This window comes from Chitinophaga sp. 22308 (genome assembly GCF_052045305.1).
Classification (GTDB): domain Bacteria; phylum Bacteroidota; class Bacteroidia; order Chitinophagales; family Chitinophagaceae; genus Chitinophaga; species Chitinophaga varians_A.
This window is the reverse complement of record NZ_JBQEOP010000005.1, coordinates 501,945-558,155: the sequence shown is the minus strand read 5'-3', so window position 1 is coordinate 558,155 and position 56,211 is coordinate 501,945. Positions and strand designations below refer to the sequence as shown.

At 47.2% G+C, this 56,211-nt stretch carries 61 protein-coding genes (2 of these 61 running past the window's edge); 46 read left to right on the top strand and 15 right to left on the bottom strand.

Features of this window, described 5'->3' with window-relative positions; genetic code table 11:
- The 29 genes from rplW to carA form a co-directional block, all read left to right on the top strand.
- On the top strand, positions 1–262 hold the 3' portion of the coding sequence (rplW, locus tag ACTJJS_RS22590) for a 50S ribosomal protein L23 (protein WP_168871749.1). It extends 38 nt beyond the left edge of the window; 262 of the gene's 300 nt are visible here — the last part of the coding sequence; its start codon lies off the left edge, out of view; it ends in the stop codon at positions 260–262.
- 88 nt (positions 263–350) lie between these two features.
- Entirely contained in the window at positions 351–1,184 is an 834-nt protein-coding gene (gene rplB / locus ACTJJS_RS22585; protein ID WP_168871750.1) for a 50S ribosomal protein L2, read from the top strand.
- A 63-nt stretch (positions 1,185–1,247) separates the two neighbouring features.
- Entirely contained in the window at positions 1,248–1,514 is a 267-nt protein-coding gene (rpsS, locus tag ACTJJS_RS22580; protein WP_078666978.1) for a 30S ribosomal protein S19, read from the top strand.
- 91 nt (positions 1,515–1,605) lie between these two features.
- A complete protein-coding gene (gene rplV / locus ACTJJS_RS22575) occupies positions 1,606–1,956 on the top strand; it encodes a 50S ribosomal protein L22 (RefSeq protein ID WP_078666979.1) in 351 nt (116 codons plus the stop codon).
- A 61-nt stretch (positions 1,957–2,017) separates the two neighbouring features.
- Positions 2,018–2,806: a 30S ribosomal protein S3 gene (gene rpsC, locus ACTJJS_RS22570; RefSeq protein WP_168871751.1), complete on the top strand. Its 789-nt coding sequence runs from the start codon at positions 2,018–2,020 to the stop codon at positions 2,804–2,806.
- Positions 2,807–2,861: 55 nt separating this feature from the next.
- On the top strand, positions 2,862–3,281 hold the full coding sequence (rplP, locus tag ACTJJS_RS22565) for a 50S ribosomal protein L16 (protein ID WP_078666981.1): 420 nt from the start codon (positions 2,862–2,864) through the stop codon (positions 3,279–3,281).
- Positions 3,282–3,347: 66 nt separating this feature from the next.
- The gene (gene rpmC, locus ACTJJS_RS22560) at positions 3,348–3,548 is read left to right on the top strand and encodes a 50S ribosomal protein L29 (protein ID WP_078666982.1); all 201 of its coding nucleotides are present in this window, start codon (positions 3,348–3,350) and stop codon (positions 3,546–3,548) included.
- 50 nt (positions 3,549–3,598) lie between these two features.
- The gene (gene rpsQ / locus ACTJJS_RS22555; protein ID WP_078666983.1) at positions 3,599–3,859 is read left to right on the top strand and encodes a 30S ribosomal protein S17; all 261 of its coding nucleotides are present in this window, start codon (positions 3,599–3,601) and stop codon (positions 3,857–3,859) included.
- Positions 3,860–3,925: 66 nt separating this feature from the next.
- Positions 3,926–4,294, top strand: coding sequence for a 50S ribosomal protein L14 (gene rplN, locus ACTJJS_RS22550; protein ID WP_078666984.1), 369 nt, complete (start codon positions 3,926–3,928; stop codon positions 4,292–4,294).
- A gap of 167 nt (positions 4,295–4,461) precedes the next feature.
- Complete coding sequence (gene rplX / locus ACTJJS_RS22545) at positions 4,462–4,800, top strand: 50S ribosomal protein L24 (RefSeq protein WP_078666985.1); 339 nt, start codon at positions 4,462–4,464, stop codon at positions 4,798–4,800.
- A complete protein-coding gene (gene rplE, locus ACTJJS_RS22540) occupies positions 4,800–5,375 on the top strand; it encodes a 50S ribosomal protein L5 (protein ID WP_168871752.1) in 576 nt (191 codons plus the stop codon). The genes rplX and rplE overlap by 1 nt, the downstream gene beginning before the upstream one ends.
- Positions 5,376–5,395: 20 nt before the next feature.
- Positions 5,396–5,665, top strand: a complete 270-nt coding sequence (gene rpsN, locus ACTJJS_RS22535; RefSeq protein WP_168806964.1) for a 30S ribosomal protein S14 — start codon at positions 5,396–5,398, stop codon at positions 5,663–5,665.
- A gap of 106 nt (positions 5,666–5,771) precedes the next feature.
- The gene (gene rpsH / locus ACTJJS_RS22530; protein WP_168871753.1) at positions 5,772–6,170 is read left to right on the top strand and encodes a 30S ribosomal protein S8; all 399 of its coding nucleotides are present in this window, start codon (positions 5,772–5,774) and stop codon (positions 6,168–6,170) included.
- 128 nt (positions 6,171–6,298) lie between these two features.
- A complete protein-coding gene (rplF, locus tag ACTJJS_RS22525; RefSeq protein WP_168871754.1) occupies positions 6,299–6,853 on the top strand; it encodes a 50S ribosomal protein L6 in 555 nt (184 codons plus the stop codon).
- Between the two features lie 84 nt (positions 6,854–6,937).
- Entirely contained in the window at positions 6,938–7,291 is a 354-nt protein-coding gene (gene rplR / locus ACTJJS_RS22520; RefSeq protein ID WP_168871755.1) for a 50S ribosomal protein L18, read from the top strand.
- 50 nt (positions 7,292–7,341) lie between these two features.
- Positions 7,342–7,860, top strand: a complete 519-nt coding sequence (gene rpsE / locus ACTJJS_RS22515) for a 30S ribosomal protein S5 (protein ID WP_168871756.1) — start codon at positions 7,342–7,344, stop codon at positions 7,858–7,860.
- A 102-nt stretch (positions 7,861–7,962) separates the two neighbouring features.
- Positions 7,963–8,148: a 50S ribosomal protein L30 gene (gene rpmD, locus ACTJJS_RS22510; RefSeq protein WP_078666992.1), complete on the top strand. Its 186-nt coding sequence runs from the start codon at positions 7,963–7,965 to the stop codon at positions 8,146–8,148.
- Positions 8,149–8,278: 130 nt separating this feature from the next.
- Complete coding sequence (rplO, locus tag ACTJJS_RS22505) at positions 8,279–8,725, top strand: 50S ribosomal protein L15 (protein WP_078666993.1); 447 nt, start codon at positions 8,279–8,281, stop codon at positions 8,723–8,725.
- Between the two features lie 78 nt (positions 8,726–8,803).
- A complete protein-coding gene (gene secY / locus ACTJJS_RS22500; protein WP_168871757.1) occupies positions 8,804–10,144 on the top strand; it encodes a preprotein translocase subunit SecY in 1,341 nt (446 codons plus the stop codon).
- 147 nt (positions 10,145–10,291) lie between these two features.
- Entirely contained in the window at positions 10,292–11,092 is an 801-nt protein-coding gene (gene map / locus ACTJJS_RS22495) for a type I methionyl aminopeptidase (protein ID WP_440665319.1), read from the top strand.
- A 148-nt stretch (positions 11,093–11,240) separates the two neighbouring features.
- On the top strand, positions 11,241–11,459 hold the full coding sequence (gene infA, locus ACTJJS_RS22490) for a translation initiation factor IF-1 (protein ID WP_012789309.1): 219 nt from the start codon (positions 11,241–11,243) through the stop codon (positions 11,457–11,459).
- Positions 11,460–11,529: 70 nt separating this feature from the next.
- Entirely contained in the window at positions 11,530–11,646 is a 117-nt protein-coding gene (gene rpmJ, locus ACTJJS_RS22485; protein WP_073083232.1) for a 50S ribosomal protein L36, read from the top strand.
- A gap of 57 nt (positions 11,647–11,703) precedes the next feature.
- Complete coding sequence (gene rpsM / locus ACTJJS_RS22480; RefSeq protein WP_073083235.1) at positions 11,704–12,084, top strand: 30S ribosomal protein S13; 381 nt, start codon at positions 11,704–11,706, stop codon at positions 12,082–12,084.
- A 111-nt stretch (positions 12,085–12,195) separates the two neighbouring features.
- A complete protein-coding gene (gene rpsK, locus ACTJJS_RS22475) occupies positions 12,196–12,597 on the top strand; it encodes a 30S ribosomal protein S11 (protein WP_078666997.1) in 402 nt (133 codons plus the stop codon).
- 154 nt (positions 12,598–12,751) lie between these two features.
- Positions 12,752–13,357: a 30S ribosomal protein S4 gene (gene rpsD, locus ACTJJS_RS22470; protein WP_078666998.1), complete on the top strand. Its 606-nt coding sequence runs from the start codon at positions 12,752–12,754 to the stop codon at positions 13,355–13,357.
- Positions 13,358–13,424: 67 nt separating this feature from the next.
- The gene (locus ACTJJS_RS22465; RefSeq protein WP_168871759.1) at positions 13,425–14,420 is read left to right on the top strand and encodes a DNA-directed RNA polymerase subunit alpha; all 996 of its coding nucleotides are present in this window, start codon (positions 13,425–13,427) and stop codon (positions 14,418–14,420) included.
- A gap of 111 nt (positions 14,421–14,531) precedes the next feature.
- The gene (gene rplQ, locus ACTJJS_RS22460) at positions 14,532–15,026 is read left to right on the top strand and encodes a 50S ribosomal protein L17 (RefSeq protein ID WP_168871760.1); all 495 of its coding nucleotides are present in this window, start codon (positions 14,532–14,534) and stop codon (positions 15,024–15,026) included.
- Positions 15,027–15,154: 128 nt separating this feature from the next.
- The gene (locus tag ACTJJS_RS22455) at positions 15,155–15,979 is read left to right on the top strand and encodes a hypothetical protein (RefSeq protein ID WP_440665318.1); all 825 of its coding nucleotides are present in this window, start codon (positions 15,155–15,157) and stop codon (positions 15,977–15,979) included.
- Positions 15,980–16,114: 135 nt separating this feature from the next.
- On the top strand, positions 16,115–17,227 hold the full coding sequence (gene carA, locus ACTJJS_RS22450; protein ID WP_440665317.1) for a glutamine-hydrolyzing carbamoyl-phosphate synthase small subunit: 1,113 nt from the start codon (positions 16,115–16,117) through the stop codon (positions 17,225–17,227).
- 687 nt (positions 17,228–17,914) lie between these two features.
- On the opposite strand, the gene ACTJJS_RS22445 is transcribed toward carA, so the two are convergent.
- Both ACTJJS_RS22445 and ACTJJS_RS22440 read right to left on the bottom strand, forming a co-directional pair.
- On the bottom strand, positions 17,915–19,114 hold the full coding sequence (locus ACTJJS_RS22445) for a pyridoxal phosphate-dependent aminotransferase (RefSeq protein WP_440665316.1): 1,200 nt from the start codon (positions 19,112–19,114) through the stop codon (positions 17,915–17,917).
- 109 nt (positions 19,115–19,223) lie between these two features.
- A complete protein-coding gene (locus tag ACTJJS_RS22440) occupies positions 19,224–19,616 on the bottom strand; it encodes a DUF1573 domain-containing protein (protein WP_168871764.1) in 393 nt (130 codons plus the stop codon).
- Positions 19,617–19,841: 225 nt separating this feature from the next.
- Between ACTJJS_RS22440 and ACTJJS_RS22435 the strand changes: the two genes are divergently transcribed.
- From ACTJJS_RS22435 to ACTJJS_RS22425, 3 genes are all read left to right on the top strand, one after another.
- Complete coding sequence (locus ACTJJS_RS22435) at positions 19,842–22,220, top strand: alpha-ketoacid dehydrogenase subunit alpha/beta (RefSeq protein WP_247654957.1); 2,379 nt, start codon at positions 19,842–19,844, stop codon at positions 22,218–22,220.
- A 222-nt stretch (positions 22,221–22,442) separates the two neighbouring features.
- Positions 22,443–23,408 (top strand): D-2-hydroxyacid dehydrogenase, encoded by a 966-nt coding sequence (locus ACTJJS_RS22430; RefSeq protein WP_440665315.1) that lies wholly within the window; start codon positions 22,443–22,445, stop codon positions 23,406–23,408.
- A gap of 274 nt (positions 23,409–23,682) precedes the next feature.
- Complete coding sequence (locus tag ACTJJS_RS22425) at positions 23,683–24,411, top strand: response regulator transcription factor (protein WP_168871767.1); 729 nt, start codon at positions 23,683–23,685, stop codon at positions 24,409–24,411.
- Positions 24,412–24,489: 78 nt separating this feature from the next.
- Here ACTJJS_RS22425 and ACTJJS_RS22420 read toward each other — a convergent pair whose 3' ends face one another.
- Entirely contained in the window at positions 24,490–25,200 is a 711-nt protein-coding gene (locus ACTJJS_RS22420) for a YebC/PmpR family DNA-binding transcriptional regulator (protein ID WP_168871768.1), read from the bottom strand.
- A 179-nt stretch (positions 25,201–25,379) separates the two neighbouring features.
- Entirely contained in the window at positions 25,380–26,813 is a 1,434-nt protein-coding gene (locus ACTJJS_RS22415) for an amino acid permease (RefSeq protein WP_440665314.1), read from the bottom strand.
- A gap of 250 nt (positions 26,814–27,063) precedes the next feature.
- Between ACTJJS_RS22415 and ACTJJS_RS22410 the strand changes: the two genes are divergently transcribed.
- The 3 genes from ACTJJS_RS22410 (at position 27,064) to ACTJJS_RS22400 (ending at position 30,428) form a co-directional block, all read left to right on the top strand.
- Positions 27,064–28,380, top strand: coding sequence for a dicarboxylate/amino acid:cation symporter (locus ACTJJS_RS22410; protein ID WP_440665313.1), 1,317 nt, complete (start codon positions 27,064–27,066; stop codon positions 28,378–28,380).
- A gap of 48 nt (positions 28,381–28,428) precedes the next feature.
- Positions 28,429–29,115 (top strand): DedA family protein, encoded by a 687-nt coding sequence (locus tag ACTJJS_RS22405; protein ID WP_168871771.1) that lies wholly within the window; start codon positions 28,429–28,431, stop codon positions 29,113–29,115.
- A gap of 77 nt (positions 29,116–29,192) precedes the next feature.
- Positions 29,193–30,428 (top strand): MFS transporter, encoded by a 1,236-nt coding sequence (locus tag ACTJJS_RS22400; protein ID WP_168871772.1) that lies wholly within the window; start codon positions 29,193–29,195, stop codon positions 30,426–30,428.
- On the opposite strand, the gene ACTJJS_RS22395 is transcribed toward ACTJJS_RS22400, so the two are convergent.
- The 3 genes from ACTJJS_RS22395 to ACTJJS_RS22385 form a co-directional block, all read right to left on the bottom strand.
- The gene (locus ACTJJS_RS22395) at positions 30,425–30,886 is read right to left on the bottom strand and encodes a MarR family winged helix-turn-helix transcriptional regulator (protein ID WP_168871773.1); all 462 of its coding nucleotides are present in this window, start codon (positions 30,884–30,886) and stop codon (positions 30,425–30,427) included. The genes ACTJJS_RS22400 and ACTJJS_RS22395 overlap by 4 nt on opposite strands.
- 241 nt (positions 30,887–31,127) lie before the next feature.
- Complete coding sequence (mdh, locus tag ACTJJS_RS22390; protein ID WP_343743575.1) at positions 31,128–32,069, bottom strand: malate dehydrogenase; 942 nt, start codon at positions 32,067–32,069, stop codon at positions 31,128–31,130.
- Positions 32,070–32,147: 78 nt separating this feature from the next.
- Positions 32,148–32,579: a peroxiredoxin family protein gene (locus ACTJJS_RS22385; protein WP_440665312.1), complete on the bottom strand. Its 432-nt coding sequence runs from the start codon at positions 32,577–32,579 to the stop codon at positions 32,148–32,150.
- Positions 32,580–32,853: 274 nt separating this feature from the next.
- On the opposite strand from ACTJJS_RS22385, the gene efp reads away from it, so the two are divergent.
- From efp to accC, 3 genes are all read left to right on the top strand, one after another.
- Entirely contained in the window at positions 32,854–33,420 is a 567-nt protein-coding gene (efp, locus tag ACTJJS_RS22380; RefSeq protein WP_440665311.1) for an elongation factor P, read from the top strand.
- 108 nt (positions 33,421–33,528) lie between these two features.
- Positions 33,529–34,017, top strand: a complete 489-nt coding sequence (gene accB, locus ACTJJS_RS22375) for an acetyl-CoA carboxylase biotin carboxyl carrier protein (RefSeq protein ID WP_168871777.1) — start codon at positions 33,529–33,531, stop codon at positions 34,015–34,017.
- Positions 34,018–34,144: 127 nt separating this feature from the next.
- Complete coding sequence (gene accC / locus ACTJJS_RS22370) at positions 34,145–35,482, top strand: acetyl-CoA carboxylase biotin carboxylase subunit (RefSeq protein WP_440665310.1); 1,338 nt, start codon at positions 34,145–34,147, stop codon at positions 35,480–35,482.
- A gap of 62 nt (positions 35,483–35,544) precedes the next feature.
- Here the strand turns inward: accC and ACTJJS_RS22365 are convergent, their stop codons facing one another.
- Together ACTJJS_RS22365 and ACTJJS_RS22360 are read right to left on the bottom strand one after the other, a co-directional pair.
- A complete protein-coding gene (locus ACTJJS_RS22365; protein WP_440665309.1) occupies positions 35,545–36,351 on the bottom strand; it encodes a hypothetical protein in 807 nt (268 codons plus the stop codon).
- Between the two features lie 170 nt (positions 36,352–36,521).
- Entirely contained in the window at positions 36,522–38,711 is a 2,190-nt protein-coding gene (locus ACTJJS_RS22360) for a glutamine synthetase III family protein (protein WP_440665308.1), read from the bottom strand.
- Between the two features lie 500 nt (positions 38,712–39,211).
- Here ACTJJS_RS22360 and purL point away from each other — a divergent pair, with 500 nt between their 5' ends.
- The gene (purL, locus tag ACTJJS_RS22355) at positions 39,212–41,434 is read left to right on the top strand and encodes a phosphoribosylformylglycinamidine synthase subunit PurL (protein WP_168871781.1); all 2,223 of its coding nucleotides are present in this window, start codon (positions 39,212–39,214) and stop codon (positions 41,432–41,434) included.
- A gap of 80 nt (positions 41,435–41,514) precedes the next feature.
- On the opposite strand, the gene ACTJJS_RS22350 is transcribed toward purL, so the two are convergent.
- The 3 genes from ACTJJS_RS22350 to ACTJJS_RS22340 form a co-directional block, all read right to left on the bottom strand.
- Positions 41,515–43,839 (bottom strand): TonB-dependent receptor, encoded by a 2,325-nt coding sequence (locus ACTJJS_RS22350; RefSeq protein WP_440665527.1) that lies wholly within the window; start codon positions 43,837–43,839, stop codon positions 41,515–41,517.
- Between the two features lie 2 nt (positions 43,840–43,841).
- Positions 43,842–44,918 (bottom strand): PepSY-associated TM helix domain-containing protein, encoded by a 1,077-nt coding sequence (locus ACTJJS_RS22345; RefSeq protein ID WP_440665307.1) that lies wholly within the window; start codon positions 44,916–44,918, stop codon positions 43,842–43,844.
- A 654-nt stretch (positions 44,919–45,572) separates the two neighbouring features.
- Positions 45,573–46,814: an aminotransferase class I/II-fold pyridoxal phosphate-dependent enzyme gene (locus tag ACTJJS_RS22340; protein ID WP_168871784.1), complete on the bottom strand. Its 1,242-nt coding sequence runs from the start codon at positions 46,812–46,814 to the stop codon at positions 45,573–45,575.
- Positions 46,815–46,984: 170 nt separating this feature from the next.
- Here ACTJJS_RS22340 and pafA point away from each other — a divergent pair, with 170 nt between their 5' ends.
- From pafA to ACTJJS_RS22325, 3 genes are all read left to right on the top strand, one after another.
- Positions 46,985–48,655: an alkaline phosphatase PafA gene (pafA, locus tag ACTJJS_RS22335; RefSeq protein ID WP_440665306.1), complete on the top strand. Its 1,671-nt coding sequence runs from the start codon at positions 46,985–46,987 to the stop codon at positions 48,653–48,655.
- Positions 48,656–48,739: 84 nt separating this feature from the next.
- Entirely contained in the window at positions 48,740–49,519 is a 780-nt protein-coding gene (locus tag ACTJJS_RS22330; protein WP_440665305.1) for an enoyl-CoA hydratase/isomerase family protein, read from the top strand.
- Between the two features lie 70 nt (positions 49,520–49,589).
- Positions 49,590–50,210, top strand: a complete 621-nt coding sequence (locus tag ACTJJS_RS22325; RefSeq protein ID WP_440665304.1) for a hypothetical protein — start codon at positions 49,590–49,592, stop codon at positions 50,208–50,210.
- Between the two features lie 170 nt (positions 50,211–50,380).
- Here ACTJJS_RS22325 and ACTJJS_RS22320 read toward each other — a convergent pair whose 3' ends face one another.
- Positions 50,381–50,716 (bottom strand): hypothetical protein, encoded by a 336-nt coding sequence (locus ACTJJS_RS22320; RefSeq protein WP_440665303.1) that lies wholly within the window; start codon positions 50,714–50,716, stop codon positions 50,381–50,383.
- 209 nt (positions 50,717–50,925) lie between these two features.
- On the opposite strand from ACTJJS_RS22320, the gene ACTJJS_RS22315 reads away from it, so the two are divergent.
- From ACTJJS_RS22315 to ACTJJS_RS22305, 3 genes are all read left to right on the top strand, one after another.
- Positions 50,926–52,347 (top strand): tetratricopeptide repeat protein, encoded by a 1,422-nt coding sequence (locus tag ACTJJS_RS22315; RefSeq protein WP_440665302.1) that lies wholly within the window; start codon positions 50,926–50,928, stop codon positions 52,345–52,347.
- A gap of 182 nt (positions 52,348–52,529) precedes the next feature.
- Positions 52,530–53,294 (top strand): phosphosulfolactate synthase, encoded by a 765-nt coding sequence (locus ACTJJS_RS22310; RefSeq protein ID WP_168871790.1) that lies wholly within the window; start codon positions 52,530–52,532, stop codon positions 53,292–53,294.
- Positions 53,295–53,388: 94 nt separating this feature from the next.
- A complete protein-coding gene (locus ACTJJS_RS22305; protein ID WP_440665301.1) occupies positions 53,389–54,120 on the top strand; it encodes a shikimate dehydrogenase family protein in 732 nt (243 codons plus the stop codon).
- Between the two features lie 88 nt (positions 54,121–54,208).
- Here ACTJJS_RS22305 and ACTJJS_RS22300 read toward each other — a convergent pair whose 3' ends face one another.
- On the bottom strand, positions 54,209–55,006 hold the full coding sequence (locus ACTJJS_RS22300; RefSeq protein ID WP_440665300.1) for a class I SAM-dependent methyltransferase: 798 nt from the start codon (positions 55,004–55,006) through the stop codon (positions 54,209–54,211).
- A 130-nt stretch (positions 55,007–55,136) separates the two neighbouring features.
- Here ACTJJS_RS22300 and truB point away from each other — a divergent pair, with 130 nt between their 5' ends.
- On the top strand, positions 55,137–55,832 hold the full coding sequence (gene truB / locus ACTJJS_RS22295) for a tRNA pseudouridine(55) synthase TruB (protein ID WP_440665299.1): 696 nt from the start codon (positions 55,137–55,139) through the stop codon (positions 55,830–55,832).
- Here truB and tamL read toward each other — a convergent pair.
- Positions 55,813–56,211, bottom strand: partial view of a translocation and assembly module lipoprotein TamL gene (gene tamL / locus ACTJJS_RS22290; protein WP_440665298.1) — the end only. The gene runs 2,004 nt beyond the window's last position; the window shows 399 of its 2,403 coding nt (coding positions 2,005–2,403); the start codon falls outside the window, past its right edge; its stop codon occupies positions 55,813–55,815. The genes truB and tamL overlap by 20 nt on opposite strands.

Here is a 56,211-nt window from a genome sequence, read left to right as displayed (position 1 = left end):
CGAAAAGGTGAACAAAGCCACCGAAAAATTCAACCGCTACTACTTCATTGTTGACAAAAAAGCCAACAAACTGGAGATCAAAAAAGCAGTGGAAGAATTCTACGGTGTAACCGTACAGGATGTGAATACTGCCGTAATGCCGGGTAAAGCTAAATTCCGCTTTACTAAAGCCGGTTTCATTGCAGGTAAAAAACCGTCTTACAAAAAGGCGATCATCACCCTCGCATCTGGTGAAACTATAGATCTGTATGCTAACATGTAGTGCCGTTCCGGCCTGAACAGCCGGGATGTGGATGTATATACAGATCACGATTTATATTTATCAATAACATTTAACTTTTTAGGAAGTAATGGCACTGAAGAAGTTCAAACCAATGACGGCCGGTACCCGCTGGAAAATAGGCAACGCTTACGCTGAGCTGACTACGGATACCCCCGAAAAAAGCCTGCTCGAGCCCGCTAAAAGAAGCGGCGGTAGAAACGCTCAGGGTAGGATGTCTATGCGCTACATCGGTGGCGGTCACAAAAAAGCTTACCGTGTGGTAGACTTTAAACGTGAAAAAACCGATATCCCTGCTACTGTTAAAACTATCGAATACGATCCTAACCGTAGCGCATTCATCGCTCTGATCAGCTATGCAGACGGTGAAAAACGTTATATCATCGCTCCACAAGGCCTCCAGGTTGGCAGCACCGTTATCAGCGGTGAAAATGTTGCTCCTGAAGTAGGTAACGCCCTGCCGCTGAAAAACATGCCGCTGGGTACTGTGGTACACAATATCGAACTGCAGCCTGGTAAAGGCGGTGCTATCGCAAGAAGCGCCGGCGCCTACGCTCAGCTGTCGAACAAGGAAGAAAGATACGCTGTACTGAAAATGCCTTCCGGTGAACTGCGCAAAGTGCTGAACACCTGTATGGCAACTGTAGGTACCGTTTCCAACTCCGACCACGCCCTGCAGTCTATCGGTAAAGCAGGTGCTAACCGTTGGAGAGGTATCCGTCCCCGTAACCGTGGTGTGGCCATGAACCCTGTAGATCACCCGATGGGTGGTGGTGAAGGTAAATCTTCCGGCGGCCATCCTAGATCCAGAACAGGCAAATATGCGAAAGGTCTGAAAACCAGAAAACCGCATAAGAGCTCTGATAAACTGATCATCAGCAGGAAAAACGGTAAAAAATTATAATATTTCGGAATTCGGGTCCTGCTAACCCGGGACCCAAATTTGAAAAATCATAAATAAGAAGACATGGCTCGTTCCATAAGAAAAGGTCCTTACGTAGACCAGAAATTAGAAACTAAAGTTGAAAAAATGAACGCTGGCACCAAGCGCACAGTTATCAAAACCTGGAGCCGCCGTTCTACTATTACGCCTGATTTCGTTGGTCACACTTTCGCTGTTCACAATGGCAATAAATTCATTCCGGTTTATGTAACGGAATTTATGGTAGGCCATAAACTGGGCGAATTTGCACCTACACGTAACTTCAGAGGACACGCTAACAAGAAAATGTAAATTATAGTCTGAGGTTTGAGGTTTGAGAAGGCTCAAGCCCAATCTCAAACTCCAGACGTCAGACATTAAATAATAAAAGAAATTAATAACAATGGAAGCAGTAGCTAAGCTGAATAATAATCCCACATCTACCCGCAAAATGCGTTTGCTGGCAGACTTAATCCGTGGTCTGGATGTGGAAAAGGCTTTGAATATTTTGAAGTTCCATCCAAAGCACCCCAGCGTTCCGTTGGAAAAACTGCTGGTATCCGCTATCGCAAACTGGAAAGTGAAGAATGAAGGTGCTCGGGTAGAAGATGCCAACCTGATCGTTAAAACCATCTTCGTTGACGGTGGCCGCACCCTGAAAAGGATGCGCCCTGCTCCACAAGGTAGAGGTTACCGTATCCGCAAGAGAAGTAACCACGTTACGATTGTAGTGGATGGTAAAAATGCACAGTAAGCGTTTCATACCAAAGAGATATAAATTAAAACTATTAAACTAATAGACAAATAACCGAAACATGGGTCAGAAAACAAATCCTATTGGTAACAGGTTAGGTATCATCAGAGGATGGGACTCTAATTGGTATGGCAGCAAAAAAGATTTTGCTACCAAACTGATCGAAGATAACAAGATCAGAACTTATCTGAATGCCCGTATCAATAAAGGTGGCATCTCCAGAGTTGTGATTGAAAGAACTTTAGGTAAGTTGATCGTCACTGTGCATACTTCCAAACCAGGTATCATCATAGGTAAAGGTGGTAACGAAGTTGATCGTATCAAGGAAGAACTGAAAAAACTGACTGGTAAAGAAGACGTACAGATCAATATTCTCGAAATCCGTCGTCCTGAAATGGATGCTAACATCGTTGCCGAAACCATCGCCAAACAAATTGAAAGCCGTATCAACTACAAACGTGCTATCAAAATGGCGATCGCTACTGCACTGAGAATGGGAGCAGAAGGTATCAAAATTAAAGTAAGCGGCCGTCTGGGTGGTGCTGAAATCGCCCGTGCTGAAGAAGTGAAACAAGGTCGTGTTCCCCTGCATACTTACCGCATGGACATCGACTACGCTTCCCTGTTCGCACTGACTGTATACGGTAAAATCGGTATCAAAGTATGGATCTGTAAAGGTGAAGTACTGGGTAAACGCGATCTGAACCCGAACGTGCTGACCGGCAAAGAAGGCGATAACCGCGGTGGTGGACGTGAACACGGTGGAGAAAGAAGAGAACACGGCGAAAGAAGAGAACATCGCGGTGGTGACAGAAGAGGCGGTGAAAACCGTGGCGGTGGCCGCAGATAATCCCTGCAGGCATAGCAAACATTAACAATTACTATTAACATTAACAATACAGACGATGTTACAGCCAAAAAGAGTGAAACATAGGAAGATGCACAAAGGCCGCATCAAAGGGAACGCTAAAAGAGGCGCTACCCTCTCCTTTGGTACATTCGGTCTTAAAGCATTAGAACCTAAGTGGATCACTGACAGGCAGATCGAAGCTGCCCGTGTAGCCCTCACCAGACACATGAAACGTGAAGGTAACGTATGGATCCGCATATTCCCTGACAAACCTATCACTGCCAAACCACTGGAAGTAAGGATGGGTAAAGGTAAAGGTGCTCCAGACCATTGGGCAGCTGTAGTAAAACCTGGAAGAATTTTATTTGAAGCAGACGGCGTTCCCTTACAGGTAGCGAAAGAAGCGATGGAACTCGCAGCACAGAAACTGCCCATCAAAGTAAAATTTGTAACCAGCCGCGACTACGTTGCTTAATTACTTATCAATCACTAATATATCCCGTTTGCCGCTCACGCTGTAAACGGACCAAATAAAATACAAATGGCAAAAGAAAAGCTGGATCTGAACGGCCTGAGCATTCAGGATCTCCAGGAGAAAATCTCTGCTGAAGAGCTGCGCCTGAAGAAAATGAAATTCGGTCATGCAATTACGCCCATCGAAAATCCCATGAGCATCCGCTCTGTGAGACGCGATATCGCTCGTATGCAAACCGAACTGCGCAAAAAACAACTGGGCTTCTAAGCATTCGTATAACAAAATTTACCTCCCCGGAGGATTAAATACTTTCAACAATGACGACCGAAAGACAATTAAGAAAAACCAGGATTGGTGTGGTGGCCAGCAACAAAATGGATAAAACCATTACTGTGAAGGTAGAACGTAAAGTGAAGCACCCTATCTATGGTAAATTCGTTAAAAAAACTACCAAGTTCATGGCGCACGACGATAAAAACGAGTGCAGCATCGGCGATACCGTGAAAATCGCGGAAACCCGCCCTCTGAGCAAAAACAAATGCTGGAGACTGGTAGAAATTATCGAAAAAGTAAAATAATTTATCAAGTGTTTCATGCTGCTGCCGGCTTACCCGGCTTCAGCCGCTGATTAAAAACTCATTACGATGATACAACAAGAATCAAGACTGAGTGTAGCTGACAACAGCGGTGCCAAAGAAGTACTTTGCATCCGCGTGCTGGGCAACTCCGGTCAGGACTACGCTAAAGTAGGCGATAAAATTGTGGTAACTGTAAAGGACGCGATTCCTGGCGGTGGTGCTAAAAAAGGTATGGTTACCAAAGCGGTAATCGTAAGAACCAAAAACAAATTACGCCGTAAAGACGGTTCCTATATCCGTTTCGACGACAACGCGGTTGTACTGCTGAATAACTCAGACGAACCACGCGGTACCCGTATTTTCGGTCCGGTTGCCCGTGAACTGAGAGACAAGGGATATATGAAAATTATCTCCCTCGCTCCTGAGGTATTATAAGATTTGCTAATTTATCCATTTTGATATTTTGGGTTTTATCCCCTGAAATAGCAAAATGGATAAATGTCAAAATATTTCTTATCTTTGCAGCCCGTTTGCAAAACGAGACAAAACATTAATCAAGCGAAACAATTGTTTCGCTTGGCGTTTATAAATAAATCAAAGTGATGAAAACTAGATTTAAGCCTAAATTCAACATTAAGAAGGGCGACCTGGTTGCGGTGATTGCCGGCGACGACAAGGACAGGACCAAAGCACGCAAAGTGCTGGAAGTTCACCCTGAACAAGGCCGCGTTCTTGTAGAAGGCGTTAACATTATTACCAAGCATACCAAGCCTACTGCTCAGAACACCAAAGGTGGTATCGTTAAGCAGGAAGCTCCGATTGCTATCTCCAACGTGATGCTGTGGGATGCCAAAGCAGGTAAACCTACCCGTGTGAACAGACAGCGGGAAAACGGTAAATTAATTCGTATCGCTAAAAAATCAGGGGAGGTAATTAAATAATGGCAAACTCTAAATATACTCCAAGACTGCAGAAAAAATACTTCGACGAGGTAGCTCCTGCACTGATGAAGAAATTCAACTACAAAAGTGTAATGCAGGTTCCCCGTCTGGTGAAAATTTGCCTGAACCAGGGTATCAATGGCGCCGTTGGTGATAAAAAACTGGTTGACATCGCTGTAGATGAAATGACCCGTATCTCCGGCCAGAAAGCTGTTGCCACACTGTCCAAAAAAGATATCTCAAACTTTAAACTGAGAAAAAACATGCCTATCGGCGCCCGCGTAACGCTGCGCAGCACCAACATGTTTGACTTCCTGGACCGCCTGGTTTCTGTTTCCCTGCCTCGTGTACGTGACTTCAAAGGCATCAACGAAAAAGCTTTCGACGGTCGCGGTAACTACACCATGGGTATCACCGAACAAATCATCTTCCCTGAGATCGATATCGATAAAGTAACCAAAATGTCCGGTATGGATATTACTTTCGTTACTACGGCTAAAACCAACGAAGAAGCTTATGAGCTGCTGAAAGAAATGGGTATGCCGTTCAGGAATATGAAAAAAGATAATCAGTAAATCGAAACGATAATATAATTATGGCAAAAGAATCCGTAAAAGCCAGACAAAGGAAAAGAGAAGCCATGGTAGCAAGATTCGCTGAAAAGCGCGCTGCCCTGAAAGCTGCCGGTGACTACGCTGCACTGGACCAACTTCCTAAAAACGCTTCTCCTGTTCGTCTGAAAAACAGATGCCAGCTGACCGGTCGTCCTAAAGGATACATGCGTCACTTCGGCCTCTGCAGGAACATGTTCCGCGACCTGGCTCTCGCAGGCAAAATCCCTGGCGTAACTAAAGCCAGCTGGTAAATTCAATATTTAAATAGTAAAATATTTAAATATTAACAAAGTTATTTGATTCCCATCTCTTTCGATTGGATATCGCATTGTAAACATTATTCAAACTATTTAAACAATGGTTACTGATCCAATAGCAGACTTCCTGACTAGAATCCGGAACGCGCAAATGGCCACCCACAGGATCGTGGAAATTCCGGCTTCCAAGCTGAAAAAACGCATTACAGAAATTCTGTACGATAAAGGTTATATCCTGAAGTACAAATTCGAAGAGGACAACAAACAAGGCATCATCAAAATAGCCCTGAAATACGATCCTCAAACCAAAGAACCCGCTATTAAAGAACTGCAACGCATCAGCCGTCCAGGTCTGCGTCAGTACGCTAAACCAGAAGAGTTCAAGCGTGTTAAAAACGGGCTCGGCGTGGCTATCATCTCCACTTCCAAAGGCGTAATGACCGATAAAGAAGCTAAAGCTCAGAACGTAGGCGGCGAAGTAGTTTGCTACGTTTATTAATATATTGGCTTACAGGGACTTCTGGTCCCGGTAAGCCCAAACGGTTATCTGACAATTAAGCTTTCTATACGGCGCTGAACACGGATAACTGCAGAAACAACTATCAAAAATATACTTAAACTCAAGTTATGTCACGTATAGGTAAAGCTCCTATCAAATTGGCCAGCGGTGTTACCATCACTGTTTCCCCGGCTAATGAAGTTACTGTAAAAGGTCCTAAAGGTGAACTGAAAAGATCCATCGACAGAGACCTGAAAGTAGAAGTGAAAGACGGAGTATTGACTGTAATTCGTCCTACAGATCAGATCCGCCACAAAGCACTGCACGGTCTGACCCGCGCACTCATCGCTAACATGGTGACTGGTGTTACTGAAGGATTCAAAAAACAACTCGAACTGGTTGGTGTGGGTTACAAAGCTGCTAACAACGGTCAGCTGCTGGACCTGTCTCTGGGTTACTCCCACAACATCGTGATCGAAATTCCAAAAGAATTGAAAGTGGCTACCCTGACTGAAAAAGGTCAGAACCCTAAAATTATGCTGGAAGGTTCCGATAACCAACTGCTGGGCCAGGTAGCTGCTAAAATCCGCAGCCTCCGCAAACCTGAACCATACAAAGGTAAAGGTGTTCGCTACAGCGATGAAGTGGTTCGTAAGAAAGCTGGTAAGTCAGCAGGTAAATAATTTTTAACTAGCTAATCAGCCTCCGGCTGGTTAGCTGGTTTTAACATATCCCGGCAGCATCGGGATAATAAAATAAAACTCACAATGAGCACAAAAGTTAGCAGAAGGGAAAAGATCCGCTACCGCATCCGTAAAAAGATCTCCGGTACTGCCAAAACACCAAGATTATCTGTATTTCGCAGCAACAGCGATATCTACGTACAGCTGATCGATGATACCAACGGTACTACCCTGGCATCCGCTTCTTCCCGTGATAAAGATATCAAAGCGCAATCCGGTACCAAATCCGAGAAATCCAGACTGGTAGGTATGGCCCTGGCTCAGAAAGCCACCGCTTTAGGCCTCACTACCTGCGTTTTCGACAGAAGTGGGTACTTATACCATGGCCGCATTAAAAGTGTAGCTGACGGAGCAAGAGAAGGTGGTCTCCAGTTCTAATGCTGGGTCCTAATTTTATCATTCTGAACAAGTAATTCTTATAAAATAAAATGGCAAAGAATTCATTCAATAAAGTAAAGGCCGGTGATCTGGAGCTGAAAGAAAAAGTAGTGGCGATCAACCGTGTTACCAAAACCACCAAAGGCGGTCGTACTTTCAGTTTCTCCGCACTGGTAGTAGTAGGTAATGAAAACGGCGTGGTAGGTCATGGCCTTGGTAAAGCTAAAGAAGTACAGCAGGCTATCACCAAAGGTATCGATGATGCTAAAAAGAACCTGATCAAGGTTCCGGTTATGCACGGTACTATTCCTCACGACCAGTTCGCGAAAGAAGGTGCTGCCAAAGTATTGATCAAACCGGCTGCTCACGGTACCGGTGTGATCGCGGGTGGTTCTATGCGTGCAGTACTGGAAAGCGCAGGCGTTACAGACGTACTGGCTAAATCCCTGGGTTCTGCCAACCCGCACAACGTGGTGAAAGCTACTTTCAAAGCACTGGGCCTGTTACGTGAACCAATCAGCGTAGCAAGAACCAGAACTGTTTCCCTGAAGAAGGTTTTCAACGGTTAATTCCCTTCCGGGGCGATCATCCGGTGTAAACATATATCTCCGGGATATATTGATACTCATTATTAACAATTAAATTACTCCGCCTTCAGCGGATAGGGATTTATGGCAAAGATTAAGATCACTCAAGTGAAAAGTGGTATTGACCGTCCTGAAAGGCAGAAACTGACCTTGAAGGCACTGGGCCTGACTAAAATGAACGCTACTGTTGAAGTAGAAGCTACTCCTCAGGTGCTGGGAATGGTCCGTAAAGTTGATCACCTGGTAAAAGTAGAGACAGTTAACGCTTAATTAATTAAGTAACACTGCTGTGGGATTGTCTGCTGATAATCTTACTTTTACATTTGTAACTTTACAAAGTCATACTTTTTACAATTACATGCGAGCGGTTAATTTCCGCGTAAGTAAAAACAATTAAATTATGAATCTGCATTCATTAAAGCCTGCTAAAGGCGCCGTACATAAAGAAAAACGTCTCGGACGTGGTGAGGCTTCCGGTAAAGGTGGTACTTCTACAAAAGGTAACAAAGGTATCCAGCAACGCGCCGGTTACGCCAGCAAAAGAGGCTTTGAAGGTGGCCAGATGCCAATCCAGCGCCGTATGCCTAAACGTGGTTTCAAAAACAATAACCGCGAGGAATACACCATCTTCAACCTGGGTCAGATTGACCACTTAGTTGAAAAATATGGCCTGCAGGAATTCAACCTCGAAAACCTGTATATGAACGGCCTGGTGAACCGGACAGCTAAAGTTAAAATCCTGGCTAACGGTGAACTGAAATCCAAGGTGACTGTTAAAGTAAACGCTATCAGCGAAAAAGCTAAACAGGCCATCGAATCAACAGGTGGATCAGTAGAACTGGTATAAGACTTTACGACTGAGGAGACGCCTACGGAGTAGTGCGTCTTTTCATATTTAATAGCGCTATTAAACCTTTATCTTCCTGTGAAGAAATTTATCGAAACGATTAAGAATATCTGGAGTATCGAGGACCTGCGTAATCGCATCTTAACTACCCTGCTCCTGGTCCTCATTTACCGTGTTGGATCGTATATAGCCTTGCCCGGTATTGATGCAAACGCGCTCAGCAACTTTGAAAAAAATTCTAACCAGGGCATTCTGGGACTGGTAAACATGTTTGCCGGCGGATCGTTTTCAAGGGCCTCTATTTTTGCGTTGGGTATCATGCCCTACATCTCCGCTTCCATTGCTATTCAGTTGCTGACCATAGCAGTACCTTATTTCCAGAAACTGCAGAAGGAAGGTGAAAGCGGCCGCAAGAAAATCAACCAGTATACCCGCATCCTTACTGTGGTGGTAACCGGATTCCAGGCAAGTGCTTACGTAGCTTATCTCCGTAATCAGTCAGGTGGCGCTATTATTCCAGAATACGGAACCTTCTTTTTCTGGCTCTCTACCACTATCGTCCTCACTGCAGGTACCCTGTTCGTGATGTGGCTCGGTGAAAAGATCACAGATAAAGGTATTGGTAACGGTACTTCCATTATCATCATGATGGGCATCCTCGCCCGCCTCCCACAAGCCCTGATCGGGGAATTCTCCTCTAAAGTGGCCGGCTCCGGCGGTCCGATCCTCTTCCTGATCGAAATCGCGGTGTTTATCATGATCACCGTGGGCCTTATCCTGCTCGTTCAGGGTACCCGGAAAATTCCCGTTAACTACGCAAAACGTATTGTGGGCAACAAACAATACGGCGGAGTTCGCCAGTTCATTCCCCTCAAAGTGAATGCAGCTGGTGTAATGCCGATCATCTTTGCCCAAGCTATTATGTTCATCCCGGCTACGGCCATCGGTTTCGCTACCAGCTCTGAAAGCGCTTCCGGTTTCGTTCGTATCTTCAGTGACCACACTAATGGCTGGTACAACCTGATCTACGCTGTTCTCGTGATTGTATTTACTTATTTCTATACTGCGCTGATTTTCAACCCCACTCAGATGGCGGATGAAATGAAACGCAACAATGGCTTCGTTCCTGGTGTTAAACCCGGTAAAGCGACTGCCGACTATATCGGTGCTGTAATGGACCGCATTACCCTCCCGGGAGCATTTTTCCTGGCACTTGTGGGTATCATGCCTGGTCTGGCAGCTGCCTTCAAGATCAACAGCAACTTCGCCACCTTCTTCGGTGGTACGTCCCTCCTGATCATGGTTGGGGTTATCCTGGATACGCTGCAACAGATCGAAAGCCAGCTCCTGATGCGCCACTACGATGGCCTCATGAGCACAGGCCGCATCAAGGGCAGAACTGCCCCGGCTAATGCTTAAATGATTGATCGCCCGGTGCTCCGGCGCCGGATGCGACAAACGCAATAAAATAGCCACAAGAGCTTTCACGCTTTGGTGGCTATTATATTTTGTTAAGGCCGTCAACCGCCCCGTTAAAAGGGCCGTCCGGCCAAAAGTTTACGAAAGATGATTCACTATAAGACGAAGGAAGAAATAGAGCTGATCCGTAAAAGTGCCCTCCTCCTCAGCGCTGCCCTGGCTGAAGTGGCGAAAGCCCTCAAACCAGGTATGACCACGCTCGATGTAGACGCGGTGGCAGATAAATTTATCGTGGAAAACGGAGCCGTGCCTTCGTTTAAAAACTATAAAGGTTTCCCCAACGCCTGCTGTATTTCCGTGAACGAGGCAGTGGTACATGGTATTCCCAATAAACACGTGCTGAAAGACGGAGATATCCTCACAGTGGACGTAGGCGTGTATATGAACGGTTTCCATGCTGACAGTGCCTATACTTTCGCTATTGGCAATGTGCCCGAGAATGTGCGCCGCCTTATGGCCGCCACGAAAGCTTCTCTCTATAAAGGCATCGAAAAGGCGGTTGTCGGCAACCGTATCGGGGATATCTCCTACGCTATTCAGGAATATACCGAAAAAGAACGCGGTTACGGCGTGGTAAGGGAACTGGTAGGGCATGGCCTTGGCCGTCACCTCCATGAAGACCCGCAGGTGCCTAACTACGGCAAACGTGGCAGCGGCCCGGTGATAAAGGAAGGCCTGGTCATCGCCATTGAACCGATGATCAACCTCCGTACTAAGGACGTGGAATACCTGGAAGACGGCTGGACCGTGGTTACCCGCGACAGAAGCCCGTCGGTCCACTTCGAACATACCGTGGCGGTAGGAAAAGGCAAGCCGGATATCCTGTCTTCCTTTACGGAAATCGAAAAAGCGGAAAAAAACAACCCGGAACTGAACACAAATTACTAAAATCTGTTAGTGTATTTGATTCATAGTGAAGGGGTTTTAAATAGCGATAGACAGGCATTAATGACCGGACCGGCAATATTAATAATAATTAAGGGAAATTTTTCTATTTCAAAAGATAAATGCTATCTTTGCAGTCCTAAAAATTTTTATGGCAAAACAGGCACTCATTAAACAGGATGGAATTATATTAGAAGCCTTGTCAAACGCTATGTTCCGTGTAAAACTGGAAAATGGGCACGAGATCCTGGCCACCATTTCTGGAAAAATGAGAATGCACTACATACGCATTCTGCCAGGAGATAAGGTGGGAGTGGAGATGAGCCCATACGATTTGTCAAGGGGCCGTATAATTTTCAGATACAAATAGGCGGGACCCGGATTCGTGCATTAAGGCAGATAAATTAACAAATAATATAACCTTTTATAAAATAATTATCATGAAGGTAAGAGCTGCAATCAAAAAAAGAAGTGCGGATTGTAAAATAGTTCGTAGGAAAGGTGTTCTGTTGGTGATCAACAAAAAGAACCCTCGTTTCAAACAACGTCAGGGATAATCTGTTCCCCACGGAATTTGATTTTTTAATCAGAATCATAAAATCTAAAATATAAATATGGCACGTATAGCCGGTATAGATCTTCCTAAAAATAAAAGAGGAGAAATTGGCCTCACCTATATTTTTGGTATAGGCCGTTCTACCGCCCAATATATCCTGAACAAGGCGGAAATTGATGTAAACAAGAAAGTGAAGGATTGGAATGACGATGAACAAGCTGCCATCCGTAACATTATCAACGGCGAGTTTAAGGTAGAGGGTCAACTGCGTTCTGAAGTACAAATGAATATCAAGCGTCTGCTGGATATCGCTTGCTACCGTGGTCTGCGTCACAGGAAAGGCTTACCGGTAAGAGGTCAGCGTACACGTACCAACAGCCGTACCCGCAAAGGTAAACGTAAGACAGTGGCTGGTAAGAAAAAAGCAACTAAGAAATAATAAATAATCCCAGGTTGGAATCCCAAATTCCCAAACGAGGGGTTTGGTTTCGATGTCAACAGGATCGGAAGATTTGGGATCTGGAATTTCATATTTGGAATTTAAATCATTATGGCAAAAGCAAATAATACAAAAACTGCTGCTAGTAAAAAAAGGGTAGTAAAAGTAGACAACTACGGAGACGTACACATCTCCGCCAGCTTCAATAACATCATTGTGAGCATCACCAACAAACACGGTCAGGTTATCTCCTGGTCTTCTGCTGGTAAAATGGGCTTCAGAGGTTCTAAAAAGAACACTCCGTATGCCGCTCAGCTGGCTGCACAGGATGCTGCTAAAGTTGCTATGGACGCCGGTCTGAAAAGAGCAGATGTATTTGTAAAAGGCCCAGGAGCAGGTCGTGAAAGCGCTATCCGTGCTATCGCTAACTCCGGTATCGAAGTGAGCATGATTAAAGACGTTACGCCTTTACCGCACAACGGTTGCCGTCCTCCCAAGAAAAGAAGAGTATAGTCAGCTATCATAACAGATTCCAGATACCGGACTTCCAAAGAAGTTGGGTATCTGGACTTTGTAATTTATATTTATAATTGGGTGTATGATCAGGTTTTCAGATTTTTTGAAGAGCATACATCATTAACTAAAAAATCTAACTTATATTTAAATCATGGCAAGGTATACAGGCCCAAAGACCAAAATTTCCAGAATTTTTGGCGAACCGATCTTAGGTAACGGTAAATATTTAGGTAAAAACAGTAACCCTCCGGGTCAGCACGGTGCTAACCGCAAACGTAAACAACTGGGCGAATACGCACTGCAGCTGAGAGAAAAACAGAAAGCCAAATACACTTATGGCCTGCTGGAAAAACAATTCCGCAACCTGTTCGACGAAGCTACCCGCAGAAAAGGCGTTGCCGGTGAAGTATTGATCAAATTGCTGGAAGCACGTCTGGACAACACCGTATTCCGTCTGGGTATCGCTCCTTCCCGCCCTGCTGCCCGTCAGCTGGTATCCCACAAACACATTACCGTTAACGGTATCGTGGTAAACACACCTTCTTTCCAACTGAAACCAGGTGACGTTATCAGCCTGAAAAACAAAACTGCCAACAATACCGCCCTCACCAGCGTTATCCGTGGTAAAAATCCTAAATTCAGCTGGCTGGATTGGAATGAAAAAGAAATGAAAGGCGTATTCATTGCTTATCCTGAGAGAGAGAGCGTTCCTGAAAACATCAAGGAACAACTGATTGTAGAATTGTACTCTAAGTAATAAATATTAGTCCATGGCTATTGCCATGGACTAACTTCATATTTAAACTAATAAATCTATCATATCAATGGCAATTTTAAATTTCCAGAAACCTGATAAGATCGTATTGCAGAAGTCTACCGACTTTGAAGCTCAATTCGAATTCCGTCCATTAGAACCAGGTTATGCTGTGACTATCGGTAATGCGTTGCGTCGCGTACTGTTGTCTTCTTTGGAGGGCTATGCCATTGTGGGTATTAAAATTGAAGGCGCCGATCACGAATTCGCTACACTCAGAGGTGTAACCGAAGACGTTACAGAGATCATCCTGAACCTGAAACAGGTTCGTTTCAAGAAGATCGCTGAAAACGACGTAACGAACGAAAAGATCACCCTGTCCATCAAAGGCAAAACAGAATTCCGTGCTGACATGATCGAAAAAGCCACCAGCGCTTTCCAGATCATGAACCCGGAACTGCTGATCTGCACCCTGGACCCTTCTGCCAAACTGGACATCGAACTGACCATCGGCAAAGGCCGCGGTTACGTGCCAGCAGAGGAAAATAAACCCAAAGATGCAGTATTCGGCTACATCGCTATTGACTCTATCTTTACGCCTATCAAAAACGTAAAGTACAGCATAGAAAATACCCGTGTGGAACAAAAAACCGACTATGAGAAACTCATCATGGAGGTTGTCACTGACGGTACCATCCACCCGGAAGAAGCAGTAAAACAAGCTTCCCGCATCCTCATCCAGCACCTGATGATCATCACCGATGAAAACATCAGCTTTGATACCAAAGACGCTGAAAAAGAAGATGTAGTGGATGAACAAACACTGCAACTGCGCAAGATCCTGAAAACACCACTGGAAGACCTCGATCTGAGCGTGCGTGCATTCAACTGTCTGAAAGCGGCGAAAATCAACTCCCTGAGCGAACTGGTACAATACGAACAGGAAGAACTGATGAAGTTCAGAAACTTCGGCCAGAAATCCCTCAGCGAAATCGAACAAGTGCTCGGCGAAAGAGGCCTGCACTTCGGTATGGACCTGTCCAAACTGAAACTCGAAGAAGAATAGTCAAACAATACTGATGCCTTGCAGATGACTTCATCCGGCAAGGCATCTTCTTTTTTTAATACAGTACCTTACAATTCCTGACACGGTGTAAGGGGTAAAACAACAAATGTCATGCGTCACGGAGTTAAATTAAACAAATTAAGCAGAACTGCTGCCCACCGCAAAAGCCTGATGTCTAACCTGGCTTGCGAACTGATCAGCCACAAACGTATCACCACTACCCTCGCAAAAGCGAAAGCACTGCGTGTTTACGTTGAACCGTTGCTCACAAGAGGCAAAAACGATACTACCCACAACCGTAGAATCGTGTTCAGCTACCTGCAGGACAAAGAAGCGATCAAAGAACTGTTCGGTGCGATCAGTGAAAAAATTGCTACCCGTCCTGGTGGTTACACCCGTATCATTAAGCTGGGTAAACGTCATGGGGATAACGCAGAAGTTGCCCTGATCGAGCTGGTTGATTTCAACGAAATCTACGGTGCTCCGACAGAAAAAGCTGCTGCCAAGAAAACCCGTCGTGCCGGTGGTGCCAAAAAGAAAGCTGACGCTGCTGCTCCTGCTGCAGAAAAAGCTGCTGATGCCACTGAAGAGAAAACAGCTGAGTAATCGTACTTTACGATACACAAAAGGACAAAGCCCCGCTTTGTCCTTTTTTTATGTCTAAATAAATATATTTATTTTGTAATATTATAGTGATTTCCCTCCGGGGAATAACCAACACCTAATCATTGCCTATGAAATACCTGCTTTGCGGGAGCTGCTCGCATGCTAATCCCCTGAAATCCGAATACCTTACTTTCTGCGACCAATGTGGCAAAAAACTGCCCGATACTTTCGCTGACTGGCGAAAAATCCATCCTATGGGCTCTTTCGCGGAATATCAACAAACAGTGGGCATCTCCATAAAAGAAAAAAAGCCCAACCGCACCTCCTCCTGGTTCAAAAGACAATTGCAACCAGCCAATAAAGGCAAGGTCATTGTGTTCTTTTCCCTGGTATTTGTGCTGCTGGCCACTGCAGGTACACTGTTTGGCAAAAGGGCGGTATTCACGCTGTTGTATGCTAAAGTGCCTAAATCCTATCTCTATTCCAGCTGGCAAACGGCTACCATCGGCCGGCAGGCACTAGAAATCAGCACGCCGGTAAAGTTATGGATACACGACCAGCCACTGCCACCAGAGATCGCCCAGGTGACGGAATATGCCAAAAGCTACCGGAATGAGGATGGCGGCGGCATCCGTATTACTGTGAATATGTACAGCTACTTCGGAAACGTGGCCAATACGCTCGAAAATGCCAAAGAAGACAGCCGCCAGGCCATGGCACAGGACGATCTATCTGATATACACGCCAAATCCATCCCGGTGCTGGTTTCCGGTATACAAGGCCAGCTGGAGGAAGGAAATTACCTGTATAAAGGTGGTATCCGCCTGGCATTCCAGAACCTGGTGGTCGTAAAAGGGGCCAACCGCTGGGAGATACAAATCCATTACCGGGATGACGACCCCATCGGTCCACAAGTGGCCCAGCGCGTGCTGAAGTCAGTAAAAATTAAATAACAGGGCAGAAAGCAAAAAAAATCTGTAATTAAACCTTGCATTTCATAACTTTGCACGGTTTTTTATCCGAACCTTCAGGGCGTACTAACCCTTGAAGGTTTTTTTTAAAATATAAAACAAGAACAGATACCAGAAATGCCTCAGACAAGAACCATCCAGCCTGCCATACTGTTGCTCGACGACGGTACGGTTTTTCAGGGAAAAGCTTTTGGGAAAATTGGCACTGCCGCCGGTGAATTAGCTTTCAATACCGGTATGACGGGTTATCAGGAAGTGTTTACTGACCCTTCTTACAAAGGACAGGTACTTATCATGAACAACTGCTATATCGGCAACTACGGCACCCGCAAGGATGACGTGGAAAGCGGCAGCGTGAAGATAAGTGGTCTGATTGCGAAGAACATCGCGTATAACTATTCCAGGAAGATGGCTGATGAATCGCTGGAGAAGTTCCTGACCGATAATAACCTGGTAGCCATCTATGATGTAGATACCCGCGCGCTGGTTTCCCATATCCGCAGCAAAGGCGCTATGAACTGCATCATCTCCTCCGAAATCCTGGACGTGGAGCAGCTGAAAGCCCAGCTGGCGCAGGTCCCTTCCATGGAAGGACTGGCCCTCTGCCAGGAGGTGACTACCGCAGAGCCTTACTACGTAGGAGATCCGGAAGCAGAAATCCGTATTGCGGTAATGGATAACGGCGTAAAGAGAAATATGCTGAAATGCCTGTCCGACAAGGGCGCGTACCTGAAAGTATTCCCGACAGACACCAAATTTGAGGTGTGTGAGGAATTCAAGCCGCATGCTTATTTCATCTCTAACGGCCCCGGTGATCCGGCCCCGCTAAAGTATGCCGTGGAAACAGTAAAACAGATCCTGGCTGCTGAAAGACCGATGTTCGGCATCTGTCTCGGCCACCAGCTGCTGGCACTGGCCAATGGCATCCCGACTTACAAAATGCACCATGGCCACCGCGGCCTGAACCACCCGGTTAAAAACCTGAAAACCGGCCTGTGTGAAATTACTACCCAGAACCACGGTTTTGCAGTGGATGCTGCAGCTATAGCCGCCAGCGAACAGGTGGAAGTAACGCACGTCAACCTGAACGATAATACTGTAGAAGGTATCCGTATCAAGAACAAACCGGCTTTCTCTGTACAATACCACCCGGAAAGCACCCCTGGCCCGTTCGACTCCCGCTATCTGTTCGATGATTTCTTCGAAATGATCAAAGCAAACAAAAAATAAGAAACAGGTTTAACAAGACTGGAATATAATGGAGACGGTCCCGAGGAATCGGGACCGTTGCATTTTAAAATTCCACGTTATGAAAACAAACGAAAATACTATGCAACTAGGCATTAGCTTTTCCGCCGTTTTATTACATAACAATATTATAAAAAAAAGGTGTGTAATGTTAAACCAGTGAGGTGAAAATTTTAGCAAACCAGATTAAAATGGAGATTTTCGGCAGTTTCGGCCTGAAAACCGGTATATAAGGACAAAAAAATACGGCTCTGTGATCAGAGCCGTTTGCCTTTATAAATTCCACGTTATGAAAAACTGATACAAAAATACGATATTTTGCTAAAACGTTTTAGTAAGCTTTATACTTTTTACAGATTACTGATAATTCTCTTCCTGTAAAGTGATCCAAAGTTCGCTCCAAAAAAACGTTTGTTGAAATTCTCCAGGTTAAATTTTTCTTAAACAAGTTTAGATTTTGCAATCTATCGTATATGTAAATATTTTTATTTGTGTTTATTTTTTAGCTTTTTGTTGTTTCTGTATCAAATATACAAAAGAAAACATTAAAAAACCAAGAGGTGAATGTTAAAAAATGATGAATTTGGCTCATTTTTAATATATATAATTTAATGTAATATATTTCGAGCTCATCATTTTCTATTTTACGTCCTGGTTTTTTTGAAAGAATTATTTGTCCGTACGGCCGGGATATACTTCCAGCGCTTTTTCCAGACAAACTATTGCATGACGAATGTCGTCACGGTTCAGCACATAGGCTAACCGAACTTCCTGTTTGCCCAGGCCGGGAGTAGCATAAAAACCGGTCGCCGGAGACATCATCACCGTTTGTTTTTCGTATTCAAAAGACTCCAGCATCCACTGGCAGAACTTATCGGAATCATCAATCGGCAGCCGCGCCATAGCATAGAACGCACCACCCGGATTAGGACAGAAAACGCCCGGGATCTTGTTCAGGCCTTCTACCAGCACATCACGGCGGCTCTGGTATTCTGCTTTGATGCCGTCAAAATAATCCAGCGGAAGGTCTACGGCGGCTTCACCTGCGATCTGCGCAAAGGAGGGAGGGCTCAGCCGGGCTTGTGCAAACTTCATAGTTGCATCCAGCACAGACTGGTTTTTGGTCACAAAAGCACCGATACGGCCGCCACAGGCACTGTAACGCTTGGAGATAGTGTCCATCAGGACCACATTATCGTCCATGCCTTCCAGGTTCATGGCAGAGAAGTGGGTGCCGGCGTAGCAGAACTCACGGTAAGCCTCATCAGAGAAAAGGAACAGGTTGTGCTTCAGGCACAGCTGTTTCAACACTTCCATTTCTTCCTTGCTGTACAGGTAGCCGGTAGGATTGTTCGGGTTACAGATCAGGATAGCTTTGGTACGCGGTGTAATGGCTGCTTCAAATGCTTCCATGGCAGGCAGTGCAAAGCCGGTCTCGATATTTGCAGTAATCGTCTTGATTTTTACTTCTGCTTCTACGGCAAAACCATTATAGTTGGCGTAGAAAGGCTCCGGTACAATCACTTCGTCACCCGGATCGAGGCAGGCCATAAAGGCAAAAACGATTGCCTCAGAACCACCGGTGGTCACAATGATCTGGTTGTGGTTCAAGGAAACATCAAACCGGCCGTAGTACTCCACCAGTTTGCGGCGGTAGCTTTCGTTGCCCGCGCTGTGGCTGTATTCCAGGACTTTGAATTCAGAATGACGCACCGCGTCGAGCACCGGTTTAGGTGTCTCGATATCAGGCTGTCCGATGTTCAGGTGATATACCTTCACACCTCTTTTCTTGGCTGCTTCGGCGAAGGGAACAAGTTTTCTGATGGGAGAAGGAGGCATCAGCACACCTCTCTGGCTAATGGTAGGCATAAAATTGTTTTGATCTTTTGCCCTGCAAAGATAGGGGTTAGGCAGGGCAACAAAAAAACCTTACAGCGCGCTGCTGTAAGGTTTTTTAAATATTTTTTGAAACCTAAAACTAGTTGTTGGCCACTGTACCGGTCAGGTGCAGTTCTTTGTCCTGGTCCACACCTTTGAACTTCACCCAGATGGTTTTGTTCTGCTGGCCTAAACCGTTGGCGCTATAGTTAGCAGTGACCTTGCCTTTTTTACCAGGCAGGATCGGCTCCTGTGTCCATTTCGGTGTAGTACAGCCGCAGCTGGCACGTGCAGCTTCAATCAGAATTGGTTCTTTTGAAATGTTGGTGAATTCAAAATCAACAGTTACTGGTTTGTTCAGTGCTGTTTTACCGAAATCAACCGTTTCTTTAACAAATTTTACTTTCGTGTCTGCCGCATTCGGCTGAGACTGTGCCCACAAAGCTGTAGTAATCAACAAGCTGGCGAATAGGGACAAGATGAATTTTTTCATTTTCATATGATGGTTTTAGCGCGACTGGTTAAAAAATATAAATTTCTTTTCGACCAAGGACAAATTTACGGCCAAAAAGTAATTGTTACCTTGTAATTTATTAAAATCTTATTAAAAAAAATCAGATTATTTTAAATGCATCTCAGCCACTGATTTTTCAACTGTATAATTAACCTTACTTTTGTACTTTAACCAAGAGGCATGATAGAAAATAAAGCACTATCTATGAATATAGAAAGCCGGTTGTCATTCGAAGAATTCCGTAAGGAGGTATTAAATGACTACAGGTTGGCCTGCGAAAGCAGGGAAGTGAGTCTGCTGGCCCGCAGGGAAGTTCTCACGGGCAAGGCTAAGTTTGGCATCTTTGGAGATGGTAAAGAGGTGGCACAGGTAGCGATGTCAAAATATTTCAAGCCTGGCGACTTCCGCTCCGGTTATTATCGCGACCAGACTGTGGCATTTGCTACTGGTATCGCTACCCCCGAACAATTTTTCTCGCAGCTATACGCTGATCCCGATCAGCAACACGAACCATTCTCCGGTGGTCGCCAGATGAACTCGCATTTTGCGACACCGAATCTCGGCAACGACGGTAACTGGCTCAACCTGATGGAGATGAAAAACTCCGCAGCGGACATGGCGCCCACGGCAGGACAGATGCCACGCGCCCTGGGACTGGCCTATGCCTCCAAAATGTTCCGTGAAGCGGAATCGCTCCACGATCTCAAACATCTTTCCGATAACGGTAACGAAATCTGTTTCGCTACTATCGGTGACGCCTCTACGTCAGAAGGACATTTCTGGGAAACCATGAATGCCGCGGGCGTATTGCAGGTGCCACTGGCGGTTTTCGTATGGGACGATGGCTACGGCATTTCCGTGCCCCGCAAATACCAGACTACCAAAAACTCTATCAGCGTTGCGCTGGAAGGTTTCCGCAAAGCGGACGGCACCAACGGCTTTGACATCTATAACGTGAAGGGATGGGACTACGCCGGTATGTGCGAAGTATTTGAAGCGGCTATCCGCAAAATACGGGAAACACATATCCCTGCGTTATTCCACGTGGAAGAAATCACCCAGCCACAGGGCCACTCCACCAGCGGTTCACACGAACGCTACAAGAGCAAGGAACGCCTGTCATGGGAAAAAGAATTCGACTGTAACCTCAAAATGAGGTCCTGGATACTGGAAAACGCCTTGTGTGATGAGGAGACACTGGTGCAGATAGAAGCAAACGCCAAAACCACTGCACAGGACGCACGCAAGGCTGCATGGGAAAAATATATTACGCCCATTAAACAGGAAGTACAGCGTTTTGTTTCACTGGCTACACCTCTCACCGCAGTAGCCGGCGTCAATGCTGAACTGGTGGCGCAGCAGATACGTGAGCTGCAGGCCAACCGCGAGCCACAGCGCAGGGACATCCTGAAAGCCGCTGTCACCATTCTGATAAGGCACCGGCAACTGAAAACCGATCCTGCAGTACAGGCTTTACAGCAGTACTATGATCAGTACCTTCAGGGAGAAAAAGAGAACTACAATTCCTACCTCCACGCTACCGGCGCCAACTCCGTACATGCGATACCGGTAGTACCGGCAGAATATAACGATGACGCCACTACGCTTAACGGTTATGAGGTGCTGAACAAATATTTTGATCAGCTCATCACCAACAACCCGAAGGTGTTTGCTTTCGGAGAAGATGTCGGCAAGATCGGCGACGTAAACCAGGCCTTTGCAGGACTGCAACAGAAGCATGGCCCGGTGCGTATAACGGATACGGGTATACGTGAATTAACGATCATGGGCCAGGGTATCGGTATGGCGCTGCGCGGCCTGCGTCCTATTGCGGAAATCCAGTACCTGGATTACCTGCTGTATGGCCTGCAACCACTGAGCGATGACGTGGCTTCCCTGCAATACCGTACCAAGGGCGCACAACACTGTCCGATTATCGTGCGTACCCGAGGCCATCGCCTGGAAGGCATCTGGCACAGCGGTTCCCCGATGGGCATGATCATCCACTCACTCAGAGGCATGAACATATGCGTGCCGCGTAATATGGTGCAGGCAGCCGGTATGTACAATACGCTGCTGCAGGCCAATGAGCCGGCGCTGGTGATTGAATCACTGAATGGCTACCGCCTGAAAGAGAAGTTGCCGTCCAATCTCGAAACATTCACTGTGCCGATGGGCGTGCCGGAAGTGCTGAAAGAAGGTTCCGATGTAACACTGGTGACTTATGGCTCCATGACCCGCATTGTGGAAGAAGCAATAGGGACGCTGGAAGAACTCGGCGTTTCCTGCGAATTGATAGATGTACAAACATTGCTGCCTTTTGATATTCATCACAGCATTGTGCAGTCACTGAAGAAAACCAACCGTATCGCCTTCATCGATGAAGACGTACCGGGAGGCGGCACTGCCTATATGTTCCAGCAGGTGATGGAACAGCAGGGCGGCTACCGCTGGCTGGATGTGGCCCCGCGCACACTGACAGCGCAGGCGCATCGCCCGGCCTATGGCTCTGATGGCGATTATTTCTCCAAGCCCAACACAGAAGACGTGGTGAAAATGGTGATGGAGATGATGGAAGAATAACAAACAGACTTGCTCATAATAGGCGAAGCCACCGTACATGCATCCAATCTGCATATGCGGTGGCTTCTGAGTTTAATGTAGTCAAGCAGTTATTGCAAGCTTAGTGTTGTTGCTATTATGGCGCAGCAAAGGTGTGGGATTTTTTCAAAGTGCAGAAGAATAGCGGCCCGAGTTAATAATTATTTAATTCATCATGTATATTTAACGAACAAACAGAAGTATATGAAAAACATAGTTGTATTGGACGGATATGCTTTAAATCCTGGGGACCTGGACTGGGCGCCGTTGCAGGCTTTGGGGAAGGTCACCATCTATGATCGGACGCCGGTGGAGCTGGTGGCAGAGCGGGCGAAGGATGCCCATATCCTGCTGACCAACAAGGCTATCGTCAGCGCGGAAACGATCAATAGCCTGCCTTTCCTTGAATATATCGGGGTGATGGCCACCGGGTATAACGTCGTAGATATTCCGGCCGCTACGGCCCGGAAAATACCCGTTACGAATGTTCCCGCTTACAGTACTGCTTCAGTGGCGCAGCTTACTTTTGCATTAATATTGGAATTGTGTTTTCAGACAGGTTTGCATGCCCGGAGTGTGAGAGCGGGAGAATGGGCTTCCAGCTTGGATTTCAGCTATTGGAAGACGCCATTGACCGAACTGGATGGCCGTACCATCGGTATTGTGGGCTTTGGGCAGATAGGGCAGGCAGTGGCAAAGATCGCGCTGGCTTTCGGTATGAAAGTGATCGTTTCGCATAAACATCCGGAAAGGGATAAAATGGAGGGAGTGACTTTTGTGGACCAGGCCACGTGTTTCCGGGAAGCGGACGTTGTATCGCTGCATTGCCCGCTGAACCAGGACAACAGGGAATTTGTGAATACGGGTTTGCTGAAAACGATGAAAAAAACAGCCTTGCTGATCAATACCAGCCGGGGGCCGCTGGTCCGGGAGGCCGATCTGGCGGAGGCGCTGAAAGAAGGCGTGATAGCAGGAGCGGGGCTGGACGTGCTTTCCACAGAACCGCCCGCAGCAGATCATCCGCTGGTACAGGCGCCAGGCACTGTTATTACTCCCCATATTGCATGGGCAACGCAGGCAGCGCGCGGCCGGTTGATGCACGTGACTGTAGAGAATGTACGTCAATATCTGCTCGGGAATAGTCAAAATAATATCAATAAAATACAATAAAATATTATTTTGATATTTTGATCATGTGTTTGTATATTCAGGTAATCCTCTTATAAATAACTATTAATTTTTGTCTGACGAATGAATAAGCTGAACAACTCCTGTAACTTGAACAGAATGGTCACCGGTTTTAGTATAATTTTGAAAACGTATATTTTACCCTTATAGAATTAAAATATATAAAAACAGGACGGTACCTTCCGTGGCCGACCGCGTTTTTATGAAGGGGGAAGTCGCTAAACTCAGGAGGTCACCTTCAAAATTCAACCGAAATATGAAATCACGTATTCTATTGGTAGAGGACGATGAATTTTTTGCCAAAGTGCTCAAGCGGCAGCTGGAGCGTGCCAATTTTGAAGTAACGCATGCCATCGACGGACAAGCCGGTTGGGAGAAATTCCAGGAAACGATTTTTGATTTATGCATTCTGGACGTGGTGATGCCCAGGAAAGATGGTTTTACACTGGCGGGAGAAATACGGGCCACGGATTTCAACATCCCCATCGTATTTACGTCTTCCCGTTATATGGAGCAGGACAGGTTGCAGGGGTTTGATATAGGAGCGGACGACTACCTGGTAAAGCCCTTCAATACGGATGAACTGATCAGCCGTATCAAAGTCTACATTAAACGCAGCCGTCTGCTTCGGAGTGAGAAGCGGATTGTCTATACAGTAGGTAACCTTGTTTTCGACTATTCCCAGCTTCAGCTGCGGCATAAAGACAATGAGGTGGAAAATCATGTGCGGATCGCACCAAAGGAGGCGGAGTTACTGCGCTATCTGTGTGAAAACTCTAACAAAAAACTAAAAAGGGAGCATATCCTGGCGAGTGTCTGGGGAGCGGACGGTTACCTGGCACAAAGGGTAATGGACGTGTACCTGAGCCGCTTGCGCCGGCATATTGCCATGGACCCCTCTATCCGGATAGAAACCTTTCATGGAAAAGGTCTTATGCTGGTCATCAACGAGATGGACCGTACCCACATCATTGAGAAGGCTTAAAGCCTGATTGTTTTTTAAACCTGAAATAGAAACGTCCCGGTAAATGCCGGGACGTTCTTTTTATGGAAATAACCTGTATTATTTCAGATTGTAGAATACCTGCTGAACGTCATCGTCCTGCTCCAGGCGGTCCACCAGTTCCAGTACCTCTTTGGCCTGCTCTTCATTCAGTTCCACAGTAGTGGTGGGGATACGTTTCAGCTCAGAGCTGATCACTTCCAGTCCTTTGTCTTCCAGCGCTTTGGCCATATTGCCAAATTCATTGAAAGCTGCACGGATAATGATGTTGCCTTCGCTGTCTTCCCCGATTTCCTCCAGACCGAAATCAATCAGTTCCAGTTCCAGTTCTTCCAGGTCCTGACCGGCGTTTTTTACCTTGAATTCACCTACACGGTTGAACAGGAAACCTACGGAACCGCTATTGCCCAGCGCGCCGCCGCCTTTGGTGAAGTGCATACGCAGATTGGCCACGGTACGGGTGGTATTGTCAGTAGCCGTATCGATGATTACTGCTACGCCATGAGGCGCGTAACCTTCATACACTACTTCCTCGTAATCAGTCTTGTCTTTCCCCATAGCGCGTTTGATCGCCGCTTCCACACGGTCTTTAGGCATGTTGGCGCTTTTGGCGTTGAGTATACAACGGCGCAGTGCAGGGTTATTGTCGGGGTCAGGGCCACCATTTTTTACTGCAATAGCGATTTCTTTACCGACTCTTGTGAATGCTTTGGCCATCCTGTCCCAGCGGGCAAACATGGTTGACTTTCTTACTTCAAATATCCTTCCCATAATGGGTTATAAATTAATTATTTGTGAATGATAACAATTGGAGGTGATGACACCTCAAAAGGCTAATAAAGATGCAAATTTAGAGAACTTTCGGCTAAAATAGAGCCCTTTTATAACAGAAAACCGCCCGGAAAAGTAGCCGGACGGTTTTCTTTGAATATTGGTCAGTGATGACGGGATCACAATTTCTCAGCAACACTCTGTTGCTCACTTTGCTGCCCGATCTTACTGTTTTTCTTACTGTAGGCAAAGTAGATGATAAAACCAAGGCCCATCCAGATAGCCAGACGTAACCAGGTATCCCAGGGCAGTGCGCCCATCATGACGATACAGATAATGATACCCATGATCGGTACAAAAGGCACCAGCGGTGTTCTGAACGGTCTGGGCGCATTTGGCTGTTTTTTACGCATGATGATGATACCGATACATACCAGTACAAACGCGAAGAGCGTACCGATGCTCACCATTTCTCCTACCACGTGCACCGGCACAAAAGCGGAGAACAGGCTCACAAACACCATGAACAGGAGGTTGGATTTATACGGAGTACGATATTTCGGATGTACATCGGAGAAGGTTTTAGGCAGCAGGCCGTCTTTTGACATGGAATAAAACACGCGGGACTGGCCCATGAGCATTACCAGGATCACAGAGGTATAACCTGCCAGGATAGCAAGGATGATTGCCTGTTGCAGCCAGCCGTACGGTGTTTTCGCAATGGCGATCGCTACCGGTGCAGCGCTGTCTTTAAATTCTTTATAGTTGGCGAGGCCGGTCATCACGTGGGCAAACAGTACATACAGTATAGTACAGATGACCAGTGAGCCCAGAATACCGATAGGCATGTCTTTTTGTGGCTTTTTCGCTTCCTGCGCCGCTGTGGATACGGCATCGAACCCGATGAAGGCGAAGAACACCACGGCGGCACCACGTAATACGCCGGAAATACCGAAGTGGCCGAAGCCCTGGTTTTCAGGAATATAAGGGTGATAGTTATCGGGGTTCACGTGGTTCCAGCCTACTGCGATGAATACCAGTACCACAGTTACTTTCAGTGCCACCAGCAGAGCGTTGGTGAAAGCTGACTCACGGGTACCACGGATCAGCAGCATGGAGAGCGCGCCTACGATCAGGATGGCCGGGAAGTTCAGATATCCGTGTACAGTAGTGCCATCCATCAGTGTAACGGTTTCAAACGGAGATGCTGTCAGCTGTGCCGGCAGATGAATGTTAAAGTGATGCAGGAATTTTACCAGGTACTGTGACCAGCTGATGGCCACAGTAGCCGCGCCCAGCGCATATTCCAGCACCAGGTCCCATCCGATGATCCATGCCATGAATTCACCCATGGTAGCGTAGGAATAGGTATAAGCACTTCCTGCGATAGGAATCATGGAAGCAAATTCGGCATAACAAAGGCCTGCGAAAGCGCAACCAATAGCGCCTATGAGGAAGGAGATAGTAACGGCGGGACCGGCATTGTTGGCTGCTGCCAGACCAGTCAGGGAAAACAGACCTGCGCCGATGATAGCGCCTATACCCAAAGCAACAAGGTTCGTTGCGGATAAAGATCGTTTCAGTCCTTTCTCTGACTCGCTCGCCTCATTCATGAGCTGATTTAAAGACTTGGTTCTGGAAAATAGAAGACCCATACAAATGAAAAGTTGTGGTTGATGTTTTAAGGTAGTTTAGTTCTGTTGTGTTGTACGTCGATCGTCAAATATAATATCTAAAATCTAGAACGGATACTTTTATTTTGGCCTGAAACGCTTATTTGTACCGGCAGAACCTTATTTTTGGGAAATTTTCCGGTTACAACAATTATTAAATTTTTTAAAGAAGAAAAAATCCTGGCGTTGCATGAAGAAATCATCAAATAGGCTTACTCTGTTCATTTTTATTGCCATGTTGGTGGGCATCAGTACTGGTTATGCGGTTTGGCTGGCCTATGCTGTTCCTGCCGATCAGGTCCTGAAACCAGGTGGAGTGGCCATCGGTACACAAAGCGACGTTCCCCAGGTATTTGCCGACCGGATTTCTATTCTGACAGATATTTTCCTGCGACTGGTAAAAATGATTATTGCCCCGCTGGTATTTTCCACGCTGGTAGTAGGCGTGGCCAAAATGGGCGATATCAAAGCGGTAGGGCGTGTAGGTGGCAAAACCATGCTGTGGTTTATCAGTGCAACCTTTGTATCATTGTTCCTGGGCCTGGTGCTGGTAAATCTCATGAAGCCGGGCCTGTCTCTCAATCTGCCGCTGCCTGATACGCATGCCGCTACCGGTATTGCCAAGGCGGATATGACGCTGAGAGGTTTTTTCCACCACGTGGTGCCGGACAGTGTGATAGATGCCATGGCCAAAAATGAAATTCTGCAGATCGTGGTGTTTGCGATTTTCTTTGGTGTTGCCGCTGCGGCGATTGGTGAAAAAGCGCAACCCGTGGTGAAGCTGATGGACAGCGTGGCACATATCATGCTGAAGGTGACCGGCTTTGTTATGAACTTCGCGCCGTTTGCGGTATTTGGCGCAATGGCTGCTATCATAGCCACCAAAGGGCTTTCTGTTCTGCTGGTGTATGGTAAATTTATTATTCAGTTTTACCTGGGACTGTTTAGCTTATGGCTTGTACTGGCATTGGTAGGATGGCTGATACTCGGCAAACGGGTGTTCCGGTTGCTGGGCGGCATCAAAGATCCGTTGTTGCTGGCCTTTGGCACTGCCAGCAGTGAGGCGGCGTATCCGCGTACCATGGCTGAACTGGAGAAATTTGGCTGCGATAACCGTATTGTAAGTTTTGTATTACCCCTGGGCTATTCCTTTAATCTGGATGGCTCTATGATGTATATGACGTTTGCCAGCCTGTTTATTGCACAGGCTTATGGCATGCACCTGGGCATTGATCAGCAGATCACCATGCTGTTGGTGTTAATGATCACCAGTAAAGGTATTGCCGGCGTACCAAGGGCCTCCCTTGTGGTGATAGCCGGTACCTTGTCCATGTTCCATATTCCGGAAGCAGGTTTGTTGCTGCTGTTGGGCGTGGACCATCTGCTGGACATGGGACGTTCTGCTACCAACGTAATTGGTAACGCAATGGCCACTGCAGTAGTATCTAAATGGGAGAATAAGCTGGGACCGGGCGATGACAGCGATGGGATTTTAGTTAACAAATAGATAACAGTTTTATTCTTATTTTACCGATTCTGAACAGAATTTATTAGCATGGACCAGATTTTAGAGTTTTTTAAACACCTCATTAATCCCTCGTGGATTATTGAACACGGTGGCCTGTACCTGTTACTGGCGATTATTTTTGCGGAGACCGGTTTATTTATTGGCTTTTTTCTCCCCGGCGATTCCCTGCTTTTTGTAGCGGGCATTTACAGTGCAGATCTCTGCCGGAGCTTCTTCGATATGCCGTTTTTTGTAGTGATGCTGTTGATTGCGCTGGCCGGTGTGCTGGGTAACATGGTGGGCTTCTGGTTTGGTAATAAATCCGGCCCGTTGTTATTTAAAAAGAAAGATACTTTTTTCTTTAAAAAGAAACACCTGCACCAGGCTCATGACTTCTTTGTGAAATACGGTGGCGGCGCTATTTTTCTGGCCCGTTTCCTTCCCATCATCCGCACTTTTGCCCCTATTGTGGCCGGTATGGTGCAGATGGACAAAAAGAAGTTCATGCTGTTTAATGTCATCGGTTCCTTTTCGTGGGTATTTTCCATGATGCTGGCCGGCCACTACCTGGACAAATTCTTTCCTAACCTGAAAAATCACCTGGAGCTGATCATACTGGTTATCATTGTGATCACTACTTTACCGGTGATCATTAAACTGCTCTCCGGAAAGGTGAAACATCATCCGGACCCGAATCAGTCAGAAGTGACCAACACATCGGACACGACTTTATAAGAATTTTAAAAAATGGGCTATAATTGGCCCATTTTTTTTATTTTAACCGTTATTTATTTTATCAACCAAAGTTCCACATGAAAACTGATAGCCGCTCAGCTTCTATCTTTAACATTGCCGTGATCGTTGCGTCACTGGGCTATTTTGTAGATATCTATGATCTGCTCCTCTTCACCATCGTACGGGTTCCCAGCCTGAAAGAACTGGGGTTGCCGCAAAACGAAATTGATGCCGGTGCCGGCCTGCTGCTCATTAATATTCAGATGCTGGGCCTGTTGATAGGCGGCATTGTATGGGGCATCATCGGCGATAAAAAAGGACGTCTAAGTGTGTTGTTCGGTTCCATCCTCATTTATTCTGTGGCAAATATTGCCAATGGTTTTGTGCATAGTATCAACGGATATGTTTTATGGCGTTTTGTGGCAGGCTTTGGATTGGCGGGGGAACTGGGCGCAGGCATTACACTGGTATCGGAGATACTGCCGAAAGAAAAGCGCGGTTATGGTACCATGATTGTGGCCACTGTGGGGGTTTCCGGGGCGGTTGCCGCCAATCTGATCGCTAAACTGGTAGGGGACTGGCGCATCTGTTATTTTATAGGAGGCGGTCTGGGCCTATGTTTGCTGATATTGCGGGTGAGTGTGATGGAGTCTCACATGTTTAATGCTGTGCGTACTTCCACTACGGCCAGGGGCAGTTTTCATGCGTTATTCACCAGCCGGGAGCGGTTTCTCAAATATCTGAAATGTATTCTGTTGGGAGCGCCTACCTGGTTTGTGGTAGGTATCCTGATTGCTTTCTCCAATAAGTTTGCGAAGGAAATGAATGTGATGGGCGCTATCAGTCCGGGAGACGCTGTGGCTTTCTGTTACGCAGGGCTTACGCTGGGTGATTTTTCATCGGGTTTGATCAGTCAGTTATGGAGAAGCCGGCGTAAGGTAATGTTGGTGTTCCTGTTGCTGACAGGTGCTATGGTGGCGGTATACCTGAATATGTTCGGGGCTGCTACCTGGGTGTTTTATACGGTTTGTTTTATTCTTGGTTTCAGTGTTGGTTTCTGGGCCATTTTTGTCACTATTGCCGCCGAAAGTTTTGGCACCAACCTGCGGGCCACCGTGGCTACCACGGTGCCTAATTTTGCCCGTGGCATGTTACCGTTGATATCCCTGTTGTTTGTGCAGGTGCAGCATTATTTTACCTTTCTGCAAAGCGGTGCTATCGTAGCCGTGGTATGTATTGGCATAGCGATGATAGCGGCCTGGAATATTGAAGAAACTTTTGGAAAAGACCTGAATTACCTGGAAGAAATTTAATGATAGGCTTCCAGCATTTTGTCCAGCAGTTTATTGAGCTGGCTGAGTTCTTTTTCGTTCAGCGCCTTGAAGGTGTCATTGAGATGATTGAGTTCTGTATCAATGGCGTTGAGCAGTTCCAGGCCTTTGACAGTGATTTTTACGTCTACCGCTCTTCTGTCCAGTTCACAACTTTTACGTTCCACCAGGTCTGCTTTACGCAGTCTTTCCACGAGACGTGACACGTCGCTCATTTTGTCGAGCATACGGTCTTTCAGCACGTTGATACTGGCTGCTTTAGGGTGCTGTCCGCGAAGGATGCGCAGTATGTTGTACTGCTGCATGGTGATGTCGTAACGTTTGAAAAACTGCTGATGGCGGGAGGTGATCCAGTTGCCGATGAAGATGAGGCTCACCAGTCCCCGCTGATATTCGTCTCCGAAATTTTTTTGTGTAATTAGTTTTTCAAGATTTGACATACGCTGTTGCTATGAGTTAGCGAAATGGTGCCCGTTCGATTTAGAAGTATTTCATTTATACCATTTTATGCAGGCGTTGATCAAAATTACGAATCTTTTTTAACACTAGTTAACATTCGCTGCGGGGTTGTTGCCGGTATTTTTCCCGGTGAATGAAGCACGGAGGTTATATAAATAACAACGGATTACAGCAGCGAAAAAATTTCGGTTGCTGTAATCCGTTATTTTGTTTGGATACAGGTTAAGCAGTAGCAGACTGCATTTTGTCCAGAACGTCCATTACTTCTTTCACGTGTTGGGCGGAAGTATTGAGCAGTGCTTTTTCGTCGGCGTTGAGTTGCAGTTCCAGTATTTTTTCGATACCGTTTTTACCCAGTACCACAGGAACGCCCAGGTAAATGTCTTTCAGGCCGTATTCGCCGGTGAGCCATGCGCAAACGGGGAAGATGCGTTTTTCATCCTTCACGATGGCTTCCACCATTTGGGCAGCAGCAGCACCGGGAGCGTACCAGGCGGAGGTGCCGAGGAGGTTTACTATTTCGCCGCCGCCTACTTTGGTGCGTTGGATGATAGCATCGAGCTTATCGGCAGCTACCAGTTCTGTTACCGGAATACCGCTTACTGTGGTATAACGGGGGAGGGGCACCATGGTATCGCCGTGGCCGCCCATCAGGATGGCCTGAATATCTTTAGGGGAACATCCGATCTCATCTGCCAGGAAAGCGCGGTAGCGGGCGGTATCAAGGATGCCGGCCATGCCGAATACTTTGGAGCTGCTTTTTTTGGCAGTGAGGTACGCGCAATAGGTCATTACGTCCAGCGGGTTGCTGACAACGATGATAATGGCGTCTGGTGAGTGTTTGGCAATATTTTCAGTGACTGATTTAACGATGTTGGCGTTGGTGGAAATCAGGTCGTCGCGGCTCATACCGGGTTTGCGGGGGAGACCGGAGGTGATAACTACTACATCGCTGTTGGCAGTTTTGGCGTAATCGTTGGTAACGCCGGTCACCTTGGTACTGTAATAATCAATGGGAGCCTGCTGCCATGTGTCCAGCGCCTTTCCTTCAGCTGTTCCTTCCTTAATATCCAGTAAAACCACTTCCTGCAGAAAATCTCTATGGGCCAGCACATTGGCGCAGGTTGCGCCCACATTCCCAGCTCCTACTACTGTAACTTTCATTTTGTCGATAGCTTTAAAAGTGAAGAATGATTATAATAAACAAATGTAATGATTCGGGACCAGATCCGGCCGCCGTACTTATTGCCATTTCAGCGGGCGACTGGCCAGGTAATGTACCAGTGAATCCAGTTTAACGGTGCCCTCAAATCCTTTGATGAACTGCTGTTTTTTATCGTACAGATAAAGTCCCGGGAAGTAGTGCAGGTCATAAAAATACATGATCTGGCGGGTAGGTTCGCTGGCCATCACAATATTGGGGTATTTCTGGATATTATAGTGGTCATAATATTCCTTCATCTGTTCTACTTTAAAGGGCGTTACCATCAGAATCTGCACATTTTTGAATTTGTCAATGTTTTTCAGCACTTCTTCTGTCAGGTGTTTACAGTGGTCACAATCCACGCTAAAAACAAAAACCATGGTTTTTTCGTTTTTGCGGAGGTCGTTCTTGGTGATGGTATGGCCGTCGGGGAGGGTCAGCGGGAATGCCGGAACGACAGGATACTGCAAATAAGCCGGTTTGGATGGGGTGGTACTTTGAGCCTTCAGGAACATTGGTACACAACACAATACAAATAAGAAAAACTGACGCATACTACTGTGAATTTGCTTTATTTAAAATTCAATTTAGCCCTTTAATGTCATTTATTGGAGAAAAAAGACGAAAATTGGGTCGAAAAGAGACTAATCTGCCTAATTTTAGGAATTTAGTGTTCGTTCATATGCAAAAATTTCTACTTTTGCAATCCGTATAAATTTTTAACTTAAAATCAGTAACCTATTTATGGCTACCACCGCAGATATCAGAACAGGATTAATCATCAAGCTGGATAACAGTTTGTATTCTGTTGTAGAGTTTGGTCAAAACAAAACCGCCCGTGCTGCAGCAAAAGTTTGGGCTAAATTGAAGGGCGTTGACAATAGCCGTTCTATAGAGCACACCTGGAACTCCGGAGACACCATTTTCCCGGTTCGTATCGAGAAAAAGGCGTTCCAGTTTTTATATAAGGATGACACCGGTTACAACTTCATGGACAATGAAACTTTTGAGCAGATTGCCATGGCTGAACAAACCATCGATGCTCCTCAGTTCCTGAAAGAAGGCCAGGAAGTAATGGTTCAGATCAATACTGAAACTGACCAGTACATGGCCGTGGAACTGCCTGACAAAATTGTGGTGACTGTAACTTATTCTGAGCCTGGTGTGAAAGGCGATACGGCTACCCGTACCCTGAAGCCTGCTACTGTAGAGACAGGCGCAACGGTAATGGTGCCGCTGTTTGTGGATGAGGGAGAACAGATCCGTGTAAATACAAAAACCGGCGAATACATCGAGAGAGTAAAGGGTTAATTCATTTACTGAAATTATTTATTTGGCTACCGGGCTGCCTCAGGGCGGCCCCGGTTGTCCGGTAAAGGACCATATACGTTCATAAATTATAAACCAAAAACTGTCTACATGGACTTTAAACAGATTCAGGAACTGGTAAAAATGATCAACAAATCAAATATCAGTGAACTGAGCATTGAGCAGGACAAGTTCAAGATTACAATAAAACAGAAAGACAACGAAGTACAACAGGTAATCGCTGTTCCTGCGGCCGCAGCGCCGATTCAGACGGTAGCAGCAGTAGCTCCGGCCGCCGCCCCGGTACAGGCAGCAGCAACTTCTGCACCGGCAGCCGCTCCAGCTGCACCGAAAGCAGACAACCTGATTACTATCAAATCTCCTATGATCGGTACCTTCTACCGTTCCGCAGGACCTGATAAAGCTCCTTTCATCAATGTAGGTGATGAAATTGCTGCCGGCAAGGTGGTATGCATCATTGAAGCGATGAAGTTGTTCAACGAAATCGAAAGTGAAGTGAGCGGTAAGATCGTCAAAGTACTTGTTGACGACGCCACTCCGGTAGAATACGATCAACCTTTGTTTTTAGTAGAACCGTAATAACAGCCATTAGCGCTTAGCAGTTAGCCTTTAGCCTCTGACAGATTTTTGTAGGGTTAAAGGCTAACTACTGAGAGCTAATGGCTGAATTGCTACTTAGCTATTATATCAACTTATAAGGAAAACAATGTTTAAAAAAATATTGATTGCCAACCGTGGCGAGATTGCCCTTCGAATTATCCGTACCTGTAAGGAAATGGGTATCAAAACGGTAGCAGTTTATTCTACTGCAGATAAAGACAGCCTGCATGTGAAGTTTGCGGATGAAGCTGTGTGTATTGGTAAACCACAGAGCAGCGAATCTTACCTGAACATTCCTCACCTCATGGCTGCTGCCGAGATCACCAACGCAGACGCTATCCACCCGGGATACGGCTTCCTGGCGGAGAACGCGCGTTTTGCTGAGATTTGTGGCGAACATGGTATCAAATTCATCGGCCCTACTCCGGAGATGATCCGTAAAATGGGTGACAAGATGACTGCGAAGGAAACCATGATTGCTGCCGGCGTACCGGTAATCCCGGGATCTGAAGGCCTGCTCCAGAGCGTTGATGAAGCCAAAAAACTCGCCAGGGAAATGGGCTTGCCCGTTATCCTGAAAGCTACTGCCGGCGGCGGTGGTAAAGGTATGCGTGTGGTTTGGGACGAGAGCGAACTGGAGAACGCCTATAACATGGCTAAAAACGAAGCCCGCGCTGCTTTCAATAATGATGGCATTTACATGGAGAAATTCGTGGAAGAGCCCCGTCACATTGAAATCCAGGTAGCCGGCGACCAATACGGCAAAGTATGCCACCTGTCTGAAAGGGACTGCTCTATCCAACGCCGTCACCAGAAACTGGTGGAGGAATCTCCTTCTCCTTTCATGACACCGGAACTGCGTGAAAAAATGGGTGAAGCAGCTATCAAGGCTGCCAGTGCCATCAATTATGAAAGCGTAGGTACCATTGAGTTCCTGGTAGATAAACACCGCAACTTCTACTTCATGGAAATGAACACCCGTATCCAGGTGGAACACGGTGTGACAGAAGAGGTGATCAATTTTGACCTGGTAAAAGAACAAATCAAGATTGCTGCCGGTATTCCTATCTCCGGTAAAAACTATACGCCGCAGATGCATGCTATTGAGTGCCGTATCAATGCGGAAGATCCGTACAATGATTTCCGTCCTTCTCCGGGCAAAATCACTACCCTGCATATTCCGGGCGGCCACGGCGTACGCGTGGATTCCCACATCTATGCCGGCTATGTTATTCCTCCGTTCTATGACTCTATGGTGGCTAAGATCATCACCATGGCGCAAACCCGTGAGGAAGCCATCAATACCATGGAGCGCGCGCTGAGCGAGTTCGTGATTGAAGGCGTTAAAACAACTATTCCTTTCCATCAGCAACTGATGCGCAACGAGGACTTCCGTAAAGGCAACTTTACGACCAAGTTTACCGAAACCTTCAAACTGGTATAGGAAAGTGCACTGTATTGGAAAAGCTCCGGAGATGTCTCCGGAGCTTTTCTGTTTTAAGATGGTTATTGATACCGGATAAAGGTATGCTGGAACGGGATACCCAATATCAAAGCCGGCGCAGACAGCTCTGTAGGCAGGCCGGCGTTGTTGTAACTGCTTATGCTGCCGCTGTTGTTGCGGCTGTAGTTCCTGTCGATGAACTGCCATAACGGATGCAGGCGATGGAAATTGGTTTTGTTGTCATACGTTGGATAGGTGACGGTAGTATCACTGGGGATACCCATGGAAGTGATTTCTTCCAGGATGCTTTGGATTTTCCAGGCGTTACCGCTGCTGTTGTAGGAGTAGTCAACAGTAGTGCGGAAGATGGGCGGGTGTAGTGTCAGATCTGTTGTCACTGCACGAACGATGCGGTTAAGGCTGTCGTACTGATAGGTAGTGCTGCGGAGTTGTTGGCCGCTGATGCTGACAGGAGTAGTGGTAGTATCAAACGTACCGAAGGCAAATGTGGTGTCCCGGATAATGTGGCCGGTAGCGTCATATACATAGCGGTAGGCCATTTCAAATGTTGACAAGGAGCTGTAGGAGCCGATCCGGGCGTTTAGCCGTTGCTGGTTGTCGTACCGGAACAGCCACATAGACCTGCCGGTGGCCACCACTGTAGGGATGATCCGTGTGGGGTTGCCCAGGCTGTTGTAATACAGCCGGAAGGAATCGGCGTACAGCGGGTCCAGTTCTTTCAGCATGGTAATCCTTGTGGTGGAATTTCCGGGGACTACAACAGGACTGTCGGGTTTGAGGCAGGCTGTCAGGAGCAGGACAGCGGCGACAATGCAGTACAGCAGCAGGCCAAATGGATTTTGTTTCATGGGTATATTGTTTTTTGATAAGAAAAAACGTTCCTGGTGCGGATGTACGGGTTAATGGGCAGGAGGGGTAACGGTTAGGGATATACTTTAAAGTACAGAGAAATTGTGGAAAAAACAAAGCCCCGGATAAAAATCCGGGGCTAATCATACACCAAAACAATCTTACGGTTTTATCGCAAGAAAAGCAGTTCTCTGTACTTAGGCAGTGCCCATCTTTTATCATCTACCAGGAATTCCAGTTTATCGGAGTGGTAGCGGATAATATCGAAGTACGGTTTAATTTTTTCGCAGTATTCAATCGCTTTCTGGCGGCTGTCGGTCAACTTGTTGGTCACTTTACGTTGCTCGATCATTGCCTGAACGTTTTCACTGATCACGTTGATGTGTTCAGATATTTTAGCAGCGATTTGTGTTTGTGCTTTGTAGGCAGCTTCACCCATGCCAATTTCTTTCAGTCCGCGGATATTGCTGATCAGATCATTGAGGTAGCTGATAGCTGCGGGTAAAATAGTGTTGGTGGCCAGGTCTCCGATTACACGGGCTTCGATCTGAACTTTCTTCACATAATCTTCGAGCAGGATCTCGTGACGGGCGTGTAATTCTTTTTCGGTATAAACACCGGTTTCGGAATACAGCTGGGCGGCTTTAGGAGTGATCATCGCATCCAGCGCTTTAGGCGTGGTTTTGATGTTCTGTAAACCTCTTCTTTCGGCTTCTTTTTCCCATTCTTCGCTGTAGCCGTCGCCTTCGAACAATATTTTTTCCGAATCTACAATATATTTCCGAAGAGTTTGCATGATGGCAATCTCTTTTTTCTCACCTTTTTCGATCAGGCCGTCCACTTCCACTTTGAAGTCGGTCAGGGTTTTGGCCACGATGGTGTTCAGTACGGTCATAGCGGAAGCGCAGTTGGCGGTAGAACCTACGGCGCGGAACTCGAACTTGTTACCGGTGAACGCAAAGGGAGAGGTACGGTTACGGTCGGTATTGTCCAGCATCAGTTCAGGAATATGACGGTGCAGGTCCAATTTAAGGATGGCCTCGTCTTGTTCGTCGAACTTATTGTTTACGCGGGATTTTACTTCCTGCAGTACATCGTAAAGATATTTACCAGAGAATACGGAGATGATAGCCGGAGGAGCTTCGTTGGCACCCAGACGGAAGTCGTTGCTGGCAGAGGCGATAGCAGCTCTCAGCAGGTCGGCGTAGTCATGTACTGCTTTGATGGTGTTCACGAAGAACGTGAGGAACATCAGGTTGGTTTTCGGGGTTTTGCCCGGAGCCAGCAGGTTTACACCGGTATCGGTGGCCATGCTCCAGTTGTTGTGTTTACCGGAACCGTTGATGCCTGCGAAAGGTTTTTCGTGCAGCAGCACTTTCAGTTTGTGGCGTTTGGCCACTTTATTCATGATGTCCATCAGCAGGGAGTTGTGGTCCACGGCGATGTTCACTTCTTCAAAGATGGGAGCGCATTCGAACTGGGAAGGAGCTACTTCATTGTGACGGGTCCTTAAAGGTATGCCCAGTTTGTAAGCCTCTTCTTCAAAATCGCGCATGTAAGCGTATACGCGCTCAGGGATAGAGCCAAAGTAGTGGTCTTCCAGCTGCTGACCTTTGGAAGGTGCGTGACCTACCACGGTGCGGCCGGTCATGATCAGGTCAGGACGGGCATTGGCCAGGTTTTCGTCAACGAGGAAGTATTCCTGTTCCCAACCGAGGGTAGGCGTTACTTTGGTAACGTTTTTATCGAAATAGTTACATACGTCCACAGCGGCTTTGTCGATAGCTGCCAGTGCTTTCAGCAGCGGAGCTTTATAGTCGAGTGATTCGCCGGTGTAGGATACGAATATAGTAGGGATGCAGAGTGTTTTACCGTAACCCTGTTCCAGGATAAAGGCAGGGGAGGAAGGGTCCCAGGCAGTGTAACCGCGGGCTTCAAAAGTAGCTCTCAGGCCGCCGTTAGGAAAGCTGGAGGCATCAGGCTCCTGCTGTACCAGCGCATCGCCGTCAAAAGTTTCCAGTGCAGAGCCATCGCTTTTCAGGGTAAAAAAGGAGTCATGCTTTTCTGCAGTGGTGCCGGTCAGGGGTTGAAACCAGTGAGTATAGTGAGTCACTCCTTTTTTCATGGCCCAGGCTTTCATGCCGGAAGCAATTTGCTCCGCCATTTTGCGTTCCAGTTTGGTGCCATTTTTAATGGAGTTCATCAGGCTTTTATAAGCCTCATCACTCAGGTATTCCCTTACAATTCTTCCGGCAAAAACATTGCTGCCAAATACCTCGGTGATTTTTCCGTTGTGTTCGGTAAGTTTAGTGTCTACGCCAGCTAATCCTTCCAGCGCGGTGAAACGTAACGATTGCATGCTGTAATAATTTTAATACAAAAGAACGCCAACGTCGTTGGAAATGCAAATAAATTGTTCACTTTAACCAAAAAATTACATTTCTTGGTTTATAAAGGCGATTTTTTTGAGAAATGAATAAAAAAAATAGATCGTTGATGTCTGAAACTGATAAATTAAAAAATTACTAATATGATTTGGGCGGGATTTTTATGTGTTTTGGGCGTCCCAGGGCTGAAACTCTGGGCTACGATATGTTCAGGCTCCTTGTATAAAATGCTGACGTTATGGGACTCCCTTTGTGATCAACAATAGGCTGTCCACCTTACTGGGAAGAAGGTTAGCCCTGGTTAGCGGCATTTTTTGACAAACAGCCTAAACACATCGTAGCCTGGGGCTTCAGCCCAGGAACAAATGCGTCCATTTTTAAGCCCTTTGGCCCCTCATTCTTGGCATTTGCCATAAAATCTTGTAGGTTTGCATCTTCTTTTTAATTACTCGTTTTTTTATACTTAAACTACATGCAAACCACCGTAGAAATTGCTGAACAGCTGGGCCTTACTGCTGACGAGTTTGAACGTATTGAATCTATCTTAGGGCGTAATCCCAACTTTACCGAATTGAGTATGTACTCCGTTATGTGGAGTGAGCACTGCTCTTACAAAAACTCAATCGTATGGCTGAAGTCATTACCACGTGAAGGCGACCGCCTCCTCGTAAAGGCTGGTGAGGAAAACGCCGGACTGGTAGATATCGGTGATGGATACGCAGTTGTATTTAAAATAGAATCCCATAACCACCCTTCAGCGATTGAGCCCTTCCAGGGCGCTGCTACCGGGGTTGGCGGTATCCACCGCGATATCTTCACAATGGGCGCCCGCCCCATTGCGGCACTGAACTCCCTGCGCTTCGGCAATATCAATGATAAAAAAACACAGCACCTGGTAAAAGGTATCGTACACGGTATCGGCCACTATGGTAACTGCTTCGGTGTTCCAACCGTAGGCGGTGAAACCTATTTTGAAGACTGCTACGGCACCAATCCGCTGGTAAACGCCATGAGCGTGGGTATCGTAAAAGTAGGCCAAACAGTTTCCGCTACCTCCCACGGTGAAGGCAACCCGGTTTTCATCGTAGGTTCCGCTACCGGTAAAGACGGTATCGGCGGCGCCTCCTTTGCTTCTGCCAACATCACGGAAGACAGCGCGGAAGACCTGCCTGCCGTTCAGGTAGGTGACCCCTTCCAGGAAAAGAAACTGCTGGAAGCCTGCCTCGAAGTAATTAAAACCAACGCTATCATCGGTATGCAGGACATGGGCGCTGCCGGTATCACCTGCTCCACTGCCGAAATGAGCGCCAAAGGCGAACATGGTATGCACATCTGGCTGGATAAAGTTCCTACCCGCCAGGAAAATATGAAAGGATGGGAAATGCTGCTGAGCGAAAGCCAGGAACGCATGCTCATCGTAGTGAAAAAAGGCCAGGAAAAAGCAGTCCTCGATATCTTCGAAAAATGGGACCTGCACTGCGTTCAGATCGGTGAAGTAACCAAAGACACCAACCTGAAGTTTTATATGAATGGTGAACTGGAAGCGGACGTTCCTGCTGAAAGCCTCGTGCTTGGCGGCGGCGCTCCTCAATATCACCGCGCTTATACTGAACCTGCCTACTTCCAGAAAATAAAGACGTTCGATATTCAGAACGTTCCGGATACAGAACACGCCCGCTTCGCAGCGGAAAGAATCATCGCACTGCCTAACATCGCTTCCAAACGCTGGATCTATAACCAGTACGACAGCATGGTAGGTACTGCCAACGCTTCTACCAACGCTCCGAGCGACGCTCCGATCGTACTGGTAAAAGGCACCAAAAAAGCACTGGCAATGACGACCGACTGTAACAGCCGCTACGTTTTTGCTGATCCGCACAAAGGTGGCCAGATCGCCGTGGCGGAAGCTGCCCGCAACATCGTTTGCTCCGGTGGTGAACCACTGGCTATCACCAACTGCCTCAACTTCGGTAACCCTTACGATCCCGAAGTTTACTACCAGTTCGTACACGCTGTACAAGGTATGGGCGAAGCTTGCCGTAAATTCAATACCCCTGTTACCGGCGGTAACGTGAGCTTCTATAACCAATCACCTGATGGCGCGGTATATCCTACACCAACTATCGGTATGGTGGGCCTGCTCGACAGCATCGACCAACGTATTACTCTCGACTTCAAGGAAGCAGGTGACCTGATATACATGATCGGCCGCAGCCGTAATGATATCAACAGCTCTGAATACCTGCACAAAATCATCGGTATCGAATACAGCCCTGCTCCACACTTCAACCTCGAAGAGGAACTGCAGCTGCAGCAAGCCATCACCAAACTGAACAAAGCCCACCTGATCCAGTCTGCGCACGATATCAGCGAAGGCGGCCTGTTTGTTACCATGATGGAAAGCGCCATGCCAAGAGGCCTGGGCTTTGAACTGAACCTGAACGATAAATTCCGTAAAGACGCTTACCTCTTCGGTGAAAGCCAAAGCCGTGTAATCGTCACCGTTAAACCGGAAAACAAAGAGAAATTCGAAGCACTGATGCACGGTCTGGTAGACGCCTCCGACGTTTCTGTACGTTATGAGAAAGTAGGCGCTGTAACCGGTGACCATGTGAAAGTAGGTGGTGAAGACTGGGGTAAAGTAAACGACTGGAAACAGATCTACAATACTTCTGTGGAAGAACACCTGAAATAGTCTGATTTACAGATAAATGTTATAAAAAAGGGAAGGCGCGAATTTCGCGCCTTCCCTTTTTTATGCAGACCGGTTATTGATCAGAATGCGTACCGGAAACCCAGGTTAAACCGGGCGCCGCTGCCTTTGATATAAGAATCTGTTCTCACTCTCGCCTGTGACATTACCGGGTAATAATCGGCATTCAGCAGGTTGTCTACCCCCAGCCGGATGGAAGCGGCAGTGTTGAAACGATAGGCAGTGTACAGGTTTACCAGCGAAAAATCGCCTACAGGCCCGTTGCCGAGGTCATACTCTTTGGTAGTGGGATTGGGATCAAAACGTTTCCTCACGCCGGAATAGATGTAATACACACCCAGGTCCCATTGTTTCAGCGGGGAATAATTCACGTTGACAGTCATTTTATCCGGTGTAATGCGGGTTGTAGGCAACCAGGTTTTGACCCCGTTCACGTCTTTTTTACCTTCTACATGCGTGTAAGCTGCACTGGCAGAGAGGTTCGGCAGGAACTGATAGCCAGCTGTCAGTTCAAAGCCTTGTACCCGCTCAGGCGCTCTTTCGGGTACGGCCACGCCATTCACGTCTTTCAGGCTGGTACCAAGATCAGACGTACTGATGAAGTAAGAACCTGAAGCGTTGAATTTACCGATATTACTGTTGAAACCAGCTTCATAGTTGTTGGTGATAATAGCTTTGGTTTCGATGATGTTGATGCTGGTGGCGCCATTGCTGACGGCCTTGGCCAGTCGCAGGGTACGGCCCAGGTCATACAGGGAGAAACTCTGTGAATAGCTTACAAACGGGTTGAAAGCCGGGAAACGCGTGTATCGCAGGCCCGTGTTGAATACCAGCGCTTCATAAGGCAGATTGCCGCCTTTTACGAACACGCCGCCGGCATAGTTACCAAACTTAATGGTGGTGTAATCAGGAATATCGAGCCGGATGTTTTCGTAACGCAGACCGGCTTTCACCAGGAAGTCTTTAAATAAATATGTTTTCAGCTGGGCATAAGGCGCCAGATTTTTCATATTCATCTCCGGAACAAAGGAGCGGCCATCCGTAAGTGGTTGGGCGGTTTTATCGTTCAGTACGTCTATTCCCCAGGTCACATCGCCATGCAGGTTGGGGTGGAAGTTAAACAGGGTATTGAAATTCAGGCGGGCTCCCATTTTTTTGGAGGTAATGGCAGAGTTGCCCGGCGGTGCATAAAAATCGGAGTATTCAAATACGGTGTAAAAGTCCTGGTAATACAGGTTTACATTCAACGAGGTGTTACGGAAAATGTTTTTGCTGGTGAAATTCACATAGGCGTTATGGTTATACGGCGTACCCTGTTTATCGCCGGGGTTGGTACCTACTATACCGATGATGGGGCGTTGCCCGAACTTGCCGCCGGAGTCAATGTAGGTGCTGTTTTGCATGGTGCGGTAATAGTTGTACATCACCTCCAGGCGGTTATTGTCATTAAAGTTGTAGCCCAGCTTGGCAAAAAGGTTTACGTTTTCGTTTTGGCTGAGTGACTGGAAAGGGGCTATGATCTGCCCTTTGGCGTCTTTGTTGACACCTGTTTGTTCGTAGGTGCCGGCCACCACATAGTCAAATTTATTGAGCCGGCCGCTGAACTGTTGTGCCACGCGTGCGCCGAGGCTGTTGGCCGCGCTGGTGAGCGAACCGCTGGCGCTGATGTCTGTGCTGCCGCTGAAACGTTTATTGGGATTGGCTTTGATGGTGATGAAATTGACGATGCCTCCATCAGCGCCGTTGCCATAAATAGCGGTGGAACCTTTGATCACTTCCACTCTTTCAATGACGGAAACATCGATGCTGCGCATGTCTTTATCGCCGTTACGCAGCGGGGTGGATTGCGGAATACCGTCTATCATGATCAGCATGCCGCGGCCACGCAGTGTCTGGCCTTTGTTGGTGGAAGTATTGGTGCCCAGCGTAAGACCTGGTACGTTCATGCTCAGCAGCTGATTGATGTCTGTAGTGATAGCACTTTGTTCCCGCAGTTGTTTACCGCTGATGATGGTGATGGAAGAGGGAACGGTACCCAGTGTCTCCTTATTGCGGCCGGCGGTCACCACTACTTCGTTCAGGCCAATGTCTGACGGTTGTATCGTAAGCGAGAGGGTGGTGATGCTGTCGGTGATGGTAACCGCTTGTTCCAGTGTATTGTACCCGATACCGGTAGCGATCAGTTTATAGCTGCCGGGTTTTATGTTATTGATGGTAAAAGAGCCGTCCGGGCCGGAGACAGTATGTTTCTGTGTGCCTGCCAGATAAAGGCGCAGCATGGGAACAGCTGTTTGTGCTGTGTCGCGGACAGTGCCGGTGAGTTTTTGTGCAGTCGTCTGTAGTGTAACCAGGAGTGTGAGTGCGCACAGTACCAGGTATTGTTTCATTTTCAAAGCTGATGTTTTTTAATGATATATTTCCGGCGGTACCATATCAGGAAACCGGATATGGAAAGGATGCCGGGCGTAAGGCCCAGAAGGGCATAGAGTATTTTAACGGGAATACCGCCGTAGTTGCCGAAATGCAGCGGTGCCATGGCAGCATTGAACTTATCGCCAAGGGGCGCTTTACTGAAATTAACGGTCTTTTTTACCTGTCCGTTGATATCGAAATGCACGGAGGAGCTGTAACGGCCCCAGACAGCGGCTTCGTGGGCATGGCCCAGAATACGGACAGGGTCACCGGCCTTTTTAGGCGGGCGGATGCCCATCGCTTCAAAGCCAGGGATCTGTGCGGCCGCTTTTGCCAGTAACGATTCGTAGTCAACAGGAATGGGAGCGCCCATATCGGGAAAAGGCCCGGTTGTTTTCCGGTTGTCCAGTACTTTCAGCTGCATCATGAAGCCGGTGAATGCGATGAGGAGATTGAACAGCAATGCCCATACTCCTGTAATGCGGTGCAGGTTGCGCCAGCGCCGGGTACGGCTGCTCCATTCGGGTTTCAGGCGGAAGGTCAGTACTTTAAACACTGATTTCCGGTATACCCAGATGCCGGTGAGGAGCGATATAAACAGTAGTACGGCGACTGTCAGCATCACTTTGGCGCCCGTTTTTCCGCTAAGCAGGGAAAAATGGAGGTACACCAGGAACCCGGAGAAGTAGCCGGTGTTGGTATGCTGATGGACGACCTCCCCGGTATAGGGGTTGAGGAATAGATATACTTTATTGTCCGGCCCATATTCAGCCCTAACGATCACTGGTTCTTCCGGTGTTTGCGGCAGCCGGGAGAAAAACAGATAGGGCGTGCCGCCACGAAGGGATTTACCGGCTTGCTGCAGCAGTTCGAACAGCGGTTTGCGTTGAGTTCCCGGTGCAATGTGATAGGTTTCATGATGCAGGGCTTCATCTATTTCCTCACTGAAAACCAAGAGGGTGCCTGTTATGCTGGCAAAAAGCAGCATAATGCCTACGATGAGGCCGGTAATGCGGTGAACAGTGAAAAGCTGTTTATGCAGGTATTGCTTCAATTTCCTTATTAGTTTTTTACCGGCTGCAAGTGGGTGACGATTACAGGGCGGGCACGAAAGTGCTATGTCCCGGCGGTTGATAATGATCAGTTAGCTGTTGCACCAACTATTTGCAGTCGTGGCTGCAAAGGTACTGCTGTCCTGCGGGAAGCATTTACGCAATCGGGAAATTTATTCAGCTGAACGGGAAAAACCGGCGTTTTTGACAGTTAGCTGATTTATTGTTGCAGTAGAATACTTTAACAAGCTATTAACAAAATCCCACATTTGTGTTATGTGATAGTGAGAAAACTGCTCTACATTTGAAATGTAACAATGAACACAACGCGAAATCTAAAAAAGATATTTATATAAAATACTTGGAATCACTTGGTTATTCCAAATTCTATGAAGACCATATATTCTACCATGTCCGGATGAAAATTTAGTGAAATTTTACACCTAGTGAAAGAACGATTTGAGTAGGGCTGAGGAAACTCAGCCCTTTTGTATTTTAATATTTTATCATTTTATTATTGGGGAAGATTGATATTTTTTGATTTTATCTGATTGATTTTAAATTGTTATAAAAGACAAAGGCCTTCTTGTATCACAAGAAGGCCTTTGCTTATAGATAGTCTAATAAATATCAAAATGTCAAAATAGACAAATGGTTTATACCATTGGGATTTCAGCTACCTGATAAACTTTCTCATCGAGCTTGGCTTTGGTTTCGCTGAAAGCTTTCAGTGTCAGTTCAATGTCCTCGTCTGTGTGAGCAGCGGTTGGGATCAGTCGGTAGATGATCTGGCCTTTTGGAATAACGGGATATACCACGATAGAGCAGAAGATGTTGTAATTTTCGCGGAGGTCCAGGCACATGGCTGTAGCTTCCGGAATATCGCCCTGCAGGTAGATCGGGGTAACGGGAGAGTTGGTTTTACCGATGTTGAAACCGCGGGCTTTCAGGCCGTTCTGCAGTTTATTCACATTTTCCCACAGTTTTGCTTTCATTTCCGGGTGTTTGCGCATCAGTTCCACTCTTTTCAGGTGGCCGATAACGATTGGCAGCGGAATAGATTTAGCAAAGATCTGGGAGCGCATGTTATAGCGCAGATAGTTGATGATGGCTTTTTCGCCGCTGATGAAAGCGCCGATAGAAGCGCCGGATTTAGCGAAGGTATTGAACAGCAGGTCGATTTTGTCCTGTACGCCTTGTTCTTCGCCGGTGCCGGCACCGGTTTTACCCATGGTACCGAAGCCGTGGGCGTCGTCTACCAGCAGGCGGAATTCAAATTTATCTTTCAGTGCGGCGATTTCTTTCAGTTTACCCTGGTCACCCGCCATACCGAATACGCCTTCTGTTACCACCAGGATACCGCCACCTTGTGCGTTAGCCAGTTCAGTAGCGCGTCTCAGTTGTTTTTCACAATCTTCGATGTCATTGTGTTTGAACACATAACGTTTGCCGGGGTGGAGGCGCAGGCCATCCAGAATGGAGGCGTGGCATTCTGCGTCGTACACGATAACGTCCCTGCGGCCGCAAATAGCATCGATGGCACTCATGATGCCCTGATAGCCGTAGTTCAGCAGGGTGGTATCTTCTTTACCCATGTAATCGGACAGTTCGCGCTCGAGCTGCTCGTGATAGTTGGTGTTGCCGCTCATCATGCGGGCGCCCATGGGCGCTGCAAGGCCAAAGTCGGCTGCCGCTTTTGCGTCGGTAGCCCGTACTTCCGGAAGATTGGCCAGCCCCAGGTAGTTGTTGAGGCTCCAAACTATTTTTTCATTGCCCCGGAATTTCATGCGGGGGCCTATTTCCCCTTCCAGCTTAGGAAAGGCGAAATAGCCATGGGCTCTGTCTGAATGCTCCCCAATGGGGCCCATGTGCTTCAGCAGTTTCTCGAAAATATCCATACGCTATATTATGTAATAGTTAAATGCTTTGATAAAAAGAGGACACAAAGGTATTAAAATATTGCTTTTTCTAAACTTCGATTACATTTGCCAGCGTCATTTTAATGCTGCGGTTTCACCGGCCTCTGCCGGCAAAAGTACGTTTATCTTATAAAAAGCAATAATATCTAATGAAAAGGATCTCCCTGCTTGCCTTTGCCCTGGTGATCGCCACCACAGGCACCCGGGCTCAAAAGGCCACTTCACCAAAACCTTTCAATCATCTGGCGACAGCCAAAAGCAGCAAAACAGCTGCCAAACCCAAACTGATCGTAGGCATGGTAGTAGACCAGATGCGCTGGGACTACCTGTACCGCTATAGCAACAGGTATGCTGCCGGAGGCTTTAAAAGACTGTTGCAGGAAGGTTTCTCCTGCGAAAATACACTGATCAACTATACACCCACCATCACCGCCTGTGGCCATACTTGTGTATATACCGGTTCTGTGCCGGCTATCCATGGTATCATTGGCAACACCTGGTACAGCCCCGAAATAGGCCGCACCATGTATTGCGCGGAAGATACCACCATGACTACCGTTGGCAGCACCTCCGCTGCGGGTAAAATGAGCCCGCGCAATATGCTGGTCACCACTATTGGTGATGAGCTGCGCCTGTCCAACCATTTCCAGAGCAAAGTGGTAGGCGTGGCCATTAAGGACCGTGGCGCCATCCTGCCTGCCGGCCACAGTGCCAACGCCGCTTACTGGTATGATGGTACTACCGGCAACTGGGTAACCAGCTCCTATTACATGAATGAGCTGCCAGGCTGGGCACAACAGTTCAATAACGAAAAATGGCCACAGCAATACCTGTCCAAACCCTGGACCACACTGTATCCTGTATCTTCCTACACGCTCAGCACCGCTGATGAAAAAGTGTATGAAGGCAAATATAAAAACAGCACTACCGGCACTTCTTTTCCACATGACCTGAGCGGAGCTGCCAACAGCGCCATTGCTGCTTCCCCGTTTGGTAACACCATGACCCTGGAGTTTGCGAAAAAGGCCATGGAAGCGTATAATATGGGTAAAGGCGCCGCGACCGATTTTCTCGCCATCAGCCTTTCTTCCACCGACTATGTAGGCCACCAGTTTGGGCCTAATTCCATCGAAGCGGAAGATACCTACCTGCGTCTGGACCACGACCTGGCCAGGTTCTTCCAGTACCTGGACGCTAATATCGGCAAAGGACAATACCTGTTCTTCATCACCGCAGATCACGGCGTAGCCCATGTACCGGGATTCCTGGAAGAAAACAAACTGCCGGGCGGCACCTGGGACGACCACGCTGCCATGAAAGACCTGAACGAAAAAATCGCTGCCAGATTTGGCGTGAAAGACGCAATCAAAGCTGTGGACAACTATCAGCTGTGGATGAACCACGACGTGATCGAGGCGTCCGGCAAGAACTACAACGATATCCAGCAGTTTATCATCAGCAACCTGCAGAAATCCCCCGCTATTGCGAAGGCGTTCCCTATCCGTGACCTGATGGTGACCGTGCTGCCTGAGCCTATGCGCACCATGATGACCAACGGTTACAATACCAAACGGAGCGGAGATATTCAGATCGTATTGTCGCCGGCTTATATCGATGGTGGCAAAACCGGCACCACGCATGGTTTATGGTATCCTTACGACGCGCATATCCCGCTGGTATGGATGGGATGGGGCGTTCAGCCGGGTAAAACCAACCGTACCGTGGGTATGACCGATATTGCGCCCACACTGGCCGCCCTGTTGCATATCCAGATGCCAAGCGGCAACGTAGGACAAGTGATCCAGGAGATTACTCATTAAAAGTTTATTCCTTATATTGCTCATGAAAGTACGGATGGTTGCCGGCAACTGTGTGGCCATCCGTACTGCGTAATTCTTTACCATATGGAATTCAACTTGTTGCAATATGAGGTGGCATCCCGCGCAGCCACTATCACGCTGAACCGGCCTGATAAGCGGAATGCGCTGAATGGCCAGCTGGTGGCGGAGCTCCGGCAGGCGTTTGCCAAAGCTGCCGCAGATGAAGGCGTGAAAGTGATTGTATTGAAAGGCAACGGAGAAGCTTTTTGTGCCGGGGCAGACCTGGAATACCTGCAGCAGTTGCAACAAAATACCTATGATGAGAACCTCGCAGACTCTCGGGAGCTGATGCAGTTGTTCCAGGAAATTTATCTGCTTGATAAGGTAGTGATAGCCCAGGTGGAGGGCCATGCTGTGGCAGGAGGCTGCGGGCTGGTGACCGTTTGCGACCTGAGTTACGCCGTACCCGAAGCCATGATGGGCTACACCGAAGTGAAAATTGGCTTTATCCCTGCGCTGGTAGCTGTTTTCCTCGTTAGAAAAATAGGAGAGGGCAGGGCCCGCGAATTATTGTTGACCGGCCGGCTGGTGACCGCCGAAAAAGCTGCCCATGATGGCCTGATCACAGCCGTTATCCCTGCCGGAGAAATTAAGGCGCATGTGGCCAAAGTGGCTGCCAGCTTATGTGACGACGCATCCGGCAACTCCCTGAAGGTGACCAAAAAATTGATTGGCACAGTGTTGGACTTACCTATAAAAGATGGACTGGAGCATGCAGCTGAACTGAATGCCGCCACCCGTGGACATGAAGACTGTAAACGCGGGATAGCTGCGTTTTTGCATAAAGAAAAGCTTGTATGGTAAACTATACCTGCTGTCACAACCACTAACCAACACCACAACTATGTCATACCGGTTGTTTTTAACATATTTCTTGCTGTGGATAACCAGCCCTATACTGGCACAACGCGTTATTTCCGACGCCAAGATCATTTACAAGATAGACCTGCCGCCTGAGCGCGCCCAGATGGACGCCATGCAGGAGGGAAGCACGCTTACCCAGTATATGCGGGGCCAGCTAAGCAGGATAGACATGGACTTCAACATTGTCAAATACACCTACCTGATCAACAGTAAAGATGAAACGCTGACCACGCTGATAGACCAGCATGGCAACAAGTACCTCATCCGTGCCAATAAGGGGCAGTACGAAAAGGAACTGAAGCAGTATGAAAACGTTCAGTTTAAGGACCAGGCTGAGACCCGGCAGATAGCAGGTTATACCTGTAAAAAGACGATTGGCACCATGCCGGACGGCACCACCTTCGAAGTGTATTACACGCCCGATTTAGTGCCTGAAAACAAGCATTATAACCGCCGGTTTGTTAACCTGAAAGGGATACCCCTTGAATTCGAGATCGTGACCAAAACCGGCTCTAAAATGCGTGTAATAGCAACCAAGGTAGAGCTGTATCCTATTCCTGCTTCTTATTTTGATGTGCCTAAGACCGGTTACAAGATTGTAAGCCCGGAAGAGCTGAAAACGATGCAGTAAGACAGGGGCCGGAGCGGCGGCCTGAAAGACAGGCACATGCTCCGTAAAGCAACAGCCGGGGCCGGCGTGGGCCCGGACATCTCCCGAAAAAATATAAAAAGAAAAAGGCCTATCAAGAAGTTGTTAAACTTTTTGATAGGCCCGTATTTGTACTTGAAGAAACGTTAAGGTCAGCCTTTCTTAAGCGGCAGGATAATCTGCAGTTTTTGAAAGTTCATATTGTTGACCGGCGGCTGTACAGGTTGTACAGTGTAAGGCACAACATAAGTCGTATTGCCTTTGGTATAGGACATTACAGACTGAAAGTTAATCACGTTGGTATTGGTGAACTTAAAATTTGAATTGTAGCTGCCTGTGAATCTGTAACCGGCGTCGAGGGCCAGGTTGGTTTTGGGCATGGCGGTATTCAACACGAAGTGGTTATCGGTCTTTTTCGCCTTGTCTTTTTCATTATCGGAGGGCAAAATGGTATTATTTGCCAGGGCGCTTATGGCGAACAGGGCCATAGCTCCTGCCAATAGGCAAGACAATGAAAAAGTCCTTGATATGTGAATTTTCGTTTTCATTGTAACACAAATATACAAACTTTTCGATCTATTATATAACAAATCCTTAACGCAAATTACAATAAATTCTTAATAAAATGTTAAAAAAATTATAAACGGTTTTAATTACTGCGAATTGGTGGATACATAAAAGTCTTATATTTACATTAATGAGTAAAGATTTTTCTTTTTTAAACGAGGATTTTGATGATCTGAGAGACTTGTTGCAGCAGTTTGAAAATCTGAGGGCGGGTAAATCTCACTCTTTTCTGGACGAGGACTCATTTGAGCAGATCATAGACTATTATGACGAGCAGGATGAAATGCCGATTGCATTGCAGGCCGCCGAAATAGCTATAGCACAGTTTCCCTATTCCTCCGCACTTCTTCTGAAAAAGGCCAACTTACTGATAGAAACCAAAAAGTACAAAGAAGCCCTTCATTTACTGGACAAAGCCGCTTTACTGGACCGCAACGATATCAATTTGTATATCCTGCAGACCGACGTATACCTGGCGCTGAACCAGCATCAAAAGGCTGCGGACGTACTGAATGAGCAGATTGAGCAGTTTGAGGGGGAAGACAAGACGGAATTGTTGCTGGAACTGGCAGACGTATATGATGACTGGGAGGAGTTCGAGAAAGTGTTCGACTGTCTGAAAATGGCGCTGGAACATGAACCCAACAATGAGGAAGCATTGCATAAGATCTGCTTCTGGACTGAGTTTACCGGCAGAAACGAAGAAAGTATCCGGTTACATACCTGGATCATAGACGAGCACCCGTTCAACCACCTGGCGTGGTTTAACCTGGGCACTGCCTACCAGGGGCTGAAGCTGTACGAAAAAGCGATAGACGCCTATCAGTACGCAGTGGCCATTGACGAGAAATTTGACTACGCCTATCGGAACATGGGCGATGCCTATATCCGTTTGCGTAAATATGCTGATGCGATCGAAGTATTGCAGAAGCACCTGGAAATCGCCAAACCGGAAGATGTGATCTACGAGGCCATCGGACATTGTTATGAGCGGCAGCGCAAGTACACCCAGGCCCGTTATTACTACCGGAAGGCTTCCCACCTGAGCCCCAACGACGATAAATTGTTTTACAAGATCGCCGTGGCCTATATGATGGAGGAAAACTGGGACAACGCCGTCAAATCATTGCTTAACGCATTGAAAATAAACAAACAGAGTGCAGAATACAATATGAGCCTCGGCGAATGTTACCTGCAGTTGGGCAAGGAAAAAGACGCGCTGCTTTATTTCGTGAACGCCGTGCGTATCCGTCCGAAGAGCGTGCAGCCCTGGCAGGAGCTGATAAAAGGCCTGTATGTATTTGGTTTTCTGGAAGAAGCGCTCGATCAACTGGCCGCTGCTGAAGAAAAAGCCGGCCGAAAACCGGTGTTTCAATATTACCGGGCCGCTATCCTGATAGCGCAGGGCAAGACCAAAGAAGGATTGCTGCACCTGGAAACCGCGCTGCAGCAGGCTCCCAAGGCCCTCAAAAAGCTGGTGGAGCTGGACCCCGCCATTTTACAACATGTGAGTGTGGTAGACCTGATCGCTCAATACCGCAAGAAACGTTAACCAATGTTATTTACTTTTAAAATAAAGTATAGTCTTCTTATTTTTGCGCCGGCTTTTTAAATTGTCATGGACATAAGCCATTGTATTTCCGGTTACTAAAATTGCAGCTACACTATCCCAACTTGCCCGGGTGAAAAATAGTATGTGTTTTACTGACCTATAAGAAGATAAAAATATTTCAAATGAATTTTAATCTGACACAAATCCCGGAAAGGACGAAGAAACCCCGCACCCATGGGCTCACCATGGTGATGGACAAGGGGCTTAGTTTGGAAGAAGCAAGAAATTTTTTATCGGCGTCGGGACCTCACGTGGACATCCTGAAACTCGGCTTTGGTACTGCGTTTGTCACGCCCAACCTGCGCGCGAAAATTGAGCTTTACCAGTCGGCCAATATTCCGGTATATTTTGGCGGTACTTTGTTTGAAGCATTTCTCATCCGTAACCAGTTTGATGAATACGTGAAGCTGGTGCAAGACTACGGTATCAATTACATGGAGGTGTCTGATGGTTCCATCATCATCCCGCATGCTGAAAAATGCGGCTACATCGAAAAACTGTCTAAAATCGGCCTGGTACTGAGTGAAGTGGGCTCCAAAGACGCGGAACATATTATTCCTCCTTATAAATGGATCGAATTAATGAGGGCGGAACTGTCTGCCGGCGCTACCTATGTGATCGCAGAAGCCCGCGAAAGCGGTAACGTAGGCATTTACCGCGGTACCGGTGAAGTACGCGAAGGCCTGGTACAGGAAATCCTGACCCAGATCCCCGCTGAAAAAATCATCTGGGAAGCACCTCAGAAAGCACAACAACTGTACTTCCTGGAGCTGGTAGGCTGCAATGCCAACCTCGGCAACCTGGCGCCCAACGAGGTGATCTCCCTCGAAGCGATGCGCGTAGGCCTGAGAGGCGATACCTTCCACCTGTTTCTTGACAAAGAATAATTCCGTAAAGGAATGATATATTAGAGACCTGATTATTTATGATGCAACAAAACATTCTAAATAATCAGGTCTCTTCTTTTTTAAAAAACAACACATGAAAACATACGGCCTTATTGGCTTTCCGCTCAGCCACTCTTTTTCCAAAGGTTTCTTTACCGAAAAATTTGAAAAAGAACACATTGCCGGACATCAGTATGAAACCTTCCCCATACCGGCTATCACCGGGTTCCCCGCGTTGCTGGCAGAACACCCGGACCTGTGCGGCCTGAACGTCACCATTCCCTATAAAGAACAGGTGATCCCTTATCTCGATGAACTCAGCGATGCCGCCGCTAACATCGGGGCTGTCAACTGCATCCGCTTTAAAGATGGCAAAAAGAAAGGCTTTAATACTGATGTGATCGGATTCCGCAATTCGCTGGAACCCCTGCTGCAACCGCACCATTCAAAAGCCCTCGTACTGGGCACCGGCGGCGCGGCCAAAGCAGTGATGTATGCATTGCAGGAAATGAACATTCCTTACATGGTGGCCAGTCGTACGCCCGGTAACGGAACAGTGGCCTATAGTTCGCTGGACCAGGCTATCATGGAGGCCCACACGCTGATCATCAACACTACGCCACTGGGCATGTACCCTAACGTAGACGCCTGTCCGGACATCCCCTATGAATTCATTACCTCCAGGCATCTGCTGTATGACCTGGTGTATAACCCTGCCGAGACGCTGTTCCTGCAAAAAGGCGCCGCACAGGGCGCGGCCATTAAAAACGGGCATGAGATGCTGATCCTGCAGGCAGAGGCTTCATGGGACATCTGGAACAAGTAGCCGTTACCGTAAGTAAATCATTATAAAAACAAAGAGCGAAGATCTCCGGCAGGACATCTTCGCTCTTTGTTTATTTGTTTGGTGCCGGTTACTCCGGCTTGATCATATAATACATACATGTCGTCACGAAATCGCGCACGTAGGGAATCGCTGCAACCGGCCTCCACTGCTCGCGGGCGCTGACATTGAACTTGTATTTGTAGATGGGATTGATCAGATAGAACCGGCGCTGTGTGATTTTATAGCCCTGGCGCTTTACGATCCGCTCAAACCGTTCGATGGAAATACCGGTGGATTTCACGTCCATCAGCTCCTGAACGATATCATTTTCTTCCCCGAACATCCGCAGTACGCCGCGGTAAACCGGTTTAGGCAGCAGGTGTATATAAGGCACCATGCTCAGGAATTTATTATGACAGATCTGCTGGTGACCACCGTGGGGCATATACCAGGGCGGAAAGCCGAAGTATACCTGTCCGCGTGGCGTGAGCAGTTGTTTGAGGTGACCGACAATTTTCTCCTGGTCCGGTATGTGTTCGATGGCATCTTTCAGGATGATCACATCGAAGGAGTTACGGAATTCTCCCAGAAAATCAACATCATAAATATTTTTGGCAATCAGCTTCAATTGCCCGGTAGTTTCATATTTCCCCAGAAAGCTTCTGGCCAGTTCTATCCTGGCCGGTGCCAGGTCTACTCCTACGCAATGGCAGCCTTTTTCCAGCAAAGGTGTGAGCACGCCGCCTTCACCGCAGCCCACTTCCATGACACGCAGGCCTTCCAGCTGCGGAAATTCCTGCTGGATAAACGGCACCACGTAATCGCGGGAGTTGTCTACCTGCTGCTGATAACGGAGCGTTGCATTCTTATGGTGTTCTAATGACATGATAGCAAAATTGCGTGAATTTATGCAAAAGCTTCAAGCTTTTAATAGTTATTGGTTATAATATTTTACTATATAACCAGTAGTGAGTCAGGATATGGTGCGCTAAACGTGATTTAGCTATCTTTGCGGGATGCAAACAACCGATAAGACGAAATACCAGGAAGGAGCTGTAATACTGGTTAATAAACCGCTGACATGGACTTCCTTTGATGTAGTACGCAAAATAAGAAATTTAACGAAAGCCAAAATAGGGCATGCCGGCACACTGGACCCGCTGGCTACCGGGCTGCTGATCTGCTGCACCGGTAAAATGACCAAAAAGATCAATGAATACCAGGCTCAGGAGAAAGAGTATACCGGCACTTTCACACTCGGCGCCACTACGCCCACTTTCGACATGGAGTCTGAACCGGAAAATTTCAAAGATATTGCCGGCATCGATGAGGCTGCCCTGAAAGCCGCCACTGCCGGTTTCTTAGGTGAAATCATGCAACTGCCGCCAATCCACTCTGCCATTAAACAAAACGGTAAACCTATTTATCTGCTGGCCAGAAAAGGAGTGGATGTGAAAGTGGAGCCCCGTAAGATCACTATCTCCGAATTTGAGATCACTAAAATAGAACTGCCTGTTGTGCATTTCCGCGTGGTATGCAGCACGGGCACGTATATACGCTCTCTGGCCAACGATTATGGTGCTGCTTTAGGCTGCGGCGCTTATCTGAGCAGTTTGTGCCGTACCCGCATCGGTGCTTTCAGGCTGGAAGAAGCCATCAATATGGAAGAGTTTATATCCGCCAACAGCGCGCCTAAAACGGATAACCAATAGCAATATTCCAGATAATATTGTTTCTGCGCCATCTGCCGTTTCCCAGGTCCCACTCACTGACGTACCAGCCGTTTTTGCTGTCGGTGTAATAAGGCACTTTCAGCGGTATGCCCCAGTCGAGGCGGATCAGGAAGAAAGAGAAATCCAGCCTGAGGCCGGCGCCGGTACCGATGGCCAGGTCATGATAGAGCTGGTCGAAGCGGAATTCGGAGCCAGGCCTTGTAAGGTCTTTCTTGATCATCCAGATGTTACCCATATCTAGGAAGGTGGCGCCTTTCAGATTAACGGTGCCGCCAAACATCCGTAGCAGGTCAAACCGGTATTCCACGTTGCCTTCCAGTTTCATATCGCCGGTTTGGTCGGGAAATATCTGGGCAGC

Excerpts from the sequence above, each read along its gene's own strand:
- rplB (WP_168871750.1), top strand. The coding sequence starts at position 351 with ATGGCACTGAAGAAGTTCAAACCAATGACGGCCGGTACCCGCTGGAAA.
- rpsS (WP_078666978.1), top strand. The coding sequence starts at position 1,248 with ATGGCTCGTTCCATAAGAAAAGGTCCTTACGTAGACCAGAAATTAGAA.
- rplV (WP_078666979.1), top strand. The coding sequence starts at position 1,606 with ATGGAAGCAGTAGCTAAGCTGAATAATAATCCCACATCTACCCGCAAA.
- rpsC (WP_168871751.1), top strand. The coding sequence starts at position 2,018 with ATGGGTCAGAAAACAAATCCTATTGGTAACAGGTTAGGTATCATCAGA.
- rplP (WP_078666981.1), top strand. The coding sequence starts at position 2,862 with ATGTTACAGCCAAAAAGAGTGAAACATAGGAAGATGCACAAAGGCCGC.
- rpmC (WP_078666982.1), top strand. The coding sequence starts at position 3,348 with ATGGCAAAAGAAAAGCTGGATCTGAACGGCCTGAGCATTCAGGATCTC.
- rpsQ (WP_078666983.1), top strand. The coding sequence starts at position 3,599 with ATGACGACCGAAAGACAATTAAGAAAAACCAGGATTGGTGTGGTGGCC.
- rplN (WP_078666984.1), top strand. The coding sequence starts at position 3,926 with ATGATACAACAAGAATCAAGACTGAGTGTAGCTGACAACAGCGGTGCC.
- rplX (WP_078666985.1), top strand. The coding sequence starts at position 4,462 with ATGAAAACTAGATTTAAGCCTAAATTCAACATTAAGAAGGGCGACCTG.
- rplE (WP_168871752.1), top strand. The coding sequence starts at position 4,800 with ATGGCAAACTCTAAATATACTCCAAGACTGCAGAAAAAATACTTCGAC.
- rpsN (WP_168806964.1), top strand. The coding sequence starts at position 5,396 with ATGGCAAAAGAATCCGTAAAAGCCAGACAAAGGAAAAGAGAAGCCATG.
- rpsH (WP_168871753.1), top strand. The coding sequence starts at position 5,772 with ATGGTTACTGATCCAATAGCAGACTTCCTGACTAGAATCCGGAACGCG.
- rplF (WP_168871754.1), top strand. The coding sequence starts at position 6,299 with ATGTCACGTATAGGTAAAGCTCCTATCAAATTGGCCAGCGGTGTTACC.
- rplR (WP_168871755.1), top strand. The coding sequence starts at position 6,938 with ATGAGCACAAAAGTTAGCAGAAGGGAAAAGATCCGCTACCGCATCCGT.
- rpsE (WP_168871756.1), top strand. The coding sequence starts at position 7,342 with ATGGCAAAGAATTCATTCAATAAAGTAAAGGCCGGTGATCTGGAGCTG.
- rpmD (WP_078666992.1), top strand. The coding sequence starts at position 7,963 with ATGGCAAAGATTAAGATCACTCAAGTGAAAAGTGGTATTGACCGTCCT.
- rplO (WP_078666993.1), top strand. The coding sequence starts at position 8,279 with ATGAATCTGCATTCATTAAAGCCTGCTAAAGGCGCCGTACATAAAGAA.
- map (WP_440665319.1), top strand. The coding sequence starts at position 10,292 with ATGATTCACTATAAGACGAAGGAAGAAATAGAGCTGATCCGTAAAAGT.
- infA (WP_012789309.1), top strand. The coding sequence starts at position 11,241 with ATGGCAAAACAGGCACTCATTAAACAGGATGGAATTATATTAGAAGCC.
- rpmJ (WP_073083232.1), top strand. The coding sequence starts at position 11,530 with ATGAAGGTAAGAGCTGCAATCAAAAAAAGAAGTGCGGATTGTAAAATA.
- rpsM (WP_073083235.1), top strand. The coding sequence starts at position 11,704 with ATGGCACGTATAGCCGGTATAGATCTTCCTAAAAATAAAAGAGGAGAA.
- rpsK (WP_078666997.1), top strand. The coding sequence starts at position 12,196 with ATGGCAAAAGCAAATAATACAAAAACTGCTGCTAGTAAAAAAAGGGTA.
- rpsD (WP_078666998.1), top strand. The coding sequence starts at position 12,752 with ATGGCAAGGTATACAGGCCCAAAGACCAAAATTTCCAGAATTTTTGGC.
- ACTJJS_RS22465 (WP_168871759.1), top strand. The coding sequence starts at position 13,425 with ATGGCAATTTTAAATTTCCAGAAACCTGATAAGATCGTATTGCAGAAG.
- rplQ (WP_168871760.1), top strand. The coding sequence starts at position 14,532 with ATGCGTCACGGAGTTAAATTAAACAAATTAAGCAGAACTGCTGCCCAC.
- ACTJJS_RS22455 (WP_440665318.1), top strand. The coding sequence starts at position 15,155 with ATGAAATACCTGCTTTGCGGGAGCTGCTCGCATGCTAATCCCCTGAAA.
- carA (WP_440665317.1), top strand. The coding sequence starts at position 16,115 with ATGCCTCAGACAAGAACCATCCAGCCTGCCATACTGTTGCTCGACGAC.
- ACTJJS_RS22445 (WP_440665316.1), bottom strand. The coding sequence starts at position 19,114 with ATGCCTACCATTAGCCAGAGAGGTGTGCTGATGCCTCCTTCTCCCATC.
- ACTJJS_RS22440 (WP_168871764.1), bottom strand. The coding sequence starts at position 19,616 with ATGAAAAAATTCATCTTGTCCCTATTCGCCAGCTTGTTGATTACTACA.
- ACTJJS_RS22435 (WP_247654957.1), top strand. The coding sequence starts at position 19,842 with ATGAATATAGAAAGCCGGTTGTCATTCGAAGAATTCCGTAAGGAGGTA.
- ACTJJS_RS22430 (WP_440665315.1), top strand. The coding sequence starts at position 22,443 with ATGAAAAACATAGTTGTATTGGACGGATATGCTTTAAATCCTGGGGAC.
- ACTJJS_RS22425 (WP_168871767.1), top strand. The coding sequence starts at position 23,683 with ATGAAATCACGTATTCTATTGGTAGAGGACGATGAATTTTTTGCCAAA.
- ACTJJS_RS22420 (WP_168871768.1), bottom strand. The coding sequence starts at position 25,200 with ATGGGAAGGATATTTGAAGTAAGAAAGTCAACCATGTTTGCCCGCTGG.
- ACTJJS_RS22415 (WP_440665314.1), bottom strand. The coding sequence starts at position 26,813 with ATGAATGAGGCGAGCGAGTCAGAGAAAGGACTGAAACGATCTTTATCC.
- ACTJJS_RS22410 (WP_440665313.1), top strand. The coding sequence starts at position 27,064 with ATGAAGAAATCATCAAATAGGCTTACTCTGTTCATTTTTATTGCCATG.
- ACTJJS_RS22405 (WP_168871771.1), top strand. The coding sequence starts at position 28,429 with ATGGACCAGATTTTAGAGTTTTTTAAACACCTCATTAATCCCTCGTGG.
- ACTJJS_RS22400 (WP_168871772.1), top strand. The coding sequence starts at position 29,193 with ATGAAAACTGATAGCCGCTCAGCTTCTATCTTTAACATTGCCGTGATC.
- ACTJJS_RS22395 (WP_168871773.1), bottom strand. The coding sequence starts at position 30,886 with ATGTCAAATCTTGAAAAACTAATTACACAAAAAAATTTCGGAGACGAA.
- mdh (WP_343743575.1), bottom strand. The coding sequence starts at position 32,069 with ATGAAAGTTACAGTAGTAGGAGCTGGGAATGTGGGCGCAACCTGCGCC.
- efp (WP_440665311.1), top strand. The coding sequence starts at position 32,854 with ATGGCTACCACCGCAGATATCAGAACAGGATTAATCATCAAGCTGGAT.
- accB (WP_168871777.1), top strand. The coding sequence starts at position 33,529 with ATGGACTTTAAACAGATTCAGGAACTGGTAAAAATGATCAACAAATCA.
- accC (WP_440665310.1), top strand. The coding sequence starts at position 34,145 with ATGTTTAAAAAAATATTGATTGCCAACCGTGGCGAGATTGCCCTTCGA.
- ACTJJS_RS22365 (WP_440665309.1), bottom strand. The coding sequence starts at position 36,351 with ATGAAACAAAATCCATTTGGCCTGCTGCTGTACTGCATTGTCGCCGCT.
- ACTJJS_RS22360 (WP_440665308.1), bottom strand. The coding sequence starts at position 38,711 with ATGCAATCGTTACGTTTCACCGCGCTGGAAGGATTAGCTGGCGTAGAC.
- purL (WP_168871781.1), top strand. The coding sequence starts at position 39,212 with ATGCAAACCACCGTAGAAATTGCTGAACAGCTGGGCCTTACTGCTGAC.
- ACTJJS_RS22350 (WP_440665527.1), bottom strand. The coding sequence starts at position 43,839 with ATGAAACAATACCTGGTACTGTGCGCACTCACACTCCTGGTTACACTA.
- ACTJJS_RS22340 (WP_168871784.1), bottom strand. The coding sequence starts at position 46,814 with ATGGATATTTTCGAGAAACTGCTGAAGCACATGGGCCCCATTGGGGAG.
- pafA (WP_440665306.1), top strand. The coding sequence starts at position 46,985 with ATGAAAAGGATCTCCCTGCTTGCCTTTGCCCTGGTGATCGCCACCACA.
- ACTJJS_RS22330 (WP_440665305.1), top strand. The coding sequence starts at position 48,740 with ATGGAATTCAACTTGTTGCAATATGAGGTGGCATCCCGCGCAGCCACT.
- ACTJJS_RS22320 (WP_440665303.1), bottom strand. The coding sequence starts at position 50,716 with ATGGCCCTGTTCGCCATAAGCGCCCTGGCAAATAATACCATTTTGCCC.
- ACTJJS_RS22315 (WP_440665302.1), top strand. The coding sequence starts at position 50,926 with ATGAGTAAAGATTTTTCTTTTTTAAACGAGGATTTTGATGATCTGAGA.
- ACTJJS_RS22310 (WP_168871790.1), top strand. The coding sequence starts at position 52,530 with ATGAATTTTAATCTGACACAAATCCCGGAAAGGACGAAGAAACCCCGC.
- ACTJJS_RS22305 (WP_440665301.1), top strand. The coding sequence starts at position 53,389 with ATGAAAACATACGGCCTTATTGGCTTTCCGCTCAGCCACTCTTTTTCC.
- ACTJJS_RS22300 (WP_440665300.1), bottom strand. The coding sequence starts at position 55,006 with ATGTCATTAGAACACCATAAGAATGCAACGCTCCGTTATCAGCAGCAG.
- truB (WP_440665299.1), top strand. The coding sequence starts at position 55,137 with ATGCAAACAACCGATAAGACGAAATACCAGGAAGGAGCTGTAATACTG.